The 54,106-nt window shown below is 67.9% G+C and carries 64 protein-coding genes and 1 pseudogene (1 of these 65 cut by a window edge); 20 read left to right on the top strand and 45 right to left on the bottom strand.

What is annotated here, in order from left to right; translation table 11 throughout:
- Together EV668_RS19220 and EV668_RS19215 are read left to right on the top strand one after the other, a co-directional pair.
- On the top strand, positions 1-1,129 hold the 3' portion of the coding sequence (locus EV668_RS19220; protein ID WP_133773140.1) for a M16 family metallopeptidase. It extends 146 nt beyond the left edge of the window; the window shows 1,129 of its 1,275 coding nt (coding positions 147-1,275); the start codon falls outside the window, past its left edge; the stop codon is at positions 1,127-1,129.
- A 39-nt stretch (positions 1,130-1,168) separates the two neighbouring features.
- Positions 1,169-1,870 (top strand): NAD-dependent epimerase/dehydratase family protein, encoded by a 702-nt coding sequence (locus EV668_RS19215; protein ID WP_133773138.1) that lies wholly within the window; start codon positions 1,169-1,171, stop codon positions 1,868-1,870.
- A 10-nt stretch (positions 1,871-1,880) separates the two neighbouring features.
- On the opposite strand, the gene EV668_RS19210 is transcribed toward EV668_RS19215, so the two are convergent.
- Genes EV668_RS19210 through ettA form a run of 4 tightly spaced genes read right to left on the bottom strand, consistent with a single transcriptional unit; the run spans position 1,881 to position 7,565 of the window.
- Positions 1,881-5,189 (bottom strand): toll/interleukin-1 receptor domain-containing protein, encoded by a 3,309-nt coding sequence (locus EV668_RS19210; protein ID WP_166652548.1) that lies wholly within the window; start codon positions 5,187-5,189, stop codon positions 1,881-1,883.
- A 10-nt stretch (positions 5,190-5,199) separates the two neighbouring features.
- Positions 5,200-5,574 (bottom strand): type II toxin-antitoxin system VapC family toxin, encoded by a 375-nt coding sequence (locus EV668_RS19205; RefSeq protein ID WP_133773134.1) that lies wholly within the window; start codon positions 5,572-5,574, stop codon positions 5,200-5,202.
- Positions 5,571-5,855, bottom strand: coding sequence for a type II toxin-antitoxin system Phd/YefM family antitoxin (locus EV668_RS19200; protein WP_133773132.1), 285 nt, complete (start codon positions 5,853-5,855; stop codon positions 5,571-5,573). Before EV668_RS19200 ends, EV668_RS19205 begins: the two co-directional genes overlap by 4 nt.
- 57 nt (positions 5,856-5,912) lie before the next feature.
- Positions 5,913-7,565 carry an energy-dependent translational throttle protein EttA gene (gene ettA / locus EV668_RS19195; protein ID WP_133773130.1) on the bottom strand — a complete coding sequence of 551 codons (1,653 nt, stop codon included), beginning with the start codon at positions 7,563-7,565 and terminating at the stop codon, positions 5,913-5,915.
- Positions 7,566-7,732: 167 nt separating this feature from the next.
- On the opposite strand from ettA, the gene EV668_RS19190 reads away from it, so the two are divergent.
- Positions 7,733-8,197, top strand: coding sequence for a hypothetical protein (locus tag EV668_RS19190; protein WP_133773128.1), 465 nt, complete (start codon positions 7,733-7,735; stop codon positions 8,195-8,197).
- A 6-nt stretch (positions 8,198-8,203) separates the two neighbouring features.
- Here EV668_RS19190 and EV668_RS19185 read toward each other — a convergent pair whose 3' ends face one another.
- The 32 genes from EV668_RS19185 to EV668_RS19030 all read right to left on the bottom strand — a co-directional run bounded on the left by EV668_RS19185 (position 8,204) and on the right by EV668_RS19030 (position 28,528).
- Positions 8,204-8,695 (bottom strand): carboxypeptidase regulatory-like domain-containing protein, encoded by a 492-nt coding sequence (locus EV668_RS19185; RefSeq protein WP_133773126.1) that lies wholly within the window; start codon positions 8,693-8,695, stop codon positions 8,204-8,206.
- A gap of 73 nt (positions 8,696-8,768) precedes the next feature.
- Positions 8,769-9,359: an adenylate kinase gene (locus EV668_RS19180; RefSeq protein ID WP_133773124.1), complete on the bottom strand. Its 591-nt coding sequence runs from the start codon at positions 9,357-9,359 to the stop codon at positions 8,769-8,771.
- Positions 9,360-9,471: 112 nt separating this feature from the next.
- Entirely contained in the window at positions 9,472-10,809 is a 1,338-nt protein-coding gene (secY, locus tag EV668_RS19175; protein ID WP_133773122.1) for a preprotein translocase subunit SecY, read from the bottom strand.
- Positions 10,810-11,026: 217 nt separating this feature from the next.
- A complete protein-coding gene (gene rplO / locus EV668_RS19170) occupies positions 11,027-11,506 on the bottom strand; it encodes a 50S ribosomal protein L15 (RefSeq protein ID WP_133773120.1) in 480 nt (159 codons plus the stop codon).
- A gap of 11 nt (positions 11,507-11,517) precedes the next feature.
- Positions 11,518-11,712 (bottom strand): 50S ribosomal protein L30, encoded by a 195-nt coding sequence (gene rpmD / locus EV668_RS19165; RefSeq protein ID WP_208111586.1) that lies wholly within the window; start codon positions 11,710-11,712, stop codon positions 11,518-11,520.
- A 10-nt stretch (positions 11,713-11,722) separates the two neighbouring features.
- Positions 11,723-12,325 carry a 30S ribosomal protein S5 gene (gene rpsE, locus EV668_RS19160; RefSeq protein WP_133773118.1) on the bottom strand — a complete coding sequence of 201 codons (603 nt, stop codon included), beginning with the start codon at positions 12,323-12,325 and terminating at the stop codon, positions 11,723-11,725.
- A 71-nt stretch (positions 12,326-12,396) separates the two neighbouring features.
- Positions 12,397-12,759, bottom strand: a complete 363-nt coding sequence (rplR, locus tag EV668_RS19155; protein ID WP_133773116.1) for a 50S ribosomal protein L18 — start codon at positions 12,757-12,759, stop codon at positions 12,397-12,399.
- 12 nt (positions 12,760-12,771) lie between these two features.
- Positions 12,772-13,305: a 50S ribosomal protein L6 gene (rplF, locus tag EV668_RS19150; RefSeq protein ID WP_133773114.1), complete on the bottom strand. Its 534-nt coding sequence runs from the start codon at positions 13,303-13,305 to the stop codon at positions 12,772-12,774.
- Positions 13,306-13,342: 37 nt separating this feature from the next.
- A complete protein-coding gene (gene rpsH, locus EV668_RS19145; protein ID WP_133773112.1) occupies positions 13,343-13,741 on the bottom strand; it encodes a 30S ribosomal protein S8 in 399 nt (132 codons plus the stop codon).
- Positions 13,742-13,754: 13 nt separating this feature from the next.
- Positions 13,755-14,060, bottom strand: coding sequence for a 30S ribosomal protein S14 (gene rpsN, locus EV668_RS19140; RefSeq protein WP_133773110.1), 306 nt, complete (start codon positions 14,058-14,060; stop codon positions 13,755-13,757).
- Positions 14,061-14,103: 43 nt separating this feature from the next.
- A complete protein-coding gene (gene rplE / locus EV668_RS19135) occupies positions 14,104-14,703 on the bottom strand; it encodes a 50S ribosomal protein L5 (protein ID WP_425359639.1) in 600 nt (199 codons plus the stop codon).
- Positions 14,696-15,013: a 50S ribosomal protein L24 gene (gene rplX, locus EV668_RS19130; RefSeq protein WP_133773108.1), complete on the bottom strand. Its 318-nt coding sequence runs from the start codon at positions 15,011-15,013 to the stop codon at positions 14,696-14,698. Before rplX ends, rplE begins: the two co-directional genes overlap by 8 nt.
- On the bottom strand, positions 15,013-15,381 hold the full coding sequence (gene rplN, locus EV668_RS19125) for a 50S ribosomal protein L14 (RefSeq protein ID WP_133773106.1): 369 nt from the start codon (positions 15,379-15,381) through the stop codon (positions 15,013-15,015). The genes rplX and rplN overlap by 1 nt, the downstream gene beginning before the upstream one ends.
- Positions 15,382-15,540: 159 nt before the next feature.
- Positions 15,541-15,813, bottom strand: coding sequence for a 30S ribosomal protein S17 (gene rpsQ / locus EV668_RS19120; protein WP_133773104.1), 273 nt, complete (start codon positions 15,811-15,813; stop codon positions 15,541-15,543).
- Between the two features lie 11 nt (positions 15,814-15,824).
- Positions 15,825-16,064 (bottom strand): 50S ribosomal protein L29, encoded by a 240-nt coding sequence (rpmC, locus tag EV668_RS19115; RefSeq protein WP_133773102.1) that lies wholly within the window; start codon positions 16,062-16,064, stop codon positions 15,825-15,827.
- Positions 16,065-16,069: 5 nt separating this feature from the next.
- A complete protein-coding gene (rplP, locus tag EV668_RS19110) occupies positions 16,070-16,483 on the bottom strand; it encodes a 50S ribosomal protein L16 (protein WP_133773100.1) in 414 nt (137 codons plus the stop codon).
- 31 nt (positions 16,484-16,514) lie between these two features.
- Entirely contained in the window at positions 16,515-17,231 is a 717-nt protein-coding gene (rpsC, locus tag EV668_RS19105) for a 30S ribosomal protein S3 (RefSeq protein WP_133773098.1), read from the bottom strand.
- A gap of 7 nt (positions 17,232-17,238) precedes the next feature.
- Positions 17,239-17,622: a 50S ribosomal protein L22 gene (gene rplV, locus EV668_RS19100; RefSeq protein WP_133773096.1), complete on the bottom strand. Its 384-nt coding sequence runs from the start codon at positions 17,620-17,622 to the stop codon at positions 17,239-17,241.
- A gap of 1 nt (position 17,623) precedes the next feature.
- Positions 17,624-17,902, bottom strand: a complete 279-nt coding sequence (rpsS, locus tag EV668_RS19095; RefSeq protein WP_133773094.1) for a 30S ribosomal protein S19 — start codon at positions 17,900-17,902, stop codon at positions 17,624-17,626.
- A gap of 7 nt (positions 17,903-17,909) precedes the next feature.
- Positions 17,910-18,752, bottom strand: a complete 843-nt coding sequence (rplB, locus tag EV668_RS19090) for a 50S ribosomal protein L2 (RefSeq protein WP_133773092.1) — start codon at positions 18,750-18,752, stop codon at positions 17,910-17,912.
- A 21-nt stretch (positions 18,753-18,773) separates the two neighbouring features.
- The gene (locus EV668_RS19085) at positions 18,774-19,070 is read right to left on the bottom strand and encodes a 50S ribosomal protein L23 (protein WP_133773090.1); all 297 of its coding nucleotides are present in this window, start codon (positions 19,068-19,070) and stop codon (positions 18,774-18,776) included.
- Complete coding sequence (rplD, locus tag EV668_RS19080; RefSeq protein WP_133773089.1) at positions 19,067-19,687, bottom strand: 50S ribosomal protein L4; 621 nt, start codon at positions 19,685-19,687, stop codon at positions 19,067-19,069. Before rplD ends, EV668_RS19085 begins: the two co-directional genes overlap by 4 nt.
- Entirely contained in the window at positions 19,687-20,427 is a 741-nt protein-coding gene (rplC, locus tag EV668_RS19075) for a 50S ribosomal protein L3 (RefSeq protein ID WP_133773087.1), read from the bottom strand. Before rplC ends, rplD begins: the two co-directional genes overlap by 1 nt.
- 59 nt (positions 20,428-20,486) lie before the next feature.
- On the bottom strand, positions 20,487-20,792 hold the full coding sequence (gene rpsJ / locus EV668_RS19070; protein WP_133773085.1) for a 30S ribosomal protein S10: 306 nt from the start codon (positions 20,790-20,792) through the stop codon (positions 20,487-20,489).
- Positions 20,793-20,925: 133 nt separating this feature from the next.
- The gene (tuf, locus tag EV668_RS19065; RefSeq protein ID WP_133773083.1) at positions 20,926-22,116 is read right to left on the bottom strand and encodes an elongation factor Tu; all 1,191 of its coding nucleotides are present in this window, start codon (positions 22,114-22,116) and stop codon (positions 20,926-20,928) included.
- 72 nt (positions 22,117-22,188) lie between these two features.
- Positions 22,189-24,264, bottom strand: coding sequence for an elongation factor G (gene fusA, locus EV668_RS19060; RefSeq protein WP_133773081.1), 2,076 nt, complete (start codon positions 24,262-24,264; stop codon positions 22,189-22,191).
- Positions 24,265-24,289: 25 nt separating this feature from the next.
- Entirely contained in the window at positions 24,290-24,760 is a 471-nt protein-coding gene (rpsG, locus tag EV668_RS19055; protein WP_133773079.1) for a 30S ribosomal protein S7, read from the bottom strand.
- A gap of 122 nt (positions 24,761-24,882) precedes the next feature.
- Positions 24,883-25,254 (bottom strand): 30S ribosomal protein S12, encoded by a 372-nt coding sequence (rpsL, locus tag EV668_RS19050; RefSeq protein WP_133773077.1) that lies wholly within the window; start codon positions 25,252-25,254, stop codon positions 24,883-24,885.
- A gap of 351 nt (positions 25,255-25,605) precedes the next feature.
- Positions 25,606-26,574: an AEC family transporter gene (locus tag EV668_RS19045; RefSeq protein WP_133773075.1), complete on the bottom strand. Its 969-nt coding sequence runs from the start codon at positions 26,572-26,574 to the stop codon at positions 25,606-25,608.
- Positions 26,575-26,652: 78 nt separating this feature from the next.
- The gene (locus EV668_RS19040; RefSeq protein ID WP_425359643.1) at positions 26,653-27,849 is read right to left on the bottom strand and encodes a winged helix-turn-helix domain-containing protein; all 1,197 of its coding nucleotides are present in this window, start codon (positions 27,847-27,849) and stop codon (positions 26,653-26,655) included.
- A 10-nt stretch (positions 27,850-27,859) separates the two neighbouring features.
- On the bottom strand, positions 27,860-28,228 hold the full coding sequence (locus EV668_RS19035) for a cell division protein ZapA (RefSeq protein WP_133773070.1): 369 nt from the start codon (positions 28,226-28,228) through the stop codon (positions 27,860-27,862).
- 3 nt (positions 28,229-28,231) lie between these two features.
- A complete protein-coding gene (locus EV668_RS19030) occupies positions 28,232-28,528 on the bottom strand; it encodes a DUF4164 family protein (protein ID WP_133773068.1) in 297 nt (98 codons plus the stop codon).
- Between the two features lie 323 nt (positions 28,529-28,851).
- Here EV668_RS19030 and gap point away from each other — a divergent pair, with 323 nt between their 5' ends.
- The 4 genes from gap (at position 28,852) to EV668_RS19010 (ending at position 32,372) form a co-directional block, all read left to right on the top strand.
- The gene (gene gap / locus EV668_RS19025) at positions 28,852-29,859 is read left to right on the top strand and encodes a type I glyceraldehyde-3-phosphate dehydrogenase (protein ID WP_133773066.1); all 1,008 of its coding nucleotides are present in this window, start codon (positions 28,852-28,854) and stop codon (positions 29,857-29,859) included.
- Positions 29,860-30,007: 148 nt separating this feature from the next.
- The gene (locus EV668_RS19020) at positions 30,008-30,457 is read left to right on the top strand and encodes a hypothetical protein (RefSeq protein ID WP_245513316.1); all 450 of its coding nucleotides are present in this window, start codon (positions 30,008-30,010) and stop codon (positions 30,455-30,457) included.
- Positions 30,454-31,047 (top strand): putative glycolipid-binding domain-containing protein, encoded by a 594-nt coding sequence (locus EV668_RS19015; protein ID WP_133773064.1) that lies wholly within the window; start codon positions 30,454-30,456, stop codon positions 31,045-31,047. Before EV668_RS19020 ends, EV668_RS19015 begins: the two co-directional genes overlap by 4 nt.
- Before the next feature lie 89 nt (positions 31,048-31,136).
- Positions 31,137-32,372: a glycerophosphodiester phosphodiesterase family protein gene (locus tag EV668_RS19010; RefSeq protein WP_133773062.1), complete on the top strand. Its 1,236-nt coding sequence runs from the start codon at positions 31,137-31,139 to the stop codon at positions 32,370-32,372.
- A gap of 40 nt (positions 32,373-32,412) precedes the next feature.
- Here the strand turns inward: EV668_RS19010 and EV668_RS19005 are convergent, their stop codons facing one another.
- Positions 32,413-32,724: a helix-turn-helix domain-containing protein gene (locus tag EV668_RS19005; RefSeq protein WP_133773059.1), complete on the bottom strand. Its 312-nt coding sequence runs from the start codon at positions 32,722-32,724 to the stop codon at positions 32,413-32,415.
- Complete coding sequence (locus EV668_RS19000; RefSeq protein WP_166652547.1) at positions 32,721-33,107, bottom strand: type II toxin-antitoxin system RelE/ParE family toxin; 387 nt, start codon at positions 33,105-33,107, stop codon at positions 32,721-32,723. Before EV668_RS19000 ends, EV668_RS19005 begins: the two co-directional genes overlap by 4 nt.
- A 176-nt stretch (positions 33,108-33,283) precedes the next feature.
- On the opposite strand from EV668_RS19000, the gene EV668_RS18995 reads away from it, so the two are divergent.
- The gene (locus EV668_RS18995) at positions 33,284-34,057 is read left to right on the top strand and encodes a tellurite resistance TerB family protein (protein WP_208111585.1); all 774 of its coding nucleotides are present in this window, start codon (positions 33,284-33,286) and stop codon (positions 34,055-34,057) included.
- A 30-nt stretch (positions 34,058-34,087) separates the two neighbouring features.
- Here the strand turns inward: EV668_RS18995 and EV668_RS18990 are convergent, their stop codons facing one another.
- The 3 genes from EV668_RS18990 to EV668_RS18980 form a co-directional block, all read right to left on the bottom strand.
- Positions 34,088-34,924, bottom strand: a complete 837-nt coding sequence (locus tag EV668_RS18990) for an inositol monophosphatase family protein (RefSeq protein ID WP_133773055.1) — start codon at positions 34,922-34,924, stop codon at positions 34,088-34,090.
- Complete coding sequence (locus EV668_RS18985) at positions 34,921-35,874, bottom strand: diacylglycerol/lipid kinase family protein (protein WP_133773053.1); 954 nt, start codon at positions 35,872-35,874, stop codon at positions 34,921-34,923. The genes EV668_RS18990 and EV668_RS18985 overlap by 4 nt, the downstream gene beginning before the upstream one ends.
- Positions 35,875-35,969: 95 nt before the next feature.
- Positions 35,970-36,971 (bottom strand): NADPH:quinone oxidoreductase family protein, encoded by a 1,002-nt coding sequence (locus EV668_RS18980; protein ID WP_133773051.1) that lies wholly within the window; start codon positions 36,969-36,971, stop codon positions 35,970-35,972.
- 210 nt (positions 36,972-37,181) lie between these two features.
- On the opposite strand from EV668_RS18980, the gene EV668_RS18975 reads away from it, so the two are divergent.
- The 7 genes from EV668_RS18975 to ppk2 all read left to right on the top strand — a co-directional run bounded on the left by EV668_RS18975 (position 37,182) and on the right by ppk2 (position 44,283).
- Positions 37,182-38,444 (top strand): alpha-hydroxy acid oxidase, encoded by a 1,263-nt coding sequence (locus tag EV668_RS18975; RefSeq protein WP_133773048.1) that lies wholly within the window; start codon positions 37,182-37,184, stop codon positions 38,442-38,444.
- A 130-nt stretch (positions 38,445-38,574) separates the two neighbouring features.
- Positions 38,575-39,828 (top strand): ABC transporter substrate-binding protein, encoded by a 1,254-nt coding sequence (locus tag EV668_RS18970; protein WP_133773046.1) that lies wholly within the window; start codon positions 38,575-38,577, stop codon positions 39,826-39,828.
- Between the two features lie 121 nt (positions 39,829-39,949).
- Positions 39,950-40,813 (top strand): branched-chain amino acid ABC transporter permease, encoded by an 864-nt coding sequence (locus EV668_RS18965; RefSeq protein ID WP_133773044.1) that lies wholly within the window; start codon positions 39,950-39,952, stop codon positions 40,811-40,813.
- A gap of 7 nt (positions 40,814-40,820) precedes the next feature.
- Positions 40,821-41,780 (top strand): branched-chain amino acid ABC transporter permease, encoded by a 960-nt coding sequence (locus tag EV668_RS18960; RefSeq protein ID WP_133773042.1) that lies wholly within the window; start codon positions 40,821-40,823, stop codon positions 41,778-41,780.
- Positions 41,773-42,504, top strand: coding sequence for an ABC transporter ATP-binding protein (locus EV668_RS18955; RefSeq protein WP_133773040.1), 732 nt, complete (start codon positions 41,773-41,775; stop codon positions 42,502-42,504). The genes EV668_RS18960 and EV668_RS18955 overlap by 8 nt, the downstream gene beginning before the upstream one ends.
- Positions 42,501-43,214: an ABC transporter ATP-binding protein gene (locus tag EV668_RS18950; RefSeq protein WP_133773038.1), complete on the top strand. Its 714-nt coding sequence runs from the start codon at positions 42,501-42,503 to the stop codon at positions 43,212-43,214. Before EV668_RS18955 ends, EV668_RS18950 begins: the two co-directional genes overlap by 4 nt.
- Positions 43,215-43,365: 151 nt before the next feature.
- A complete protein-coding gene (gene ppk2 / locus EV668_RS18945; RefSeq protein ID WP_133773036.1) occupies positions 43,366-44,283 on the top strand; it encodes a polyphosphate kinase 2 in 918 nt (305 codons plus the stop codon).
- Positions 44,284-44,361: 78 nt separating this feature from the next.
- On the opposite strand, the gene EV668_RS18940 is transcribed toward ppk2, so the two are convergent.
- Complete coding sequence (locus EV668_RS18940) at positions 44,362-44,886, bottom strand: endonuclease V (RefSeq protein ID WP_133773034.1); 525 nt, start codon at positions 44,884-44,886, stop codon at positions 44,362-44,364.
- Positions 44,887-44,924: 38 nt separating this feature from the next.
- Positions 44,925-45,731, bottom strand: coding sequence for a hypothetical protein (locus EV668_RS18935; protein WP_133773032.1), 807 nt, complete (start codon positions 45,729-45,731; stop codon positions 44,925-44,927).
- Positions 45,732-45,964: 233 nt separating this feature from the next.
- Between EV668_RS18935 and rimO the strand changes: the two genes are divergently transcribed.
- The 3 genes from rimO (at position 45,965) to EV668_RS18920 (ending at position 50,513) form a co-directional block, all read left to right on the top strand.
- Complete coding sequence (gene rimO, locus EV668_RS18930; RefSeq protein WP_133773030.1) at positions 45,965-47,296, top strand: 30S ribosomal protein S12 methylthiotransferase RimO; 1,332 nt, start codon at positions 45,965-45,967, stop codon at positions 47,294-47,296.
- Positions 47,297-47,447: 151 nt separating this feature from the next.
- Positions 47,448-47,942, top strand: a complete 495-nt coding sequence (locus EV668_RS18925) for a (2Fe-2S)-binding protein (RefSeq protein WP_133773028.1) — start codon at positions 47,448-47,450, stop codon at positions 47,940-47,942.
- A gap of 177 nt (positions 47,943-48,119) precedes the next feature.
- Positions 48,120-50,513 (top strand): xanthine dehydrogenase family protein molybdopterin-binding subunit, encoded by a 2,394-nt coding sequence (locus EV668_RS18920; protein ID WP_133773026.1) that lies wholly within the window; start codon positions 48,120-48,122, stop codon positions 50,511-50,513.
- Between the two features lie 32 nt (positions 50,514-50,545).
- Here the strand turns inward: EV668_RS18920 and EV668_RS18915 are convergent, their stop codons facing one another.
- A complete protein-coding gene (locus EV668_RS18915) occupies positions 50,546-51,532 on the bottom strand; it encodes a DUF808 domain-containing protein (RefSeq protein WP_133773023.1) in 987 nt (328 codons plus the stop codon).
- A gap of 213 nt (positions 51,533-51,745) precedes the next feature.
- Here EV668_RS18915 and rpmB point away from each other — a divergent pair, with 213 nt between their 5' ends.
- Entirely contained in the window at positions 51,746-52,030 is a 285-nt protein-coding gene (gene rpmB / locus EV668_RS18910) for a 50S ribosomal protein L28 (RefSeq protein ID WP_133773021.1), read from the top strand.
- Positions 52,031-52,096: 66 nt separating this feature from the next.
- Positions 52,097-53,710 (top strand): AMP-binding protein, encoded by a 1,614-nt coding sequence (locus EV668_RS18905; RefSeq protein ID WP_245513331.1) that lies wholly within the window; start codon positions 52,097-52,099, stop codon positions 53,708-53,710.
- A 21-nt stretch (positions 53,711-53,731) separates the two neighbouring features.
- On the opposite strand, the pseudogene EV668_RS18900 reads toward EV668_RS18905, so the two are convergent.
- Positions 53,732-54,013 (bottom strand): annotated as a pseudogene (locus EV668_RS18900) (MaoC family dehydratase); the annotation flags it as partial.
- Positions 54,014-54,106: the final 93 nt, after the last annotated feature.

Below are 54,106 nucleotides of genomic sequence, written 5' to 3'. Positions count from 1 at the left end.
TCCGCCCGGCCGCGAGGGCGCGATGCAGATGCTCTCGCGCCTGCTCGACGAGGGCGCGGGTCCCTATGGGTCCGACGCGTTCCAGGAGCGCCTCGCCGAGCACGCGATCGAACTCACCTTCACCTCGAGCCCCGATGCGCTCGGCGGATCGCTGAAGACGCTCGTCGCCCATGCGGACGACGCCTTCGACCTTCTCCGCCTCGCCCTCGCCGAGCCGCGCTTCGACCAGGATGCCGTCGAGCGCGTGCGGGCTCAGATGCTGGCGGGCTTGCGCTATCAAGCCAACGACCCCGGCACGGTCGCCTCGCGCCGTTTCATCGCGGAAGGGTTCCCGGGCCATCCCTATGGTCATCCGTCCTCCGGCACGCAGGAGAGCGTCGCCGCGATCACGCGGGACGACCTCGTCGCCCTGCACCGGCGGATCGTGGCGCGTTCGCACCTCAAGATCGCAGCCGTCGGGGACCTGTCCGAGGCCGCCCTCGCCCGCCACCTCGACGCGACCTTCGGCGCCCTTCCGGCAAAGCCAGTGCTGGAGGCGGTCGCGCCGACGCGCCTCGTCGGGCGCGGCACCCGCCATGTCGTGGATCTCGACGTGCCTCAATCGGTGATCCGCTTCGGCTTCGAGGGCGTGTCCTGGCGCGATCCGGATTTCATCCCGGCCTATGTCCTGAACCACATCCTCGGCGGCGGGGCCTTCACCTCCCGCCTGTTCCAGGAGGTGCGCGAGCGGCGCGGCCTCGCCTACAGCGTCGGCACCTCGCTCGTGAGCTACCGGCGCACGGCGATGACCTGGGGCTACACCGCCACCAAGAACGAGCGCGTCGGCGAATGCCTCGAGGTGATCGGCTCGGAGATCGCCAAGCTGCGCGAGGACGGCCCGACCGACGACGAGCTCGAGAAGGCCAAGGCCTATCTCACCGGTTCCTACGCGCTCGGCTTCGACACCTCGACCAAGATCGCGCATCAGCTCGTGCAGATCGCCTTCGAGGATCTCGGCATCGACTATATCCGCCGCCGGAACGACCTCGTCGCGGCCGTCGGCCAGCACGATATCCGACGGGCCGCGGAACGCGTCCTCGGTGACGGCGCGATGCTGATCGTCATGGCCGGCAGGCCCGACATCGCCTGAGAGCGCTCCTCTCGGCTAAACCCATGGCGGAGTGACGCGATGGCTTCGACCGTCTTCCTCGCCGGCGCCTCGGGCGCCGTCGGCAGCCGGCTGATCCCCTTCCTGACGGCCGCTGGTTATCGGGTTCACGGGACGACGCGCGAGCGGACGAAAGCCGACAGGCTGAGGGCGCTCGGCGCGGAGCCCGTGATCGTGGACGTCTACGACGCACCGGCCTTGCGCGAGGCCGTGGCGACCGCGCGGCCCGACATCGTCGTCCATCAACTGACCGACCTGCCCGCCGGCATGAAGACCGACGACATGGCGGCGGCGCTCGCGCGCAATTCCCGCCTGCGGGAAATCGGGACGGCGAACCTCGTCGAGGCCGCACGCCTTGCCGGAGCGCGTCGGCTGGTCGCGCAGAGCATCGCCTTCGTCTACGCGCCCGGCCCCCTCCCCCATGACGAGGCCGATCCGATCGATCCGGGCCAGCGCGGCGTCCTCAGCCTCGAAAGCCAGGTCCTCGACGGCCCCATCGACGGGGTCGTCCTGCGCTTTGGCCGGCTCTTCGGTCCCGGTACCGGCTTCGACGCGCCGAACCCCTCCTCGCCGGTCCATGTCGACGCGGCGGCGCATGCGGCGCTCCTCGCCATCGCGAAAGGCTCAGGCGCCTACAACATCGCCGAGGAGACCGGCGAGGTCTCGGCGGCGCGGGCGCGGCGGGACCTCGGCTGGAAGGCGGATGTCCGCCTGAGAGACTGAGACGCGCAGCTCAATCGAGGCGCGGCAGCCCGATCGGCCGGCCGGCCTGCTTCTCGCCGTACCAGCGCTGCCAGATCGGCATGTGATAGGGCGGCCGGGGCTGCCACCGGCTGCGATCCGTCTCCTGTTCGAGTCCGGGCCCCGTGACGCACCAGGCCGGAGGCTCCGGGTCGAGATAGACCCGCCGCCGCTGCGCCGGCGTGAGGCAGCGCGTCATGCGCTCCTTGGCCCCGTCGACCTGCGCCTGGACGGTGGCGGCCAGCGACCAGAGGCGAACGGTGCCCTCGCTCGAGGCGGTGGCGATCTGCCCGTCGGGCCAGAACCGGGCGTCCCGCAGCCGCCCGCCCTGGCCGCGCAGAGCCACGACGTCGATCCCGCTCGCGACATCCCAGATCCGGGCCGTCCCATCCTCCGACGCCGTGAGAAGACGCCGCCCGTCCGCGCCGACGCGAAGCGAGGTGATCGTGCCCGCATGGCCGGAGAAGGTCATGGTCCGCATGCCGCTCGCGACGTCCCAGGCGGCGACGTTCCGGTGGCGTTCGACGGTAAAGAGCGTGCGACCGTCCGGACTGAAGCGCATGAGGCCGGCGCTCGCGACGATCTCATGCTCGATCAGCACCGAGACGAGCTGCCCTCGATCGAGGTCCCAGATGCGGGGTTGCAGCATGCCGGCCGTCGCGAGGAAACGGCCATCCGCGCTGACCTCGATCACCTCCCAAGGCATGAGCCCGGCCGCGCGCTGTCCCGCCGGCATGGGCCGGCCGTCGATTCCGAGCGGGACGTTGCGCAGGGTCTGGAGCACCGAGCCGCTCTCGACGTCGATCACCGCGGCAACGCCGGTGCTCGACCAGGCGAGGACACGGCGTCCATCGGCGGTGAAGGCCGCCCCGCCGGGAGACGTGAAATCGACCGGGATGCGCCGCACCACCCGTCCGTCATCGGACTGCCTGATCGAGACCGCTCCCCGCGAGGACACGACGAGGCGCGCGCCATCCGGTGAGAAGACGGCACCCACCGCGCCCTTCTCCACGCCGTCGCGGGCGAACGCGGCCTCGAACTCCTCGATGATGCGCGACGAGCGCAGGTCCACGAGCGAGGCATGGCCATCGCGCCGCACGGCGAGCGCACGCGCCCCGGCCGGATCAAGGGCGAGCGCCGCGAGGGCCGCACCGCGTGCCAGAGGAATGACCGCCATCGTCTCTGCGCGGAGGTCCCGGAGCCGCAGGACGCCGTCCTCGGATGCACCCAGCATCCGCGTCCCCTGATCGAGCGGCGCCATCGCGACGACAGGCGAGCGGTCGAACGACATCTCACGCGCGGGACGGGACGGCGACAGGGTCCACAGGACGAGACGGGAATCGAAGGACGTACTGAGCGCGCGCCGCCCATCCGGGCTGAGAGCGGCCGAGATCACCCGGCTCTGATGCCCCGAAAGACGGCCGATCTCCTTCGCGGTGGCCGTGTCGAACAAGCGTATCGTGCCATCCGCGCCGCCGCCGACCAGCCTGCCGCCGTCCCGGTCGAATTCGAGCGAGGTCAGGCGCAGCGACGGATCCGACGAGGCCAGCCTCTCGCCGGTTCCGGCATCCCAGACATCGAAGCCGCCGCCGATCCCGGCCCTGTTCTGGCGCCCCCTCAGGACGAGCCGCCTGCCGTCGGGGCTGAGCAGAGGAAGCGCCGGGGAGCGGATCTCCCGCACGACGCGGGCCGAGCCGACTTCCCAAATGCGGACCGTACCGTCTCCCGGCCCCGCGGTGACGGCCCGTCTTCCGTCGCTGCTGAGGGCGACATGCTCGATGCGCGCGCCCGGCGCTTCGAGCACCGCAACCTCACGCCCGCTCTCGATGTCGTGGATCCCGACCGTTCCGTTTCGCAGGACGACCGGGATCAGCCTCCCATCCTCGCTCGGCGTGCCGAGACTGGCCCCCTCCGGCAAGGTGAAGCGCGCGAGAGGCTGTCCGGACCGGAGATCCCAGGAGGCGAGGTCGCGCTCGGATGCCGACGTGATGCGGTGGCCATCCCGGCTGAAGAGGCAGATCCGCTGCTCGCCCTCGGGCACGCCCTCCGCGCCGACGACGGATTGCGTCCAGCCCGAGGACAGGTCGACGAGATCGATCCCGCCTCCGGAGCATCGCAGAAGCTTGCCGCCCTCGGGAGCGAAGGCGAGCAGCATGCCCTCCGCGAGCGGGCTGCGCGACACGCTGCCGGCCGCGACATCGACGAGGATCTGCTCGCCGCCGCCCGACGACACGGCCCAGCGACCGTCGGAGCTGAAGGCGAGGCTCGTGCCGACATGCCTCGCGGCAAGCCCGACCTCGCCGAGGATGGACGACGCCCGATCGAGGCTCTTCAAGGCCTCCGGGACGACCGGCCGCGACCGGCCGCCGGCCTCGTCCGGCAGTGCTTCGAGGCTGAGCAGGACGGCCGTGCCGGGGTCGCCGTCGTCGAGGTTCCGGCTGGCCGCGTCCGCGAGAAAGCGCGACTGTGCGGTTAGGGTTCGGTTGCCGGCCTCGACGGCTTGGCGCTCCCGCGTCTCGGCGAGGCCCCTTTGCTCCGTCTCGGCCTTCCTCGCCGCGATCGCCTCGGTCTCGTTCGCGCGCGCAACCTGCCGCTGCCAGAGCGCGAAGCCACTGAGGAGCAGGGCCGCCACGAGGCCGCAGGCGAGCAAGGCCGTCATCTGGTTGCGCCCGCGGGTGGCGGATCGCCGACTGGCGAGGATCAGCGCCTGGGTCTCCTCGGTCGGAACCGGGGCATTGGCCGGCCGCCCGGCGATCCAGCGTTCCGCTTCCTCGAGGATCGGGGAGCGCAGCAGCATCCCGTGAGGGCCGGGACGGCCCGCCGCCGTCCAGCGGCGCGCCATCTCGCCGAACTCCGAATGCCGTCTGACCCAGTCGAGATCGGTCGACAGCGCATCGACCAGCGCCAGCACGCCCTGCTCGAATGCGGCCTCCCGATCGAGATGGATGAAGTTGAGCCGCCTCAACGCCTCGGGCACGAGCGCGGGATCGACGGCCTTGGCGACGATGGGCGCGAAGCGCTTGTTGAGGGAGCCCGCGAAATCCACCTCCTTGCGGCAGACCTCCGAGGCGACCGCGTCCGGAGAGAGCACGAAGATGACCGTGTCCGCCTTCGCGATCAGGTCCTGGATGCGCTGCCACCAATCCTCGAAGGCTTCGATCTCCTGCCGGTCGATCAGCGGCTCGATCCCGTAGGCCCGAAGCTCGGCATCGAGCCTGTCGACGAAGGTCAGATCCTTGCGGCTGTAGGAGACGAAGACCTTCGGGGCGTCGGCGGGACGATCGCTGGGTTCTGGCTGCACGGGCTGTCGTTCACGCCGCGAGGGTCGCGATCCCATAGCGCGCGAAGATGGCATCGCGCGTCACGATGACGAGATGCCGCTGCATCGCCTGGGCGACGATGAGGCGATCGAAGGGATCGCGATGATGCAGAGGGAGATCGGCCGCCAGGAGGACGTCGGCCAGGGTCGGGGCGAGGAAGGCGACACCGCTCTCCTCGATATCCTGCCACCGAGCGCGTCCGAGGTCGAGCTTGCCGAGCTTGACCTTGATCTGGAGTTCCCAAGGCATCGCCAGGCTCGCTGAGACACTGGTCGCCGTGTCGATCGCTCGGATCGCGTCCGGCCGCAGAGCGCCCTGCCCCATCGCCCACCACATCAGGGCGTGGCTATCGAGCAGGAGATTCAACGCGCCGGCTGCCCAGGCTCGAACAGCGGATCGGGATGATCGGGATCGCCATGCTCGAAGAGATCGGCCATTTCCGGATCGGGCTTCCACCAATCCGGATCGTGTTCGACGATCTCGCCCTTCCACATGCCACCCCGCCGCCTCACGGCCGGCTTCTCGACCGGGACGAGCTTCACGGCCGGCACGCCGTTGCGGGCGATCACGACCTCCTCGCCGGCGAGAGCCGCCTCGACGAGGCGCGAGAGCTGGGTCTTCGCTTCGTGGATATTGGCTGTGCGCATGGGACGCTCCTGCCTGGCTAATCTAGCTAGGCAGGAGCCCGATCACAAGGCGACGGCTCAGCGCGCGAACTTGCGGTGCTTCTGCTTGCCCTGGTTCAGCTCCTCGACCCCGAGGCGGCGCTTCTTGTCCTCCTCGTAATCCTGGAAGTTGCCCTCGAACCATTCGACATGGGCATCGCCCTCGAAGGCGAGCATGTGGGTCGCGATGCGGTCGAGGAACCAGCGATCGTGGCTGATGATGACCGCGCAGCCCGCGTAATCCTCCAGCGCCTCTTCGAGCGCGCGCAAGGTCTCGACGTCGAGGTCGTTGGTCGGCTCGTCGAGGAGGAGGACGTTGGCGCCGGACTTCAGGATCTTGGCGAGGTGGACGCGGTTGCGCTCACCGCCCGAGAGCTGCCCGACCTTCTTCTGCTGATCGGGGCCCTTGAAGTTGAAGGCGCCGCAATAGGCGCGCGCATTCATCTCGCGCTTGCCGAGATAAATGATCTCGTTGCCGCCCGAAATCTCCTCGTAGACCGTCTTGCCGGCCTCGAGCGCGTCGCGCGACTGGTCGACATAGCCGAGCTGGACCGTCTCGCCGACCGTGACCGAACCGGCATCGGGCTGCTCCTGGCCGGTGATCATGCGGAACAGCGTCGTCTTGCCCGCGCCGTTCGGCCCGATCACACCCACGATGCCGCCGGGCGGGAGCTTGAACGAGAGGTTGTCGATCAGCTCCTTCTCCCCGAAGGATTTCCGGATCCCCTCGAAATTGATCACGTTCGTGCCCAGCCGCTCGGCGATCGGGATGATGATCTGAGCCGTGGTCGGGCCACGCTCGGCGGCCTTGGCGACGAGGTCCTCGTAGCGCTGGATACGCGCCTTCGACTTCGCCTGCCGTGCCTTCGGAGACGATCCGTACCATTCCCGCTCGCGCTCGATCGTGCGCTGACGCGATTCCTCCTCACGTCCCTCCTGGGCGAGGCGCTTCTGCTTCTGCACCAGCCAGGACGAGTAGTTGCCCTGGTAGGGAATGCCCCGGCCGCGGTCGAGTTCGAGAATCCAGCCCGTGACGTTGTCGAGGAAGTAGCGGTCGTGGGTGACGATCAGGATGGCGCCCGGATAGGTGCGCAGATGCGCCTCGAGCCATTGCGTCGTCTCGGCGTCGAGGTGGTTGGTCGGCTCGTCGAGGAGCAGGAGCTCCGGCTGCTCGAGCAGCAGCTTGCAGAGCGCCACCCGGCGGCGCTCACCGCCCGAAAGGCTGTCGACCGCCCAGTCGCCGGGAGGCACGCCGAGCGCTCCCATGGCCTGGTCGACGCGGGAATCGAGTTCCCACAGCCCCTTGGCGTCGATCTCGTCCTGGAGCCGCGTCATCTCGTCCGCGGTTTCCTCGGTGTAGTTTGCCGCGATCTCGTTATAGCGATCGAGCACGGCCTGCTGGGCGGCGACGCCGTCCATGACGTTCTCGCGGACCGTCTTGGACGGATCGAGCTGCGGCTCCTGCGGAAGGTATCCGACCCGCGCGCCCTCGGCCACGAACCCCTCGCCGGAATACTCCGTGTCGATCCCGGCCATGATCCGGAGCAATGTCGACTTGCCCGATCCGTTGATGCCGAGAACGCCGATCTTGGCATCCGGATAGAACGACAGGTTCACGCTATCCAAGACCTTCTTCCCATTGGGATAGGTCTTGGTCAGGCCCTGCATGTGATAGATGAATTCTCGGGCCATTGCGGGTCCGTGTCCTAGCTCGCGGGTGCGGGAATGGCCCCAGGCGATAGCAGTCGCCGCACCCGGGGGCAAGGCGAGCCCTATCGAATCGGGCGCGGCCGGGCTTTAACGCTTCCTCAACCTCTCACGTTAAGACATCGGCAACCAATGCGATCTCAGGGGCGAGCGTGACCGACGCGGCACGGATCCATGGCAGCGGCTATGACGACGACGCGGCCCCCGTGCGTAGCCGCGCCGGAGGCCCGCTCCTCACGCCCGAGGATTTCGACAAGATCCTGCGCTTGACGCCGACGTGGCGGGAGGGCCGCGCCGAACCCGGCCGCGAGCGCCCGAGCATCCTGACCTCCCGCGACGTGGCAGCGGCGCTCGAGCTCGTCCACGAGGCGGCGGCCAGCATCAGGGCCGCCGACGAGCGGGCCAGGGACGGCGACGCGCGCGTTCAGATTGTGATCCGCCGCGCGGCCGAGGAGGTGAAGGCGGCCGAGGATCGCGCGCGCGCCGCCGAAGCCCGCGCCCAGCTCGCCGAGATCAGGACCCAGGAGGCGGAGGCCCGGGCCGAGGAGGCCGAAAACTGGCTCCGCCAGATTTTCGCGACCATCTCCGAGGAGCTGCCGAGGCCCCGCGAGGGGTAGGGCCGGCTACTTTCCGGACACGATGACCGTGACCGTCTCGTCCTTCTTCACTTCGACGATGTCGTAGATGGCGCCGCCGCGCGTCAGATACGATGTCGGCTCCGTCCAGAACACGCGCGTCGCGACGATGTAGCGGCCCGCCGCGAGGTCCTCGAAGACGAAGCGACCGCGCATGTCGACCTTCGTCTCGCGCCGATAGGTGTAGTAGTCGGGCGGGGGCGCATCCACGTCGTTCCCGAAATAGGAGCGCAGGTCGCCATCGAACATCGCGTTGAACCGCGCGATCGTGTAGCGGGTCGCCGGAATGAGGAAGACCCTCTCGCCGGCCGCCGTGACCAGCTTTCCGTAATCGCGGCGCAGGAAGGCCTGGCCGTCGATCCGGCCGGTGCCCTTGGCGAGGACGAAGGACGCCTCTTTCGCGTCGAAGACCTCGCCGATCGTCCGCGATTGGCAGCCCGCGAGGCAGACGCAACACGCCGCCACGATCCAACGCAACATGCCCGCCGTCCCCAGACCATTGCGTCATTCTGCAACAGTCCGGATCGGCGTCAAGAATTTCTCTCGAAAGGCGTCAGGCTGCGTGAGCGGCGAGGATCGTCTCGATCGCAGCCGTCACCTCGTCCATCGGCGCCATGCCGTCGGTCTCGTGCAGCATGTCACGGTCGCGGTAGTAGTCCGAGAGCGGCGCGGTCTGGCTGCGATAGGCGTCGAGGCGGATCCGGAACGCTTCCGGGTTGTCGTCCTTGCGCACCGGCTCGCCGCGCGCCTCGGTGTCCTTGGCGCGCTTCTCGATCCGACCGACCAGGGCGTCCTCGTCGACCTTGAGCTCGATCACCGCGTCGAGTTCGATGCCCTTCTTGGCCAGCATCGCGTCGAGCGCCTCGGCCTGCGCGACCGTGCGCGGAAAGCCGTCGAGGATGAAGCCGCCCTTCGCGTCCTCTTCCTCGATCCGATCCGCCACGATGCCGACGACGATGTCATCCGAGACGAGGTCGCCGCGCGCCATCACGCTCTTCGCTTCGAGCCCGATCGGCGTGCCGGCCGTCACCGCCGCCCGCAGCATGTCCCCCGTCGACAGTTGGGGAATGCCGTAACGCTCGACGATGCGCGTCGATTGCGTCCCCTTCCCCGCTCCGGGAGGCCCCAACAGGATCAGTCTCATCTTCGCTCCCCGAGCGGCCGGACCCCCGCCCGACCTGCCGCCGCTCCAGCGCCGGCATCATTACGTTCTTAAGATGACAGCCTGCCGTGGCAAAGCCGGATCGCCGACTTCCCTAGCGCCGCCGGCCGCCGCGCAGCTTGGCCTTCTTCACGAGGCCCTCGTATTGATGCGCGAGCAGATGCCCGTGGATCTGCGCGACCGTGTCCATCGTCACCGACACGACGATCAGAAGCGAGGTTCCGCCGAAGTAGAATGGCAGCGCGAAATACGCGACCAGAACCTCGGGCAGGAGACAGATCACCACGAGATAGGCCGCGCCGATGACCGTGATCCGGGACAGGACGTAGTCGATCTGTGCCGCCGTCCGCTCGCCGGGCCGAATGCCCGGGATGAAGCCGCCGTGCTTCTTGAGGTTGTCCGCCGTCTCCTGCGGATTGAACACGATCGCGGTGTAGAAGAAGGCGAAGAACACGATCAGCGCCGCGTACAGGATCATGTAGGCGGGCCTGCCGTGCCCCAGGAAGGCCGACAGCGTCTGCACCCAGCCGCCGCCGGTCTGATCCGCCGAGAAGCTCGCGAAGGTCGCCGGCAGGAGCAGCAGCGACGATGCGAAGATCGGCGGGATCACGCCCGACGTGTTCAGCTTCAGCGGAAGGAACGAGGTCTGCCCCTCGTACATCCGGTTGCCGACCTGCCGCTTCGGATAGTTGATCAGGAGCCGGCGCTGCGCCCGCTCCATGAACACGATGAAGGCGATGACGAAGATCGCCATGACCGCGACGCTGAAGATCACGGCGGTCGACATGGCGCCCTGCCGGCCGAGTTCCAGCGTGCCGGCGACGGCCGACGGCAGGTGGGCGACGATGCCCGCGAAGATGATCAGCGAGGCGCCGTTGCCGATGCCCCGGCTCGTGATCTGCTCGCCGAGCCACATCAGGAACATCGTCCCGCCGGTCAGCGTGATCACCGTCGAGATCAGGAAGAACGGCCCCGGCTCCTGGACGATGTTGCCGGACGCCTGAAGCCCCACGGCGATGCCCCAGGACTGGAAGATCGCGAGGACGACCGTGATGTAGCGGGTGTATTGGTTGATGACCTTGCGGCCCGACTCGCCCTCCTTCTTCAGCGCCTCGAGCGTCGGGATGACCGACGTCAGCAGCTGAACGATGATCGAGGCCGAGATGTACGGCATGATGTTGAGCGCGAAGATCGCCATGCGCTCGACCGCGCCGCCCGAGAACATGTTGAACATGCCCAGGACACCGCCCGAAGCCTGCTTGAAGCTCTGGGCGAGCGCCTCGGTGTTGATGCCGGGCAGCGGGATGTAGGTGCCGAGACGATAGACCAGCAGCGCACCGAGCGTGAACCAGATGCGCTTCTTGAGCTCTTCGGCCTTGGCGATGGCCCCGAAGTTCAGGTTGGAGGCGAGCTGCTCGGCTGCGGATGCCATCGTCTGTTCCCGAAACGCGGCCTGCCGACGGCCGCCCTATGACCCGGCTGACATGGTCCAGCCCGGTCGTCCACTCAAGCCCTGAACGCCGGACGTGTCGTCACGGGGCGGGCCTGTGTCCAAACAGTATCATGGCCGGGCTCGTCCCGGCCATCTCCTCGCGGCCCTGAGGCGCACGGCGGAGACGGCTGGGCCGAACCCGGCCACGACGACGTTGTTACGCCTCGGCGGGTGCTTCGCCGCCCAGGACCTTCAGCGAACCACCGGCCTTCTCGATCGCCTCGGCAGCCGATTTCGACGTGCCGGCGACCTCGAAGGCGAGCTTCGCCTTGAGTTCACCCTGCCCGAGGATGCGGACGCCGTCGCGCGGCTTCGACACCACGCCGGCAGCGACCAGGGTCTCGACCGTGACCGGCTGCGAGGCGTCGAGCTTGCCGGCGTCGATCGCGATCTGGATCCGTCCGAGGTTGACCTCGTTGTAATCCTTCGCGTTCGGCGGCGTGAAGCCACGCTTCGGCAGGCGCCGATGGATCGGCATCTGGCCGCCCTCGAAGCCCTTGATGGCGACGCCCGTGCGGGACTTCTGTCCCTTCACGCCACGTCCGCCGGTCTTGCCCTTGCCCGAGCCGATGCCGCGTCCGACGCGCATCCGCTCCTTGACCGCGCCCTCGTTGTCGCGGATCTCATTGAGTCTCATCGGAGCCTCCTTCAGCCGCGGGGCGCGTCGACGACGCGGACGAGATGCTTGACGGCCTCGATCATTCCCCGCGTGGAGGAATTATCGGGAAGCGTCGAGCGGCGATGCAGCTTGTTCAGTCCGAGGCCGACCAGCGTCTTGCGCTGGCTGCCCTCGCGGCGGATCGGCGAGCCGATCTGCTCGACCGTGATGGTCTTCTCAGCCATGGTCGCCTCCTCACGCGTCCGCGCCAGCGCCGTCCGACAGGTCGGCGTCGCGGCGGCGGGTCTGAAGGGCGGAAACCTTGAGGCCCCGGCGTGCGGCGACCGCCCGCGGGCTGTCCTCACGGCGGAGCGCGTCGAAGGTCGCGCGGACCAGGTTGTACGGGTTCGAGGAGCCGAGCGACTTCGCGACCACGTCCTGCATGCCGAGCGTCTCGAAGACGGCGCGCATCGGGCCGCCAGCGATGATGCCGGTGCCCTGCGGGGCGGCGCGAAGCACCACCTTGCCGGCGCCCCAGCGACCGTTGACGTCGTGATGCAGCGTGCGGCCTTCGCGGAGCGCGACGCGGATCATGCCGCGCTTGGCTGCTTCGGTCGCCTTGCGGATCGCCTCAGGCACCTCGCGCGCCTTGCCGTGGCCGTAGCCGACGCGGCCCTTCTGGTCGCCGACGACGACGAGCGCCGCGAAACCGAAGCGCCGACCGCCCTTCACGACCTTCGCCACGCGGTTGATGTGGACGAGCTTGTCGACGAATTCCGAATCACGCTCCTCGCGATCGGGACGCCGATCGCGGTTGGAGCGGCGGCCATCCCCGCCCGATTGAGGTTCTCTTGCCATGTCCTATCCCGTCTGAACTCGAACGCGGGCGGCGGCCCGCTCGCTTCGACGCTGGTGAATGATGACCGCCGTCAGAACTCGAGGCCGCTCTCGCGAGCGGCATCGGCGAGCGCCTTCACGCGCCCATGATAGATATAGCCCGAGCGGTCGAAGATGACCTGCTTGACGCCAGCGGCCGAAGCGCGCTCGGCGACGAGCTTGCCGACCGCCTTGGCCGCTTCGACATCCGCGCCCGTCTTGAGCGAGCCCTTCAGATCCTTCTCGAGCGTCGAGGCCGAAGCGAGGGTACGACCCTCGGCATCGTCGATCACCTGAGCGTAGATCTGCTTCGAGGAGCGGAACACCGACAGCCGCGGACGGCCATTCGCTGCCTTGCGGATCGCGCGGCGGACCCGAGCCTTGCGCCGATCTTCGGCGCCCTTCTTCTCAGCCATGGTCGTGCGTCCTTACTTCTTCTTGCCTTCCTTGCGGAAGATGAACTCGCCGGCGTACTTGACGCCCTTGCCCTTGTAGGGCTCGGGGCCACGATACTCGCGGATCTCGGCAGCCACCTGACCGACCTTCTGACGGTCGATCCCGGTGACGACGATCTCCGTCGGCTTCGGCGTCGCGATCGTGATCCCGTCCGGGATCGCGTAGTCGATGTCGTGGCTGTAGCCGAGCGAGAGCTTCAGCGACTTGCCCGCCATCGCGGCGCGATAACCGACGCCGTTGATCTCGAGCCGCTTCTCGAAGCCCTTCGAGACGCCCTCGACGAGATTGGCGACCTGCGCCCGCGAGAGCCCCCAGAAGGCTCGCGCCTGCTTGGACTGATCGCGAGGCTGCACGGACACCGCGCCGTCCTTGATCTCGACGGAGACGAGCTCCGGCACGAGGAAGGACAACTCGCCCTTCGAGCCCTTCATCTTCACCAACTGGCCGTCGATCGTAGCCGTCACACCAGACGGCACCGTCACCGGCTTCTTACCCACGCGAGACATTCTCGCCTCCATTCCGTTCTGTCAGGCGGTGCCGGTCTTAGAAGACCTGGCACAGCACCTCGCCGCCGACGTTCTTCTCGCGCGCCTCATGATCGGCCATCACGCCCTGCGGCGTGGAGACGATCGTGACACCGAGTCCGTCCGCGACACGCGGCAGGGCATCGACCGAGGCGTAGACCCGACGACCGGGCTTGGAGACACGGCCGATCTTGCGGATCACCGGCTCGCCCTCGTGGTACTTCAGCTCGATCACGAATTCCGAACGGCCATTGCCGTAATCGGTCGCACCGTAGTCACGGATGTAGCCTTCGGCCTTCAGCACGTCGAGCACGCGGGCGCGCAGCTTCGAGCCGGGGGTCGAGACCGTGTTGCGCTTGCGCATCTGCGCATTGCGGATGCGCGTCAGCATATCGCCGAGAGGATCGTTCATCGACATCGTCCGTCCTCCCTTACCAGCTCGACTTCACGAGGCCGGGGACCATCCCCTGGGAGCCGAGCTCCCGGAGCGCGATCCGCGACATGCCGAGCTTGCGGTAATACGCCCGCGGCCGCCCCGTGACTTCGCAGCGGTTGCGGATGCGCGTCTTCGCCGAGTTGCGCGGCAGCTCGGCGAGCTTGATCCGCGCCTCGAACCGCTCCTCCATCGACAGCGAATCGTCGTTCGCCGTCGCGGCGAGAGCCGCGCGCCGCGCTGCGAAGCGCAGGACCATCGCCTGGCGCCTCTTGTTCTTCTCGATTGAACTCTTCTTTGCCATCTGTCTCTCCGGTGTCCGCGTTTGACGGTCGTTCAGACGTCCGTCACTGCCGGAACGGGAAGTTGAAGTGCTTGAGGAGCGCGCGCGCCTCGTCGTCGGTCTTGGCCGTCGTCGCGATGATGACGTCCATACCCCAGATCTGCTCCGCCTTGTCGTAGTTGATCTCGGGGAACACGAGATGCTCCTTGATGCCCATGGCGTAGTTGCCACGACCATCGAAGCTCTTGGGGTTGAGGCCGCGGAAGTCCCGCACCCGCGGCAGCGCCACGGTCACGAAGCGATCGAGGAACTCGTACATGCGCGCCTTGCGCAGCGTGACCTTCGCGCCGATCGGCATGTTCTCGCGGACCTTGAAGGTCGCGATGGCCTTGCGGGCGCGGGTGATGACGGGCTTCTGGCCCGCGATCAGCGCGAGATCGCCGGCGGCCACGGAGGCCTTCTTGGAATCGGCCGTCGACTCGCCGACGCCCATGTTCAGCACGATCTTCTCGATCTGCGGAACCTGCATCGGGTTCTTGTAGCCGAATTCCTCGACCAGCTTCTGGCGAACCACTTCGTCGTAGTGCTTGCGAAGCCGCGGAACGTAACCGTCCATGCTCACCGGGGCGCCCTCGGCGTTCGGAGTCTTGTCTGCCTTAGCCATCGATCGGATCTCCGGAACGCTTCGCGAACCTGATCTTGCGGCCGTCGTCGAGGACGCGGAAACCGACACGGGTCGGCTTGCCATCCTTGGGATCGGCCATCGCGAGGTTCGACAGATGAATGGGGGCTTCCTTCGAGAGGATGCCGCCTTCCTGGTTCATCGTCTGCTTCTGATGCTTCTTGACGACGTTGACGCCACGCACGAGCGCACGCTCGTCCTTGGGCATCACCTGGATCACTTCGCCGGTGCGGCCGGAGTCGCGGCCGGTCAGGACGACGACGCGGTCGCCCTTCTTGATCTTGGCAGCCATCACAGCACCTCGGGGGCCAGCGAGATGATCTTCATGTGGTTCTTCGCACGGAGCTCACGCGGAACGGGTCCGAAGATACGGGTGCCGACCGGCTCCTTCTGATTGTTGATCAGGACGGCCGCGTTCTTGTCGAACCGGATCACGGATCCGTCGGGACGCCGGATGTCCTTGGCGGTGCGCACGATGACCGCCTTCATCACGTCGCCCTTCTTGACGCGACCGCGCGGGATCGCCTCCTTCACGGAGACGACGATGATGTCGCCGACACCGGCCGTCTTGCGCTTCGAGCCGCCGAGCACCTTGATGCACATCACGCGACGCGCACCGGAATTGTCGGCGACATCCAGATTCGTCTGCATCTGGATCATGTCCAAACCCTTTCTGTGTCTCAGCCGGTTTCGAGCCGATAGCTCGACTACGCCTGACGGGGATCTGGGTCCCCAATGCATAAATTAGCGGGAGGCGCGCCCTTTAGCGCGCCTCCCGGCTCATGTCGACCGAAAGCTGTCCGGTCGAAGCGAAATAATTTAGCTGGCCGGCGCTTCCGCCGCGGCGTCGCTCTCGGGAGCGGCCGTGGTGACCAGGCGCCACGTCTTCGTCTTCGAAAACGGCCGGCACTCCTCGATCTCGACGGTCTGGCCGGTCTTGGCGACGTTGGCCTCGTCGTGAGCGTGGTAGTTCTTCGTCCGGCGGACCGTCTTCTTGAGCACCGGGTGGGTGAAGCGGCGCTCCACCTTGACCACGATGGTCTTGTCGGTCTTGTCGCTGACGACGACGCCCTGAAGGACGCGCTTCGGCATGGTCTCTCTCCTTACGCGCCGGCGGCGGAGGCCTCGGCCCCCGACTTCGCGGCGACGCGCTGCCGCGACTGCAGCGTCTTGATGCGGGCGATATCGCGCCGGACGACCCGGATGCGCGAGGTGTTCTCGAGCTGACCCGTGGCACGCTGGAAGCGCAGGTTGAACTGCTCCTTCTTCAGCGACAGGAGTTCATCCTGCAACTGATCGGAGGAGAGTTGGGACAGGTCCCCGAAACGGGCTTTGGACTTCATCGCTCCTACTCCGCGATGCGCTGCACGAAGCGCGTGCGCACCGACAGCTTGGCGGCGCCGAGACGGAGCGCCTCACGGGCGATCTCCTCCGACACGCCGTCGATCTCGAACATGATCCGGCCAGGCTTGACGCGGCAGGCCCAGAATTCCGGCGCGCCCTTGCCCTTGCCCATGCGGACCTCGGTCGGCTTCGACGAGACCGGCACATCCGGGAAGATGCGGATCCAGACGCGGCCCATACGCTTCATCTCGCGAGTGATCGCGCGACGGGCGGCTTCGATCTCGCGCGCATTCACGCGCTCGGGATCGAGAGCCTTGAGGCCGTACTGGCCGAAATTGAGGTCCGTGCCGCCCTTGGCGACGCCGTGAATGCGTCCCTTGAACTGCTTGCGGAACTTCGTCTTCTTCGGGGAGAGCATCTGCTTCTACCTTAGCTCTGCGTCAGGCCGCTCAGGCGGCCTGCTCGGCGGAGGGCCGGCGTCCGGTCGACCGGGCTCCGGCCTCCTCGTTCATCCGCTTGTCCTGCGCCATGGGATCGTGCTCGAGGATCTCGCCCTTGCAGATCCAGACCTTGATGCCGCACGTGCCGTAGGTCGTGAACGCGGTCGCCGTGCCGTAATCGACATCGGCGCGCAGCGTATGCAGCGGCACACGGCCCTCGCGATACCATTCCATCCGCGCGATCTCAGCGCCGCCGAGACGACCGGCGCAATTGATCCGGATGCCCTGGGCACCGAGACGCATGGCCGACTGCACGGCGCGCTTCATGGCGCGACGGAAGGCGACGCGGCGCTCGAGCTGCTGAGCGATCGACTCGGCGACCAGCGTCGCGTCGACTTCGGGCTTGCGGACCTCGACGATGTTGATGGCGACTTCAGCCTTCGTCATCTGCCCGACGAGCTTGCGCAGCTTGTCGATATCCGCGCCCTTCTTGCCGATGACGACACCCGGGCGAGCCGAATGGATCGTCACCCGGCACTTCCGGTGCGGGCGCTCGATGACGATCTTCGACACGGCCGCCTGCTTGAGCTGCTTCGTGAGCATCTCGCGGATGGCGATGTCCTCGTGCATGAGCTTCGCGTACTCGCCCTTGTTGGCGAACCAGCGCGAATCCCAGGTCCGGTTGATGCCGAGCCGCAGCCCGACCGGATTGACTTTCTGACCCATCGGAACCTCAGGCCGCTTCGGCTTGGACTTCGCGAACCACGATCGTCAGGTTCGAGAAGGGCTTCAGGATACGCGCACCGCGGCCACGGGCACGGGCATGGAACCGCTTGAGGACGAGCGCCTTGCCGACGAAAGCCTCCTTCACGACGAGATCGTCCACGTCGAGATCGTGGTTGTTCTCGGCATTGGCGATCGCGCTTTCGAGGCACTTCTTGACGTCCTTCGAGATCCGCTTGCGCGAGAACTCGAGGTCGGCAAGCGCCGTCGCGACCTTCTTACCGCGGATGAGCTGAGCCACGAGGTTCAGCTTCTGCGGCGAGATGCGCACCATCCGGAGAACGGCCTTGGCCTCATTCTCAGGCAGCGCGCGGGGAGTAGCAGACTTGCCCATCTCAGCGCCTCTTGGCCTTCTTGTCGGCCGCATGGCCATTGAAGGTACGGGTCGGCGAGAACTCGCCGAACTTATGGCCCACCATCTCCTCGGAGACGTAGACCGGGATATGCTTGTGACCGTTATACACGCCGAACGTGAGACCCACGAACTGCGGCAGGATCGTGGAGCGTCGGCTCCAGATCTTGATCACTTCCTGACGGGTCGAGCCGCGGGCGGCCTCGGCCTTCTTCAGCAGGTAGCCGTCGACGAACGGCCCCTTCCAGATCGAACGTGCCATGGCGGCGTCAGCCCTTCTTCTTCCGCGCGTGGCGCGACGACACGATGAAGGTGTCGGTGCGCTTGTTCGAACGCGTCTTCTTGCCCTTGGTCGGCTGGCCCCACGGCGTCACCGGGTGACGGCCGCCGGACGTGCGGCCTTCACCGCCGCCGTGCGGATGGTCGATCGGGTTCATGGTCACGCCGCGGTTATGCGGGCGCTGACCGAGCCAGCGGGACCGACCCGCCTTGCCGATCGAGGTGTTCATGTGGTCCGGGTTCGAGACCGCGCCGACCGTGGCGTAGCACTGGCCGTGGATCAGCCTCTGCTCGCCCGAGTTCAGGCGGACCGAGACGTAGCCCTGGTCGCGACCGACGATCTGGGCGTAGTTCCCGGCCGAACGGGCCAGAGCGCCGCCCTTCCCGATCTTGGTCTCGAGATTGTGGACGATCGTCCCCACCGGCATGTTGCCGATCGGCATCGCGTTGCCCGGCTTGATGTCGACATTGTCGCCCGACACGACGGTGTCGCCGGCGGCGAGCCGCTGCGGAGCCAGGATATAGGCCTGCTTGCCCTCGGCATAGGTGACGAGCGCGATGAAGGCCGTGCGGTTCGGATCATATTCGATCCGCTCCACCGTTCCAGGCTGCCCCGCGAAGTCGCGGCGCTTGAAGTCGACCAGGCGATAGGTCTGTTTGTGACCGCCGCCCCGGAACCGGACCGTGACACGGCCGTGATTGTTACGCCCGCCCGAGGAGTGCTTGCCCTCGGTCAGCGCCTTGACGGGCTTGCCCTTGTAGAGCTCGCTCCGGTCGACGATCACGAGCTGGCGCAGGCCCGGCGTGATCGGCTTGAAGGTCTTGAGTGCCATGATCCTGTTCCCCGACCGGCCTCAGAGTCCGGTCGTCACGTCGATCGCATCACCCTCGGCGAGGGTCACGATCGCTTTCTTGACGTCGGCCCGCCGGCCCTTGCGGCCGCGGAAGAACTTCTCTTTGCCCTTGGTCACGACGGTGTTCACCGAAGCAACCTTCACGTCGAAGAGGCGTTCGACCGCCTCCTTGATCTGGGGCTTGGTCGCACCCGGGGCGACCCGGAACACGACCTTGTTGAGCTCCGACAGATTCGTGGCCTTCTCGGTGATCACCGGGCTCACGATCACGTCGTAATGGCGCGGATCGGGATTCATGCGAAGCGCGCCTCCAGCGCATCGACGGCGGCCTTCGTCAGGACGAGCGTGTCCCGGCGCAGGATGTCGTAGACGTTGATGCCCTGCACCGGCAGGACGTCGATATTGGGCAGGTTGCGGGCGGCGAGACCGAAATTGGTATCGACCTCCGCACCCGAGATGATCAGCGCCGAAGCGAGACCGAGCTTGCCGAACTGCTCCTTGAGGGCAGCCGTCTTGGGTTCGGCGAGGGTTGCGTCGTCCACGACGATGATCGTCTGGGACTTGGCCTTCGTCGACAGGGCGTGGCGGAGCGCGAGCGCCCTCACCTTCTTCGGCAGGTCGTGCTCATGGGAGCGGACCACCGGGCCGAAGGCACGCCCGCCGCCGCGGAACTGGGCGACGCGCGCCGAGCCGTGACGGGCATTGCCGGTGCCCTTCTGCTTGTACATCTTCTTGCCGGTGCGATGGATCTCGGCCCGGTTCTTGACCTTGTGGGTCCCGGCCCGGCGCTTGGCAAGCTGCCAGCGCACCATGCGAGCAAGAATGTCGGCGCGGGGCTCGAGACCGTAGATCTCGTCCTTGAGCTCGACCGAGCCCGAGGCGTCCCCGCCGAAGGATTGCAGGTCGAGCTTCATCACGCGTTCTCCTCGACGGCCACGGCCTCGGGAGCAGCGTCCTGCTGCGCCTTGGCGGTCTCGCCCCTCTCGCGGAACTTGCCCGGCCGCGGCAGATCGGCAGGCGCCTTGCGCTTGACGGCATCCTTGATGAAGATCCAGCCGCCGGCATGGCCGGGGACCGCGCCTTCGACGAGGATAAGGCCGCGCTCGACATCCGTGCGGACGACGCGCAGGTTCTGGGTCGTCACGCGCTCGACACCGAGGTGACCGGGCATCTTCTTGTTCTTGAAGGTCTTGCCAGGATCCTGGCGGCCACCCGTACCACCGATCGAACGGTGCGAGATCGAGACGCCGTGCGACGCCCGCAGACCACCGAAGTTCCAGCGCTTCATGCCGCCGGCGAAGCCCTTACCGGTCGTGGTGCCGGTGACGTCGACGAACTGGCCCTCGACGAAGTGATCCGCCGTGATCTCGGCGCCGACCGGGATCAGCGCGTCGTCGGACACGCGGAACTCGGCAAGCTTCTGCTTCGGCTCGACCTGAGCCACCGCGAAGCGGCCACGCTCGGCCTTCGAGACGTTCTTCACCTTCGCGGTGCCGACGCCGACCTGAAGCGCGGTGTAGCCGTTCTTCTCCACGGTGCGGTGGGCGACAACCTGGCAGTTGTCGACCTTCAGCACCGTCACCGGGACGTGTTCCCCGGCTTCGGTGAAGATGCGGGTCATCCCGACCTTCTTTGCAATCACGCCTGAGCGCATGGTCTCAATTCCTCGGCCCTTGCAGGCCCGTTGTCTGTCTCAGTTCCAAGCCGGGCGGCTCAGAGCTTGATCTCCACATCGACGCCGGCCGCGAGGTCGAGCTTCATCAGCGCGTCCACGGTCTGCGGGGTCGGGTCGACGATGTCGAGGACCCGCTTGTGGGTGCGCATCTCGAACTGCTCGCGCGACTTCTTGTCGATGTGGGGCGAACGGTTGACCGTGAAACGCTCGATGCGGGTCGGCAGCGGGATGGGCCCGCGGACCTGCGCACCCGTCCGCTTTGCGGTCGACACGATCTCGCGGGTCGACGAGTCGAGGACTCGGTGATCGAAGGCTTTCAGCCGGATGCGGATATTCTGGTTCATCGGTTCATCTTCTCGGTGTCATCCCGGAGGGCGCGGAACGCTCATCCAGGACCGCTCGACTATTGCGCGTCCGACGCTCATTCGTCTGACGGTCCCGGGCCGGCGCGAGGCGCCGCCCGGGATGACAGCTCGATTACTCCTGGATGCTGGCGACGACGCCGGCGCCGACGGTCCGACCACCCTCGCGGATAGCGAAACGCAGCTTCTCTTCCATGGCGATCGGCACGATCAGCGTCACGTCCATGGAGATGTTGTCGCCGGGCATGACCATCTCGGTGCCCTCGGGGAGCGTGCACACGCCGGTCACGTCCGTCGTCCGGAAGTAGAACTGCGGACGGTAGTTCGTGAAGAACGGGGTGTGACGGCCGCCCTCTTCCTTCGTCAGGATGTAGGCCTCGGCCTTGAACTTCGTGTGCGGCTTGACCGAACCGGGCTTGCAGACGACCTGGCCGCGCTCGACGTCCTCACGCTTCGTGCCGCGGAGCAGCACGCCGACATTGTCGCCGGCCTGGCCCTGGTCGAGCAGCTTGCGGAACATCTCGACGCCCGTGACGGTCGTCGTCTGGGTGGCGCGGATGCCGACGATCTCGACCGTCTCGCCGACCTTGACGATGCCACGCTCGACGCGGCCGGTCACGACGGTGCCGCGGCCGGAGATCGAGAACACGTCCTCGATCGGCATCAGGAAGGGCTGGTCGATCGGGCGCTCGGGCTGCGGGATGTAGTCGTCGACGCTCTGCATGAGCGCGAGGACCGCCTCACGGCCGATCTCGGGCTGCTTGTCCTCGAGGGCCATCAGCGCCGAACCCTTGGTGATCGGAACGTCGTCGCCGGGGAACTCGTAGCTGGAGAGCAGCTCGCGAACCTCGAGCTCGACGAGCTCGAGCAGCTCGGCGTCGTCGACCATGTCGACCTTGTTCAGGAACACGACGAGCGCAGGCACGCCGACCTGACGGGCGAGCAGGATGTGCTCACGGGTCTGGGGCATCGGGCCGTCCGCGGCGGACACGACCAGGATCGCGCCGTCCATCTGGGCGGCACCCGTGATCATGTTCTTCACGTAGTCGGCGTGGCCGGGGCAGTCGACGTGGGCGTAGTGACGGTTCGCGGTCTCGTACTCGACGTGCGAGGTCGAGATCGTGATGCCGCGGGCCTTCTCCTCGGGAGCCTTGTCGATCTGATCATAGGCCGTGAAGGTCGCGCCGCCGGCTTCCGCCAGGACCTTGGTGATCGCAGCCGTCAGCGAGGTCTTGCCGTGGTCGACGTGACCGATCGTGCCGATGTTGCAATGCGGCTTGTTGCGGGAGAATTTCTCTTTGGCCATGACAGGTTATCCTATCTTCTAAGAGTCGGATTTCGATTTCGCCGAGGCCGGGCCCCGGCGAGGGGATTGGGTTCAGGCGTACTTCGCGACGACCTTCTCGGCCTCGCCGCGCGGCACTTCCTCGTAATGGTCGAACTGCATCGTGTAGTTCGCGCGACCCTGGCTGAACGAGCGAAGCTGGTTCACGTAGCCGAACATGTTGGCCAGCGGAACCATCGCGTTGATGACGTTCGCATTGCCCCGCATGTCCTGGCCCTGGATCTGGCCGCGCCGCGAGTTCAGGTCGCCGATGACCGAGCCGGTATACTCTTCCGGCGAGACGACCTCGACCTTCATCACCGGCTCGAGCAGAACCGAGTGGCCCTTCTGGAGCGCCTCACGCATCGCAGCGCGGGAGGCGATCTCGAAGGCGAGAGCCGAGGAGTCGACCTCGTGGAAGGCGCCGTCGACCAGCTCGACCTTGACGTCCACCACCGGGAAGCCGGCGAGGATGCCCGCACCCATGACGGAGTTCAGGCCCTTCTCGACGCCCGGGATGTATTCCTTCGGCACCGAGCCACCGACGATCTTCGACTCGAACACGAAGCCCGTGCCAGGCTCGCCCGGCTCGACCACCAGCTTCACGCGGGCGAACTGCCCCGTGCCGCCGGTCTGCTTCTTGTGCGTGTAGTCGATCTCGGCCCGGCGCGTCAGCTTCTCGCGATAGGCAACCTGCGGCGCACCGATATTGGCCTCGACCTTATAGGTCCGCTTCAGGATGTCGACCTTGATGTCGAGATGGAGCTCGCCCATGCCCTTGAGGATGGTCTGGCCGCTCTCCTGGTCGGTCGACACGCGGAAGGACGGATCCTCGGCCGCGAGCTTCGCCAGCGCGAGACCAAGCTTCTCCTGGTCCGCCTTCGACTTCGGCTCGACCGCGATCTCGATGACGGGCTCGGGGAACTCCATCTTCTCGAGGATCACCGGCTTGGCGGCATCGCACAGCGTATCGCCGGTGCGGACATCCTTGAGGCCTGCGAGCGCGACGATGTCGCCGGCATAGGCTTCCTTGATGTCCTCGCGGTTGTTCGCATGCATGAGCAGCATGCGGCCGACGCGCTCTTTCTTGTCGCGGGTCGAGTTCACGATGCCCGTGCCGGATTCGATCTTGCCCGAATAGACGCGGCAGAACGTGATCGTGCCGACGAACGGGTCGTCCATGATCTTGAAGGCGAGCATGGCGAAGGGATCGCTGTCGAGCGGCCTCCGGGTGATCGGCTCATCCGTCTCGGGATCGGTGCCGGCGATGGCTTCACGATCGGCAGGCGACGGAAGATAGTCGACAACCGCGTCGAGCAGGGGCTGCACGCCCTTGTTCTTGAAGGCCGAGCCGCAGAACACCGGATGGAAGGCGCGACGCTGAACGGCGGTCCGGACGAGCCTGCGCATCGTCGGCTCGTCGGGCTCGTTGCCCTCGAGATACGCCTCCATCGCGGCGTCGTCCATTTCGACGCAGGCCTCGACCAGCTTGACGCGATATTCCGCCGCCTGGTCCTTCAGATCGGCCGGAATCTCGGCCTCTTTGAAGCTCGCTCCGAGAGCCTCGCCGTCCCAGACGATCGCCTTCATCTTCACGAGGTCGATGACGCCCTGGAAATCGCTCTCGGCGCCGATCGGCAGCTGCATGCAGACGGGCTTGCCGGCGACGCGGTCGACGATGTCCTTGACGCACTTGAAGAAGTCGGCGCCGGTCTTGTCCATCTTGTTGACGAACACGACACGCGGCACGTCGTACTTGTCGGCCTGACGCCAGACGGTCTCGGTCTGGGGCTCGACGCCCTGGTTGCCGTCGAGCACGCACACGGCGCCGTCGAGCACGCGCAGCGACCGCTCGACCTCGATCGTGAAATCGACGTGACCGGGGGTGTCGATGATGTTCAGACGCTTGTCGCGCCAGAAGCACGTCGTCGCGGCGGACGTGATCGTGATGCCGCGCTCCTGCTCCTGCGTCATCCAATCCATGGTGGCGGCGCCATCATGGACCTCGCCGAGCTTGTGGCTCTTGCCCGTGTAGAACAGGATCCGCTCGGTCGTCGTCGTCTTGCCGGCATCGATGTGGGCCATGATGCCGAAGTTGCGATAGTCTTCGATCGCGTGGGTGCGGGGCATGATACGTGCTCCTGACCTTCTCGGATTACCAGCGGTAGTGAGAGAAGGCCCGGTTGGCCTCGGCCATCCGGTGGGTGTCTTCGCGTTTCTTCACCGCGTTGCCGCGGTTGTTGGCAGCGTCCAGCAGCTCGGACGACAGGCGCTCGACCATCGTCCGGTCGTTGCGCGAGCGAGCAGCCTGGATCAGCCAGCGGATGGCCAGCGCCTGACGGCGCTCGGGACGAACCTCGACCGGAACCTGGTAGGTCGCACCGCCGACGCGGCGGGAGCGGACCTCGATGGCGGGCGCGACATTGTCGAGCGCGGCGCGGAACACCTCGATCGGGTTCACGCGGGCCTTGCCCTCGATGATGTCGAACGCACCGTAGACGATGCCTTCGGCCGTCGACTTCTTCCCCTCGTACATGATCGAGTTCATGAACTTGGTCACGACCACGTCACCGAACTTCGGGTCCGGGATGATCTCGCGCTTTTCGGCCTTATGGCGGCGGGACATGTCCTGCTCCGGTCAAATCTTGTTCGCGCCGGCCGGGCTCATCCCGACCGCGTCGCCCCAGAGGGGCCTGAATGTCATTGCCTCGGGATGACCCCGAGGAACGACCCTGGGCTAAGCCCGGCTCACTTCGGCCGCTTGGCGCCGTACTTCGACCGGCGCTGCTTCCGGTTCTTGACGCCCTGGGTGTCGAGCACACCGCGCAGGATGTGGTAGCGCACGCCCGGAAGGTCCTTCACGCGGCCGCCGCGGATCATGACGACCGAGTGCTCCTGCAGATTGTGGCCCTCGCCCGGGATGTACCCGATGACCTCGAAGCCGTTCGTCAGACGAACCTTGGCAACCTTACGAAGCGCCGAGTTCGGCTTCTTCGGGGTCGTGGTGTAGACGCGCGTGCAAACGCCGCGCTTCTGCGGGCAGGCCTGCAGGGCCGGAACCTTGTTGCGGCTCGCCGGCACCGTGCGCGGCTTGCGGATCAACTGACTGATCGTCGGCATGAAGCCCTCGTCACCAACCGCCGAAGCGGCTCTTGAAACTGCGGTGCGGAGGCCGGGGCCCGCGCACCAAACGAAAAACCGCGCCACAGGCCCGATGAGCCTCTGTCGCGAAAAGCCGCAGAGGACCACCCGGAGGCGGTCATGCCATCCAAAGCCCGATCGCGGGCGATACCGATTAAGGACGACAGCGTTTAGGTCCGATGCATCGAACCGTGTCGGTTCGACCCGCGAGACATACAGCCTGCCGTGGATGGGGCGCTTCTAAAGCCCCGACTCGCCCCCCGTCAAGTGCAGATCGCAGGATCAGGGGACAGTTTTCGTCGGACCTGCCCCGAAACGCGCGCCGCCGGCTCAGCGGAACAGCAGGACGGGCACGGTTCCCGTGCGGAACAGCCACAGAAGCCCCGTCAGCGTCACCATCGAGAGGATGGTCCCGACGAGGACGCAGGCCGACGCGCGCTCGATTCCGACGCGGTACTGGGTCGACAGGACGAAGATGTTCAGCGCGGGCGGCAGAGCGGCCATCACGACGGCGGCCTGGACCCAGACGGGATCGGGGTCTCCGAACAGCGAGAGCAGCACCCAGACCGCGAGCGGATGGAGGAGCAGCTTGATCGCGACGAGGACGCCGATCTCGGCCCCGATCCGCCCGACGGGCTGCAGGGCCACCATCACGCCGAGGACGAACAGCGCGCAGGGGGCGGATGCGCCTGCGAGCCAGGCCGACATCGTGTCGAGCACGGCGGGCAGGCGGATCTGGAACAGGCTCGCGAGCACGCCAGCGGCCGTCCCGACCATGAACGGGTGAAAGGCGACACGTCCGAGAACCGCAAGGATGGCGGCCCCGGGGGCGCGCCGCTCGACCCCGGCGAGCGACATCAGCGCCGGCACGGCCGTGAACAGGAACAGCGTGTCGAAGATCAGGATCAGCGCGACGGGCGCATTGGCGGCCGGTCCGAGGAAGGAGAGGACCAGGGGCGGGCCCATATAGCCGATATTGGAATATGCGCCCGCGACGCCGCCCAACACTGCTCCGGGAAGCCTCTTCGTCGCGATGGCGACCGTGAGAAAGGCGAGCGCGAAGGCGAGCGCCGTCGCGACCGTCGTCAGAAGGACGAACCGCGCATTGGCGATCTCGGCGATCGGCTTGTCGGCAACCAGTCTGAAGAACAGGCAGGGCAGCGCCAGATAGACGAGGAAGAAGCGCATCCAGGCGAGGCCCTCGACGGGCAGTCTCGCGATCTTCGCGGCTCCGACGCCAAGGCCGATCAGGCCGAAGAAGGGGGCGATCAGAGACAGCAGGCCGATGAGGTCCGACACGGGAACGGGTCCAAGGGAGAACGCGCCCTTGTGCCCGTTGCGGCCCGGACGCGGCAAGCCCGGCCGGCGCCGCAGGTCTCAGGCGGCCGCTCTGCCGTGCACCACCGTCGCGAGGCCGAGCCACGCCGCCACCTGCGCCAATTCGGCGTCGAGCGCGGCCCGCACCTCCTCCGGCGCGCCGCCGGGCTCGAGATGGACCGACAGAACGAGGAGCCGTCCTGCCGCCCGATCGGCCTTCAGATCGACCCGCGCCGCGATGCGGTCGCCGAGGAGGAAGGGCAGACAGTAGTAGCCGTGCTCGCGCTTGTGCGCGGGCGTGTAGATCTCGATCCGGTAGCGGAAGCCGAAGAGGCGCTCCGTCCGGTCGCGCTCCCAGACCAGCGGGTCGAAGGGCGAGACGAGCGCGCAGGCTTCGACCCGGCGGGGCCTGGCGGCGTCGCGGTGGAGATAGGCGGGCGCCCTCCAGCCCTCGACCGCGACGGGGATCAGGTCTCCCTCCTCGACGAGCGCGGCGACGGCCGCTTTGGACGCCTCGGGCCGGAGGCGGAAATAGTCGCGCAGATCGGGCTCCGTCGCGATGCCGAGAGCGCGCGCGGCCACCCGAACGAGGCCGCGATGAGCATCCGCCGGCTGCGGCGTCGGCAGAGAGAGGATGTCGGCCGGGATCACGCGCTCAGGGATGTCGTAGACGCGGGCGAAGCCGCGGCGCGTCCTCGTCGTCAGGAGGCCGGCCCAGAAGAGCCATTCGACCGCCCGCTTGGCCTCGCTCCAGCCCCACCAGCCGCCCGCCCCCTTGCGGGATTCCTCGCCGGCCGCCTCGAGTTCCCCGGCGGTGACCGGGCCGCGCCGCTCGACCTCCCGCAAGACCTCGTCGATGAAGGGCCGCTTCTCGGCGGCGAAGCGGCGGAGCCCGTCATAGATGCCGCGCCCGGCCTCGGCTTCCTTCATGCGCCAGCGCAGCAGCGGATGCAGGTCGAGACGGATCAGCGAGGCCTCATGACCCCAGTATTCGAACAGGTTGCGGCGGCGTCCGGCATAGGCGGCCCGCTCGAGCAGCGCCGGATCATAGGGCCCGAGCCGGGAGAAGAACGGCACGGTATGGGCCCGCGCGAGGACGTTGACGCTGTCGATCTGGACGAGGCCAAGCCGGTCGAACACACGGCCGACATGGCGTGCGCCGGGCCGGTCGGGGCGCGGCTCGCGAAACCCCGCCGCCGCGAGCGCGATGCGCCGGGCGAGAGGGGCGCCGATGCGGTCCTCGGGGGCGCGGGGAATACGCCGCCTCCTACGGCTCGGAACCGGGCCGGAAGCGGGCCGCGAGCGCCTCGATCTTGCCGGCCGACCGATTGAGCGCCTCGGTCAGCTGGCGCTCCATCCGCTCCGACCGGTCGGCGGAGGACGTGGCGAGCGAGCGCATCGCCGAGAGCTCCGCCTCCAGCGTCTCGACGCGCCGCCGCGCCTCCGACAATTCGTCGGCGGTCATGATGGCGGCCATGACGTGAAGGCGCATGTCGCCGATCTCGCCGAAGGCCGAGCGCATCTCGCTGATCTTCGCGTCGAAGGCGGCCGCGAGGGCTTCGAGATGTTTCTCCTCGCCGTCGCCGCACGCCATCCTGTAGGCGCGGCCCGCGATCGTCACCTGCACGGAGGCCATGGCTCAGCCCCGCGCCGGCGTCGAGGATGGCCGCTCGGCGGCCAGGATGTCCTGGATCGAGCCGATGGCCGCGCCGAGCCGGGCGCCGACGTGATCGGCCGCGCTCTCGAGCTGCGCGACGCGCGCCGAAGCGCTCTCGAGGTCCGTCGCGAGGCGGGCGCGGTCGTCGCCCATGACCTGAAGCTCCATCTCGATGTCGCTCCGGCGCAGGTCGGCATCGAAATGACGCGCGACCGAGGCGTCGAGCTGGCCGATCGCCGCGTCGAGGCGCGCAAGGGCTGCGGCTAGGTCGGGATTCATGCCCCAGTGATCGGACCGGGCGCTGGCGTAGTCAACGCATTTTCGTCCCGCCCGCCGTTTCGCACGTGCGCGCACGGCGACCCGGCTCCGCCGCCCGTTTGATTTGCAGGGCGAGCCTTGTTAATGGACCCGGCCACGCCTGCAGAGGCACCCGGACGGTGCCCTCGGACCCGAGATCTTGAAGGATTTCTTCGCATTCACGCTGCTCAGGCCCCCTCGCGGTCCTGCTCGGCGCGTGCGGGCGGCGACGGCAGGCACTCCCCATATCATCAGCGGTTAACGGCGACGCGCCCGTCCATGCGACGGCGGTCCAGGAGGACATCATGACGGTGAAGGTTGCGATCAACGGCTTCGGACGCATCGGCCGGAACGTGCTCCGCGCGATCCACGAAAGCGGCCGCAAGGACATCGAGGTCGTGGCCATCAACGATCTCGGCCCGGTCGAGACCAACGCCCACCTGCTGCGCTTCGATTCCGTCCATGGCCGCTACCCCGGCAAGGTCGAGGTCTCGGGCGATACGATCATCGTCGACGGCAAGACCATCAAGGTGACGGCGATCCGCAACCCCGCCGAACTGCCGCACAAGGACCTGGGCGTCGACATCGCCCTCGAATGCACCGGCATCTTCACCTCGAAGGAGAAGGCCTCGGCCCATCTCCAGGCGGGCGCGAAGCGCGTCATCGTCTCGGCCCCGGCCGATGGCGCCGACCTGACCGTCGTCTACGGCGTCAACCACGACAAGCTGACGAAGGACCACCTCGTCATCTCGAACGCGTCCTGCACGACGAACTGCCTCGCCCCGGTCGCCTATGTCCTCAACGAGGTCGTCGGCATCGAGAAGGGCTTCATGACGACGATCCACTCCTATACCGGCGACCAGCCGACGCTCGACACCATGCACAAGGACCTCTACCGCGGCCGCGCGGCGGCCCTGTCGCAGATCCCGACCTCGACCGGTGCGGCCAAGGCCGTCGGCCTCGTCCTGCCCGAACTGAACGGCAAGCTCGACGGATCCTCGATCCGCGTGCCGACCCCGAACGTCTCGGTCGTCGACCTGAAGTTCGTCTCCAAGAAGGCGACGACGAAGGAGGAGATCAACGAGGCCATCAAGGCGGCCGCCAACGGAAAGCTCAAGGGCATCCTCGGCGTCACCGACCAGCCGAACGTCTCGATCGACTTCAACCACGATCCGCATTCGTCGATCTTCGCGCTCGACCAGACCAAGGTGCTCGACGGGAACTTCGTCCGCATCCTGTCCTGGTACGACAACGAATGGGGCTTCTCGAACCGCATGAGCGACACGGCCGTCGCCCTCGCGAAGCTGATCTGACGCGTCGGGCCGCGGCCTCGCCGCCGCGGCCCTCGCAACCGGCCGTCAAGACCCGTCCGCATTTCGCGATCATTCTCCCGCCGACCGCGATTCGGCGCAGGCGGGTAGCGCACGGCCCGATCGCGGATGTCATCGTGAAAGGCGCGACATGACCGACACCACGCCATCCCGTCTCGAACCCATCCGCGACGCCGGCAACGACGAGACGGATGCGGGATCCGCCTCTCCATCCTCGTCGCCCGTTCAAGTCGCCGCCCCGGCAGCGGCCGCGCCGGCTGCCCGCGCGCCGGCCTCCCTCGCCGACCAGCTGGCGCGGCTCGAGGACAAGACCGCCCGCATCGAGGAGAAGCTGGCGCGCTCCGAGGGCTCCACGGCCCGGGTGCTCGACCGGTTCGAATCCGCCTCCCTGCGGATGAGCGAGGTCGCCCAGCAATCGGAACTCGCCGCGGTCCGCTCCGAGGTGAAGTTCATCGCGCGCCGCATCCGGACGCTGCCTGCCTTCCCGGCCCTCCTGATCTCCTCCGCCCTCACCGCGGTGCTGACCGCGATCCTGACGGTCCTCATCATCCGCTACATGCCCGGCCTGATCGGGCGATGAGCTTCGCCGCGCCCCGCGCCGTCACGGCGCGCTGGCGCCCCGATGAGGGCGACGGGCTCGAGCATCTGACGCTCTCTCCGGAGGGCGACGAGATCGTCGCCCGCGGGGTCGTCGTCGGCGAGCGCGACGGTCATGCCTACGGCGTCGACTACACGATCGTCTGCGACCGCGGCTTCGCCGTGCGCGAACTGCATCTCGGCACCAGCGCCGGCATGGCGCTGTCGCTCGCCTCCGATGGCGCGGGCCATTGGACCAATCACGATGGCCGCGCCCTGCCCGAATTCGACGGCTGCATGGATGTCGACCTCGCAGGCTCACCCTTCACCAACACGCTGCCGATCCGGCGGATCGACTGGGCGCGCAGCGGCGGCCGCTCCCTGGCGCTCGACATGCTCTACGTCCCGTTCGACAGCTTCGTCCCCGTGAGGGATGCGCAGATCTATACCTGCCTGTCGGCACCGTCCGAGGCGGCCCGGCGGTTCCGCTTCGAGGCGGCCGACGGAAGCTTCACGGCCGACCTGACGGTCGACGAGGACGGGCTCGTCGGCGACTATCCGGGCCTGTTCGCGCGGATGCCGCTCCCCCGGTAGGCTGGCCATGCCTGGCGGGACCGTCGGCCTCGCTCCAGTCTACGACAGCGTCACAGAGCCGCCTTACAACGCTCCGGGAAGGAGTGACCATGATCCGCCTCGCCCCGCTCGCTGCTCTTGTCGCCGCGCTGGCAGGCCCCGCCGCACTCGCCCAGGAACCGGCGGCGCGCGCCCAGATCGGCCCACGCCCCTTCCATCTCGTCGATACGATGAAGCCCGGCCCCGTCCGGGAGGCCCTGCGGGCTTGCGGCCCCGAGCGGCCCTATACGGTGCGCGACTTCTCGATCTCTCATCGCGGCGCGCCGCTTCAGTTTCCGGAACACACCGTCGAGGGCGTGAAGGCGGCGGCGCGGATGGGGGCCGGCATCATCGAATGCGACGTCGCCTTCACCAAGGACCGCGAACTCGTCTGCCGGCACGCGCAATGCGACCTGCACAGGACGACGGACATCCTCTCGCGTCCCGCCCTCGCCGCGAAATGCAGCCAGGGCTTCACGCCCGCCGATCCGGCGACCGGCCGCAAGGCCTCGGCAAAATGCTGCGCGAGCGACCTGACGCTGGCCGAGTTCAAGTCGCTGAACGGCAAGATGGACGCGGCCGATCCGAACGCGACGACGCTCGACGCCTATATGAACGCGACGCCGCGCTGGCGCACGGACCTCTACGCCACGACCGGCACGCTGATGACCCACAAGGAATACATCGCGCTGGTGAAATCGCTCGGCCGCAAGTTCACGCCGGAGCTCAAGGCGCCCGAAGTGCCGATGCCCTTCGAGGGCAGCTATTCCCAGGACCAATACGCTCAGCAGCTGATCGACGACTATAAGGCGGCCGGCATCCCGCCCGCCGACGTCTTTCCACAGAGCTTCCTGCTTCGGGACGTCCTCTACTGGATCCGCGCCGAGCCCGATTTCGGCAGGCAGGCGGTCTTCCTCGACGAGCGCGAAGGCGGCGGCTTCGACACGGCGAAGCCCGAGACGTGGTCTCCCTCGATGAGCGACCTCGCGGGCCGGGGCGTGCGCATCCTCGCGCCGCCTCTCTGGATGCTCGTCGCGCCGGGCCCCGACGGTACCATCGTGCCCTCCGCCTATGCGCGCGAAGCACGGAAGGCGGGCCTCGACCTGATCGCCTGGTCGCTGGAGCGCTCCGGCCCGCTCGAGAGCGGCGGCGGCTGGTACTACCAGTCGGTCAAGCCGCTGATCGACCGCGACGGAGACATGCTGACCCTGCTCGACGTCCTGCATCGACAGATCGGCGTCCGCGGCGTCTTCTCCGACTGGCCGGCGACGACGACCTTCTACGCCAATTGCGTCGGCGCCCCGTGAAGCGGGCTACGGCGGCAACAAGGCGCCCGATTTGAGAGCATCAGGCTCGCCGCTTCGCCGCCGGTGCGCCCAGAACCTCACCCACAATGCCGGGGCGCTTGTCGACCAGGGCGAGCAGCACGCGGGCCGGGCCGGTCGGGTCGCGCCGGCCCTGTTCCCACTGGCGCAGTGTCGCCGTCTGGACGCCGATCGAGCGCGCGAAAGCCGGTTGCGAGAGGTTCGTCTTCTCCCGGATCGCTGCCACGTCCAGCTTCGCGGGCACGTGCACGACGAGGCCGGGCACCTCCTCTCCGGCCGCGTGGCGGGCGGCCTGCGCAAGGCCTTCCATGATGTCGTCGAAAGCAGAAGTCATCCCCGCGTCCCTTTCGTCTTGCCCTTCGACTTCAGCGCCCGTGAGACCTTGTCGGAGGCGCCCTTGATCCGCTTCTTCTGGTCGTCCGAAAAGACGTCCGCCTCGCCTTTCCGGAGGATCGCGAGGATGTAAGCCGGGGCGTCCGGCCCGAAATACGCCACCGCAATCCGATAGCCGCCGCTCTTGCCCCGGCCCTGACCCGGAATGCGGCGCTTGCGGACGTTGCTGGCGATGACCTCGCCGTCGCTGGCTTCCGGATCCGCCGCGACCGCGTTGACGATCGCAGCCCGCATCTCGTCGGAGAAGCCGAGTTCCTTGGCCTTCCGGAGGAAGGGCTCGGTCTCGACGACGGTATGAAGCGGCCCGCCCATGAGCATAGTCATACGCCATTGACGCATATGCGTCAATGGCGCACCCTCGCAGCCAGGCGGCAAGAGAGGCGCTCCTCCCACCGCATAACCAGCGACTCGACCTCCATTCGAATGTTGGAAACCGCTGTTATGGACCCCACCTTCAGCTCGGCCCGGGTGGCAAGGGCAGACGATAGGGAACGCAAGACGTGAACATCACAGATCTTCTCGGCACGCTGATCGCGAACCAGGTCGGGAAGGCCGGCACGCGCGGCGGGGCTCAGGGCGGCACGTCGGGAGGCGTTCTTGGCGATCTGACCCGCGTTCTCGGGAGCCGGGCCGGAACGGCCATCGCCGGGACCCTCGCCGGGATGGTCTTCGGCTCGAAGAAGGGGCGGAAGGCCGGGGGGAGCCTCGCCAAGCTGGGCGGCCTCGCCGTCGTCGGCTCCCTCGCCTGGCAGGCCTACCAGGATTGGCAGGCGAAGCAGGGCCAGGCCGCGCAGCCAGCCGGCGGGTCGCAGCCGCGCCCCGCCACGGCAAACGGTCCGTTCGGAGCCCCTGCCACCGAGGAACCGCCGGCCGGATCGCCGCTCGCACCGACAAGCAGCGACGCAGAGGAGGAACTCAGCCGCGTCCTCATCCGCGCGATGATCGCGGCGGCGAAGGCGGATGGCGGGATCGACGCGACGGAACAGGCCGCCCTGGCGACCGAATTGCAGAAAATGCAGCTTACCCAGGAGGACGGCGCCTTCGTGCTGGCCGAGCTGTCTGCGCCGCTCGACGTCGCACGTGTCGCGGAAGGCGCGCGCGGCCCCGAGATCGCCGCTGCGATCTACGCCGCCTCCCTCCTCGCGATCACCGTCGACACGGCTGCGGAGCGCGATTACCTCGCAGCGCTCGCCGCCCGCCTGAAGCTCGACCCGGCCTTGGTCGCGAGCCTGCACGCGAAGGTCGACGCCGAGGCGCCGATCGCCGGCGCGTAGGTCGCCGGCCCGCGCCCGGGGGCGCGGCTCCTATCCGAGCCGCGCCATCATCTGGCTCGCCGCCTCCGGCTCGCCGATGACGAGAGCCTGACGCCAGTGCCGGAAATCGGGGCTCGTCTCGGTCGGCTCGAAGGTGCTGAACTCCGTCCAGCCGTCCGGCCCGCGGGTATGGACCTCGAGCCCGGCCGCCTCGACGAGAACGATGCCGCCAGCGACGTCCCAGACGTTCGGCCGCTCGAACCGGGCGACGCTGAGCAAGCCGGCGGCCACGAAAGAGCATTCGATCGCCGCCGAGCCGGTCTTGCGGACGTCCCAGGGTCCATGGACGTCGTCGGCCCATGACGGCTCCCCCGCGAGCCGTCGGCGCACCGCCGGATTGCCGCGCGGATCGATGATCTCGCCCTCGAAACAGAGCGGACCGCCGTGCGCGGCGTGGTAGATTCCCGGCCGCAGCGCATGGCTTGCCGCGCACCAGATCGCACCGACGATCGGCCGCCGACGATGCAGGACGCCGACGCAGGCCGCGAAGAGCGGGAACCCGTTGACGAAGTTGGCCGTCCCGTCGATCGGGTCGACCGCCCACACGAATTCGTCGGATTCGGCTCCCTTGGGGTCCATCTCCTCGCCGAGGATGCCATGGCTCGGGAACAGGTCGGCCAGGCGGTCCCGGATCAGCGCCTCGCAGCGCTGATCCACCTCCGAGACGGGGTCGCGGTAGACCGCGCGGTCGTCGTCGCCGCTCTTGTAGCGGACGCTCAGCGTCCGCCCGAGGGAGTTCTGGATCTCGGCACCGGCCAGGCGCGCGAGGTCGATGGCCGTGCGCTCCATCTCGGCGAGCTCGTCGTCGGGGATGGGATCGTAGCTCATCGGTGGTCTCCCGGACGAAGGACGTCGATGCGGTGATCATCGAGGGCGATCTCGACCGGGCGCCCATCCCAATCGATCGACTTGTCTCCGAGCCGAAGCGGCTGCGGCGCACCCTCGAACGCGATCCGCCGGCCTTGCAGGTGCCGGAGGGGCGCAACGCCCTGCCCCCCTGCGCTGAGCCATTCGACCATCCGCTCCCGGTCGTCGGCGAGCAGCAGGGCGAGGCTGAGATTGGGCCCGGCATGGGAGGTATCGGGAACGAGCCGCAGGTTCGGCCCGATCATGGACAGGTTCATCGCCTCGACGATGAGGAACCGGCCTTCGACCGGCGCGCCGTCGACCGTGAGAGCCGCGTCGAGCGGCTCCTGGACCATGATGGCGCTGATGAGGCTGTCGCGACCGCGGATCAGCTTCTCGTCGCCGTCCAGCTTCTCGTCCTGCAACTCCTTCACCGAATGGGCGATGGCGCCGAGACCGATCGATTCGAGGAAGAAATGCTCGCCGAAGGTGCCCGTCGCATGGCCGACCCGAAGCGGGCTGTGCCGAGCGTTCCGCAGCAGCGGAATGATCTCCTCGAGCGGTGCCAGGATGCCGAGCGAGCGGGCGATGTTGTTGCCGCTTCCGGTCGGCAGGATGCCGAGCGAGACCTTGCGGGTGACGATCCGCGCCGTGACGGCCGCGATCGTGCCGTCGCCTCCGGCGACGATGACGAGGTCCTTGGTGGCGTCCACCGCCGCCTCCCAGTCCGCGCCGCCCATTTCGACAAGGGTCGGCTCGATCCCGGCTCCGCGCAGCGCATCGGCCATGCGCTCGCCCGACCAGTCGCCCTCACCCGCCCCGGGATGGTGGACGAGGGTCGCGGCCCTCGCCTCTACCGCGCTCTCCCGTCGCGCCTCCGACTTCGTCTCGATCGTCCCCTCCCCCGGCTGGCCCGCCCCAGGTGGCGGCACCTAGCAAGCGCTGGACGGGACGATCGGTTCCCCGATCCGCTCGCCCCCGATCGGGGCGGGCGGAGGGCGCGCGGGCGGCCGTTACCTCTCGGCCGTCACGACGAGACGGTCACGACGATCTTGCCCTTCGCCTTGCGCGCGGCCAGCGCCGCGATGGCGTCGCCCGCCTTCTCCAGCGGATAGCGCTCGGAGATCTCCGGCCTGATCTTGCCGGCCTCGTACAGGCGGAAGAGATCGGCCAGCGAGTCCGCATGGCCCTCGGGTTCGCGCTCGACGAAGCCGCCCCAGAAGACGCCCACGATCTCGCAGCCCTTGAGGAGAGCGAGGTTCAGCGGCACGCGCGGAATCCCGGCCGGAAAGCCGATGACGAGATAGCGTCCCCGCCAGCCGATCGAGCGAAGAGCCGGTTCCGCATAATCGCCGCCGACCGGGTCGTAGATGACGTCCGCTCCGCTCTTGCCGCAGGCGACCTTGAAGGCGTCGGCGAGGGCCTTCTGGCCGTCTCTGTCGAAGGGTCCGGGCGGATAGACGAACCCGTCCGCGGCGCCGCGGCTCTTGGCGAGAGCCAGCTTGTCCTCGGAGGAGACGGCGGCGATCACGCGCGCTCCCTTCGCGGCCCCGATCTCCACCGCTGCGAGCCCGACGCCGCCGGCCGCACCGAGGACGAGCAGCGTGTCGCCCGCCTTCAGCCGCCCCCGGTCGACGAGCGCATGCTGCGAGGTGCCATAGGTCATCAGAAAGGCCGCCGCCTCGTCGAGCGGCATCGCGTCCGGGATCTTCACGCAGCGGCCGGCCTGGGCGATCGCCTTCTCGGCCATGCCGCCGGAGCCGGTCATGGCGAGGACACGATCGCCGAGCGCCAGTTCGGTCACGCCATCGCCCAGCGCCTCGACCGTTCCGGCGAACTCGGCGCCGGGCGAGAACGGCCGCGGCGGCTTCACCTGATACTTGTCCTCGATGATCAGCACGTCCGGATAATTGACCCCGACCGCCGCGACCCGGATCCGCACCTCGCCCGGTCCCGGCACCGGCTCCGGCACCTCCGTCATCACGAGCGTGGCCGGCCCACCCGGGGCATTGCTGATGATCGCCTTCACTCAGGTCTCCTCCGTGCAGCCGCATGCCGGCCGTCCAGGGCTACCGGCCAGCGTGGCCAAAGCATGTCAAGTCGGCGCGGATACGCTTGCCTCGGCATCTCCGATGAGGTTTCTCGCGCTCGCGGCCGGGCGGTGCCGCGCCACGGCTCGACCACGCCGCGGAACGGACATGGCGGCCGCGAGCAACGCGGCCGGGCCAGGGAGGATGGAATGACGTCGAGCGCGGGAGATCTCGAGGGACGGGCGACCTCGACGGCCGGGCTGGTGGCGCCGCCGACGGAGAGCGCGACCGCGAAGCCGACGCCGAGCCCCCTCCCCCGCCGGTTGCGTCAGGTGCTGGCGCTGAAGGACTTCGAGGACGCCGCGCGCCGCTTCCTGCCCCGTTCGGTCTACGGCTTCATCGCGGGAGCGGCCGAAACCGATTCGGCCCTGCGCGACAATTTCGACGCCTTCGCCGAATGGGGATTCCTGCCGCGCTATCTCGCGAACGTCTCCGGCCGCAACCAGGCCGTCACCCTGTTCGGCCGCGAATACGCGGCGCCGTTCGGCATCGCGCCGATGGGCGCCTCGGCCCTCGCCGCCTATCGCGGCGACCTCGTCCTCGCCGGCGCGGCCGCCATGGCGAACCTGCCGATGATCATGAGCGCCTCCTCGCTGATCCGCATGGAGGACATCCGCAAGGCGCATTGCCACTGGTACCAGGCCTATCAGCCCGGCGAGCCGGAGCGCATCCGCCAGCTCGTCGACCGCGTCGAGGCGGCGAAGTTCGAGACCTTCGTCCTCACGGTGGACATCCCGGTCCCGGCCAACCGCGAGAACAACGTGCGTTCGGGCTATTCCATGCCGCTCAAGATCACGCCGCGGCTCGCCTGGGATTCTCTGTCCCATCCCGGCTGGCTGTTCGGCACGTGGCTCCGCACGATCCGGAAACACGGCATGCCGCATTTCGAGAACATGGATGCCCATCGCGGCCCGCCGATCCTGTCGAAGAACCTCGTTCGCGAGGTCGGCGCGCGCGATCAGCTGTCCTGGGAGCATCTCGCGCTCATCCGGCGGCGCTGGAAGGGCAATCTCGTCGTGAAGGGCATCCTGTCGCCCGAGGATGCTCGCCTCGCGCGCGAGCACGGGGCGGACGGCATCATCCTCTCGAACCATGGCGGGCGGCAGCTCGACTACGCGGTCTCGGCGCTGCGGGTCCTGCCCGAGATCGCCGACCTCGCCGGCAACATGGTCGTGATGCTCGACGGGGGCGTCCGCCGCGGCACGGATGTGCTGAAGGCGCTCGCCCTCGGGGCGAAATTCGTCTTTGTCGGCAGGCCCTTCCTTTGCGCCGCGGCGATCGGCGGGCAGCGGGGCGTCACGCACGGCATCAACATCCTGTCGGAGGAGATCGACCGCGATCTCGCCCTCCTCGGCCTGCGCGACGTGGCCGATCTCGGGCACGGCAACCTGCGGCGCCTGCGGGGGGCCTGAGCCGCCCCCGAATGGCGCGGGAATCATCGATTTTGGCGCAGATCCGGCTTGGCTTTCGCCCGGCCGTCTGACAATCTGACGCATCGCGCCAAACGAGCCGCAAAGGCCGGGCGACGGGGAGGATTCCATGATGAAACGAAGCCCTTGGGCGGCGCTTGCCGTCGCGTCCCTGCTCGCCGCCGGCTTGAGCGGTGGCGCCTTCGCCCAGCAGACCGTCAAGATCGGCGCGATCTATCCGCTCTCCGGCAATGCCGCGAGCGCGGGAACATCGGCCAAGGCCGCGATCGAACTCGCGGTCGACATCATCAACAACGACCATCCCGAACTCGGCGACATCACCCTCGCCAAGGGCACGGGCCTGCCGAACCTGAAGGGTGCCAAGGTCGAAGTCGTCTTCGCGGACAACCAGGGGACACCGGCCGCCGGCCAGAACCAGGCGCTTCGCCTCATCACGGAGGAGAAGGTCGTCGCGCTGCACGGTGCCTACCAGTCGGGCATCACCACGACGGCGAGCGCCATCGCCGAGCGCTACGGCATCCCCTTCATGACCGGCGAATCGGTCGCCGCGAACCTCACCGAGCGCGGCTTCAAGTGGTTCTTCCGCACCACCCCGATCGCCTCCGACATCGCTGATGTCTACGTCTCCTTCCTCAAGGAGATGAAGGCGAAGGGGATGAAGATCGACAACCTCGTCATCGTGAACGAGAACACGGAATACGGCACCTCCATCGCCAAGGTCGTCGGCGACACCGCCAAGGCCGGCGGCTTCAACGTCTCGATGGTGATCCCCTACAGCGCGAACACCACCGACGTGCAGTCCCAGGTGCTCCAGCTGAAGGACGCCAAGCCCGACGCGGCGATCTTCATCAGCTACACCTCGGACGCCATCCTCTTCACCAAGACGATGCAGGCGCTGGGCTACAAGCCGCCGATCCTGATCGGCGACAATTCGGGCTTCTCGGACGCGTCCTATCTCCGCACGGTCGGGCCCATCGCGCAGGGCGTGATCAACCGTTCGGCCTGGGACATCGGCAAGCCAGGCTCGCCGACCTTCCTGATCAACGAGATGTATAAGAAGAAGACCGGCAACGATCTCGACGACACGTCGGGCCGGGTCATGCAGGGCTTCCTCGCCCTCGCCGAGGCCGTCAACCGCGCCGGCTCGACCGAGCCCGCCAAGCTGCAGGCCGCCCTCAAGGCGACGGATCTCAAGCCGAACCAGCTGATGATGGGCTACAAGGGCATCAAGTTCGACGCCAAGGGCCAGAACATCCTGGCCTCGGCGATGCTGATCCAGGCCCAGGGCGATCAATACGTCGCCGTGTGGCCGAAGGAGAGCGCCACGGCCGAGCTGAAGCTGCCCTACAAGGCGTGGGAGAAGTGAGGAGCACGCTCCGCATCGTCCTTGCGAGCGAAGCGAAGCGACCCGGAAGCCGACGCCATGGCGGTCGGGTTGCTTCGTCGGCGCTGCCTGCTCGCAACGACATGATCGGGCGTTTCGCATCATGAGCGCAACCCTCGTCCAGGTGATCGTCGGCGGACTTCTGCTCGGCGCGATCTACGCCCTGTTCTCATCCGGCCTCACGTTGATCTGGGGCATGATGAACGTCGTGAACTTCGCCCATGGCGACTTCGTCATGGTGGCGATGTACATCGCCTACGTCGTCTATGTGCTGCTCGGAGGCGGCCCGCTCGCCTCGGTTCCGATCGCGGCGGTCTCGCTCGCGACCATCGGCATCCTCGCCTATTTCCTTCTCGTCCGACACGTCATGCGGGGGCCGATGATCGCGCAGATCCTCGGCACCTTCGGGCTCGCCCTCCTGCTGCGCTATTCGATGTTCGGCGCGGCGGGCGCGAACTTCCTGTCGCTGCCCGACAATCTCGTCGGCGGCACCTACGAGATCTTCGGCATCCGGCTGCAGGCCTCGCGGGTCGTCGCGGGGATCGTCGCGCTGCTCGTGACGGCAGGGCTGCACCTGCTGCTCACCCGCACCTCGCTGGGCTCCAAGATGCTGGCCGTCTCGGAGGACGCGACCGCGGCCCAGCTGATGGGCATCCGGCCCGATTACATGCAGGCGATCGCCTGGGGCATCGCCGCGGGCGCGACGGGCATCGCGGGCGCGCTCATCGCGACCTTCTTCTACATCTCGCCGACCGTCGGCGAGACCCTCGCCATCATCGCCTTCGTCACCGTCGCCCTCGGCGGCTTCGGCTCGGTTCCCGGCGCGCTCGTGGCGGGGCTGCTGATCGGGCTGATCGAATCGCTCTCGGCCTATTGGATCGGCGGCGTGTGGAAGGACGTGGTCGTCTACATCCTCTTCATCTTCGTCCTGTGGTTCCGGCCGCAGGGCCTGATGGGCAAGTCGTGATCCGGCCATGAAGAAGCTTCTGTGGCCGGGCATCACGGCCGTTCTCCTCCTCGCCTATCCGCTCGTCTTCACGACGCCCTTCCAGCAGCGCCTCGGCGCCCTGGTCCTCCTCTATGCGATCGCGGCCTCGGCCTGGAACATCGTCGGCGGCTATGCCGGCCAGATCTCGGTCGGCCATGTCGTGTTCTTCGGCTGCGGCGCCTATGCCTCGCTCGCCCTGTTCACGCATACCGGACTGCCGCCCGTGCTCGGGATGCCGCTCGGCATCGCGGCCGCGGTAGGGATCGCGGCGATCATCGGCACGCCGACGCTGCGCCTGTCCGGGCACTATTTCAGCATGGCGACGATCGCGGTCGCCGAACTCGCACGGCTCGTGACGACGAATACGGAGTTCCTCGGCGCCGCCGTGGGATTGTCGGGGCCGACGGTGCCGCGCACTTGGCTCGACCTCTCCTTCATCTCCTCGGTGCCGTATTACTATCTCTTCCTCGCCGTTCTCGTGATCACGCTCGGCATCACCTGGTGGATGGAGCGCAGCCGGATCGGCTTCTACCTGCGCGCGATCCGCGACAGCGAGAAGGCGGCGCGCTCCCTCGGCGCGCGCGCACCGCGGGTGAAGCTGATCGCCTATCTCCTCTCGGCGGGGCTCACGAGCGTCGCCGGCTCGCTCTACGCGCTGATGTTCCAGTTCGTGGACCCGGAATCGGGGCTCGGCATCCTGATCTCGGTGAAGATGCTGATCATGGCCGCACTCGGCGGCGCGGGGCTCCTGTTCGGCCCGCTCGTCGGAGCCGCCATCCTGGTGCCGCTCGAGGAGATTTCCAACAGCCTCCTCGGCGGCCGCGGCGCGGGCCTGACCTTCGTGCTCTACGGCGCCATCATCGTCCTGATCGCGCGGTTCCGGCCGGACGGCATCCTCGGCCTCTTCCAGTCCGCGCGAAAGGCCCCGGAGAAGCACGATGCTTGAGGCGACGGGCATCTCCAAGGTCTTCGGCCGGCTTCGGGCCGTGGACGACGTCTCGGCAGAGGTGCGGCAGGGCGAGATCCTCGGCCTGATCGGCCCGAACGGGGCCGGCAAGTCGACCTTCTTCAACTGCCTCACGGGCGACCTCGCCCCGACCACCGGGAGCGTCCGCTTCCTCGGCGAGGACATCACCACCCGCTCCCCGGAGGCGAGGGCCGAGCTCGGCCTCGCGCGCACCTTCCAGCTGCCGCAGACCTTCACGGGCATGACGGTGCTCGAGAACGTCATGATCGGGGCCTTCCTGCGCACCTCCGTCACGGCCGAGGCACGCGAGCGCGCGCGCCGCATCCTCGACATCGTCGACATGGCGCATCTCGCGCAGACGCCCGCCAAGACGCTCGGAACGCCCGGCCGCAAGCGGCTCGAGATCGCCCGCGCCCTCGCCACGGAGCCGAAGCTCCTCCTCCTCGACGAGGCCATGGCCGGCCTGAACCCGACCGAGGTCCGCGCGGCGATCGATCTCGTCCGCGTCATCCACGGGATGGGGATCACGCTCGTGATCGTCGAGCACATCATGGAGGTGATCAACTCGCTCGCCGACCGGGTGATCGTCTTCCATCAGGGCCGCGAAATCGCGCGCGGCACGCCCCGCGAAGTGACGGGCGATCCGACCGTGATCGAGGCCTATCTCGGCAAGCGAGCCTCGCGGGCGGGAGGCCGCACATGACCCTCCTCTCCATCCGGAACCTCGAGGTCCATTACGGCGATCTCATCGGCGTCGCCGATGTCTCGCTCGACGTCGCGGAGGGCGAGGTCGTCGCCCTGCTCGGCTCGAACGGAGCGGGCAAGACCACCACCCTCAACGCGGTGGCGGGGCTGATCCCGGCCTCGGGCGGCTCGATCACCTTCGCCGGCGAGCGCATCGACGGGAAGCCCGCCTATGCGGTCGTCTCACGCCGCATCGGCCTGTCGCCCGAGGGCTGGCGCCTCTTCGTCGGCCAGAGCGTCGAGAACAACCTGATGCTCGGCGCGACCCCGCTCGCCGACAGGAGCCGGGCCGCGCCGCTGCTCGAGCGCGTCTACGCGATCTTCCCGCGTCTCGCCGAACGGCGGCTCCAGCTCGCGGGCACGATGTCCGGAGGCGAGCGGCAGATGCTCGCCGTCGGCCGCGCGCTGATGAGCGACCCGCGCCTGCTCATGCTCGACGAGCCGAGCCTCGGCCTCGCCCCCGCGACGGTCGAGATCATGTACGAGACGCTGGAGCGCCTGCACGGCGAGGGCCTGACGATCCTCCTCGCCGAGCAATCGGTCGAGCTTGCGCTCGAATTCGCCGACCGGGCCTATGTGCTGCAGGTCGGCCGGACGGTGATGTCGGGCACCGCGAGCGACCTCGCCGACGATCCCGAGGTCCAGAAGGTCTATCTCGGGATGGGCTGAGCGCGACGCGGCACGGCCGCGCCGGCCGGCCTCGCGCTCGCACGAGAGCACCGAACCGCCCGCAGGACCACGGATTCGGCGCGCCGGGCCTTCATTGTCACCAAATCGCATCATGGCCCGGTTAGCCGGTCAGGTCTCAGGAGAGTGGGACATGACCGACGTAACCGATACCGAGATGCGCAGCTGGCTGGAGGTCGAGCTCGAAGACGACATGGACGAGGAGTTGGAGCAGGCGGTCGACGACGCCCGCGTCCCGCCCGAGCTGCGCGCCCTGCTCGCGAAGCGCCAGAAGACCACCATCGACCGCCACGTCTATTTCAACGAGCTGCTGCGTCTGCAGGGCGAGCTCGTGAAGCTGCAGGATTGGGTGCGCCACAAGGGCCTCAAGATGGTGGTCCTGTGCGAAGGCCGCGACAGCGCCGGCAAGGGCGGTGCCATCAAGCGCATCACGCAGCGCGTCAATCCGCGCACCTGCCGGGTGGTCGCCCTGCCCGCTCCGTCCGACCGCGAAAAGACGCAGTGGTACTTCCAGCGTTACGTGCAGCATCTTCCGGCCGCCGGCGAGATCGTGCTGTTCGACCGGAGCTGGTACAACCGCGCCGGCGTCGAGCGGGTGATGGGCTTCGCCGACGACAATCAGGTCGAGGACTTCTTCCGCGACGTGCCGGATTTCGAGCGCATGCTCGTTCGCTCCGGCATCATCCTCGTGAAGTACTGGTTCTCGATCACCGACGAGGAGCAGCAGCTGCGCTTCCTCATGCGCATCCACGACCCGATCAAGCAGTGGAAGCTTTCGCCGATGGACCTGCAGTCCCGCGTGCGCTGGGAGCAGTACACCAAGGCCAAGGAGGCGATGTTCGAGCGCACCAGCATCCCGGAAGCGCCCTGGAACATCGTGGAAGGCAACGACAAGAAGCGCGCGCGTCTCAACGTCATCTCGCACCTCCTGTCGATCGTCCCCTACGAGGAGGTGCCGCACGAGGAGATCGCGCTGCCGAACCGGGTGTTCGATCCGAATTACGAACGCCGCACGCTGCCGAGCGAACTCTACGTGCCGCAGCGCTATTGAGGCGCGAGGCGGCGCGGGGCGCACCGACGATCCGAGATGACGTGAGGGACCGCAACGCCTCACGTCATTCGGAATGTCTCAATCAGCAGCACCATGGGGCTGTCGCTCGATCCAGCCGGTACGGCAGGCGCGATCGACAGCCCGCAGCAGGGTCGGCACGCGATGCGGACCATGCATGGCCGCAACGCGGGCGCGGGCCAGCGTCTCGTCCATGCCGGCCGCCGTCACGAATAGCGGTTTGGAGGATCGGCCGCGAAGCACTGCCGCATCTGCGGGCGTACCGGCAAAAGGCGTCTTCGCGACGCCGATCACCGGCAATCCGACAAGGCCATGAAGCCGGGCACCCAGCCCCGGCTTTCGCTCCGCGCCGAGCCACGCATAGCCGTCCACGATGATCAGTTCCGGAGCCTCGGCATCCTCCAGCACGGCAAGGATGCAGGGCAGTTCCCGTTCGAAGAACCGACCTGGCCGATACTCCCCCACCTCGTCGAGCGTTCTGATGATCACGCGATCCGCTCGTGCCGCCCCCCAGTCGTCGAAGAGGAGGCCGGCTGCCACCGCACCGCCCGCCGTTCCGTAGTCGACATCCACCGCCAGGATCACGTCTTGCTCCCGCCTCCTCAGGCTCCACGAACCAGACCTCAGCGCGGCGCCGGCACCGACGGCAGACTGGGGTCCATCAACCTGCGCGCCCGCCGATAGGCATCGAGGCGGGCCTTGGCCTCCGGAACGAGGCGATCGATATCGAGCCGTTCCAGACGTGAAAGATGACCGGGGCTGAAGAAGGGTTCGGGCAACGTCAGCGTCTCGTCGCCTCCGCCTTCGTCCATGTCGAGATGCAGCGTCGACAGACGCGGGAACGACGATGTGACGAGATGATCGAGCGTCGCCTGACTGATCGGTTCACCGGTGATGCCGAAGTCGTCGAACTCCGTGAATAGCGTCTCCAGAGTGTCGTGGCGGACCGGGGTCGCGAGCGCAAAATGGCCGAAGACGCCGAGATGCCTGAGACATGGAGCAGCCGCGAAGACGTGGCCGATCTCACCGACCGTGCCGAACAGGCGGAAGCCGCCATAGAGGTTTTGCATGTCGCCCAGGTCGAGCGTCGTCAACGATGGCAGATGCGCCGCCTCGAGGGCAGCGACCGCCGCCGTCATGTCGAAGCCGGCGGTCGGAAATTCGGGGGACGTGCCGATGAGCAATTCCTCGACGACCAAAGCTTCCGGGCTGGCGACGAACGCCGCCACGAGGTCGGCCTGATGGGGGGCAGCGAGAAACTCAACCTGACGGCGCGGACCGGGATTGGGAGGGACACGCCGGAAGTTCGGCCAGTCGCGACTGCCATCCGCACCGATCCACAAGGTGGTTTCGTTGATCAGGCACTTATCAAGACCATACTGCTCGAGCGCCTTGGCGAAACGAGTAGAGGTACCGTCACATGCCAACATGGCTGGGAACCGACACGAAGCGACTGGCAGCATAATCTGAAGCGATGCGGACGAAAACGTCGTGTTCGCGGGATCGAACGATCGCTCGCCTCGCCGGCGGCATCGGCCCGGGCCCTTCGCCGCCTCTTCCCTCCCGCCTTCCAAACCGCTATCTGACCGCCCAGCACCCGGGGCGACGCGTCGCCGCCGGGCTTTTTGCGCGCGCCTGCCGCGCCCGATCCGGATCACCGCCGATGAATGCCGCCGCCCTCGAGAAGGCAGCCCCCAAGATTTCCTTCGTCTCGCTCGGCTGCCCGAAGGCGCTGGTGGATTCGGAGCGGATCATCACGCGGCTCCGCGCCGAAGGCTATGAGCTGACGAAGCGCCACGACGGCGCCGACGTCGTCATCGTCAATACCTGCGGCTTTCTGGATTCCGCCAAGGCCGAATCGCTCGGCGCCATCGGCGACGCCATGGCCGAGAACGGCCGGGTCATCGTCACGGGCTGCATGGGCGCCGAGCCCGACTCCATCCGTGAGCAATATCCGGACGTGCTCGCGATCACCGGCCCGCAGCAATATGAGAGCGTGCTCGCGGCCGTGCACCAGGCCTCGCCGCCGAAGCACGACCCGTTCCTCGACCTCGTGCCGCCGCAGGGCATCAAGCTGACGCCGCGCCACTACGCCTATCTGAAGATTTCCGAGGGCTGCAACAATCGCTGCACCTTCTGCATCATCCCGAAGCTGCGCGGCGACCTCGTCTCCCGCCCGGTCTCGGACGTGCTGCGCGAGGCCGAGAAGCTGGTGAAGGCCGGCGTCAAGGAACTGCTCGTCGTCTCGCAGGACACCAGCGCCTACGGCATCGACCTGAAGTACCAGGAGAACCTCTGGCAGGACCGGCAGGTCCGCACCCGCTTCTTCGACCTCTCCCGGGAACTCGGGCAGCTCGGCGCCTGGGTCCGGCTGCACTACGTCTATCCCTATCCTCACGTCGACGAGGTGATCGAGCTCATGGCCGAGGGCCATGTCCTGCCCTATCTCGACATCCCCTTCCAGCATGCCTCGCCGAACGTGCTGCGCGCCATGAAGCGGCCGGCCCATGCCGAGAAGGTCGCGGGCCGCATCGCGCGCTGGCGCGAGATCTGCCCGGACCTCGCCATCCGCTCGACCTTCATCGTCGGCTTTCCGGGCGAGACGGAAGAGGATTTCCAGTTCCTGCTCGACTGGATGCGGGAGGCCAAGCTCGATCGCGTCGGCTGCTTCAAATACGAGCCCGTCCGCGGCGCGCCCGCCAACGATCTCGGCAATCCCGTCCCGCCCGAAATCCAGGAGGCACGCTGGAAGCGCTTCATGGCCGCCCAGCAGGAGATCAGCCGCCGGCAGCTCGCCAAGAAGGTCGGCAAGCGGCTTCCGGTCATCATCGACGAGGCGGGAGGACCGATCGCCAGGGGCCGCTCGCGCTACGAGGCTCCCGAGATCGACGGCACGGTCCACGTCGCGTCCCGACGGCCGGTGCGGGTCGGCGACATCGTCAGCGTGAAGATCGAGCGCACCGACGACTACGACCTCTACGGCGTCGCCGTCTGACGGGGGCGTCATCCGAAAGATCAGCCTGCGGAAGACCCCAGACGATCCGACACGAAAGGCGCTTGACCCCTGCCGAGCGCCCAGCCAAATTCTCTCAAGAATAGTTTGAAAGAGCGTAATATCCGGTCGGATATTACGCGGGAGAGCTTGGATGGCCTCGGTATCCTTGACGGTGAACGGCAAGGCCGTGTCCGGGGACATCGATCCCCGCACGCTGCTCGTTCAGTTCCTGCGCGAGACCCTGCGTCTCACCGGCACGCATGTCGGCTGCGACACGAGCCAATGCGGCGCCTGCGTCGTCCATCTCGACGGCCAGGCGGTGAAGGCCTGCACCACGCTCGCCGTGCAATGCGAAGGCGCGCACGTCACCACCATCGAGGGGCTGGCCAACGGCGCGGAGCTCCATCCGATGCAGGCGGCGTTCCGCGAGCATCACGGGCTCCAGTGCGGCTTCTGCACGCCGGGCATGATCATGAGCGCGGTCGATATGGTGAACCGCCTCGGTCACGACCTCGACGATCATACGATCCGCGAGGAACTCGAGGGCAACCTCTGCCGCTGCACGGGCTACCACAACATCGTGAAGTCGATCGGCGCCGGCGCCCGGGCCATGGGCACCGAGCCGATGAAGGTCGCCGCGGAGTGACCCTGGCCCCAAAACGGCCCTGAGGCTGTCTCGGGCTGGTCCCGAGGATCGAAGAGCGACGACGAACGCGTCATTGCGAGCGGAGCGAAGCAACCCTCAAGGTCCGGCTCTCGACAACGGTCCCCGGTTGCTTCGTCGGCTTCGCCTCCTCGCAAGGGCGTCCTGGGGAGGGATGGCATGAGTGAGACCGGGATCGGCGCGCGCGTGCAGCGCCTCGAAGACAGGCGCTTCATCACGGGGCGCGGCCGCTACACGGACGATATCAACCGGCCCGGCCAGGCTCACGCCTATTTCCTGCGCTCGCCCCATCCGCATGCGCGGATCCGCGCGATCGACATCGCCGATGCCGAAACCGCTCCCGGCGTCGTCGCGATCTTCACCGGGCGCGACATCAAGAAGTTCGCCCCCGATTCCGACGACCTTCTCGACGAGGATATCGGCGGCCTCATCTGCGGCTGGATGATCCATTCGAAGGACGGCTCGCCGATGAAGGCCGGCGCCCACCCCGCCCTCGCCAAGGACGTCGTGCGCTATGTCGGCGACCATGTCGCCGTCGTCGTCGCCGAGACGCTGCGGCAGGCCCAGGACGCGGCCGAGCGCATCGTCGTGGATTACGAGGAACTCCCGAGCGTCACGCACACGGCCAAGGCCAGGGACGCGGGGCAGCCGGAGGTCCACGAGGGCATCGCCCGCAACACCGTCTTCGAGTGGGAACTCGGCGACAAGGCCGGGACCGAGGCCGCCTTCGGGACGGCCGCCCATGTCACGACCATCGACCTCACCAACAACCGGCTCGTGCCGAACCCGATGGAGCCGCGCGCAGCCATTGGGGAATACGAGGAGGGCGACGATGCCTTCACGCTCCACACCACGAGCCAAAACCCGCATGTCGCGCGGCTGATCATCTCGGCCTTCGTCGGGCTCGCGCCCGAGCACAAGCTGCGCGTCGTCGCGCCAGATGTCGGCGGCGGCTTCGGCTCGAAGATCTTCGTCTATGCCGAGGAGGTGATCTGCCTCTGGGCGGCGCGGCGGCTGAAGCGGCCGGTGAAATGGGCGAGCGACCGCACCGAGGCCTTCCTCTGCGACGCGCATGGCCGCGACCACGTCACCCGCGCCCAGCTCGCGACCGACCGGGACGGCCGGATCACGGGGCTTCGCGTGCATACGATCGCCAATCTCGGCGCGTATCTGTCGACCTTCGCCTCGTCGGTGCCGACCTATCTCTACGCGACGCTGCTCTCCGGCCAGTACGCGATCCCGGCGATCTATGCCGAGGTCGACGCCGTCTACACCAACACCGCCCCCGTCGATGCCTATCGCGGGGCCGGACGACCCGAGGCGACCTTCGTCGTCGAGCGCCTCGTCGAGGTCGCCGCACGCGAGATCGGCATGGATCCGGTCGCGTTCCGGCGGAAGAACTTCGTCACGTCCTTCCCGCACCAGACGCCCGTCATCATGGCCTACGATGCCGGCGATTACGACGCGGCCCTGACCAAGGCGCTGTCGCTGCACGATTACGACGGCTACGCCGGGCGCAAGGCGGAGAGCCGCGCCGCGGGCAAGCTGCGCGGCATCGGCTTCTCCGCCTATATCGAAGCCTGCGGCATCGCCCCCTCCCAGGCGGTCGGCTCGCTCGGCGCGGGCGTCGGCCTCTGGGAATCGGCGGAGGTGCGGGTCAACCCGACCGGCAATATCGAGGTGCTGACCGGCTCCCACAGCCACGGCCAGGGTCACGAGACGACCTTCGCCCAGCTCGTCTCGCACCGACTCGGCGTGCCGATCGAGACGGTGAAGATCGTCCACGGCGACACCGACAAGGTGCAGTTCGGCATGGGGACCTACGGCTCGCGCTCGGGCGCGGTCGGCATGTCGGCCATCAACAAGGCGCTGGAGAAGATCGTCGCCAAGGGCAAGAAGGTCGCCGCGCATGTCATGGAGGCGAGCGAGGGCGACATCGAGTTCAAGGACGGCCAGTTCCGGGTCGCGGGCACCGACAAGTCCCTCGCCTTCGGCGACATGGCGCTCCAGGCCTATATCGCCCACAAGTTCTCCGGGCAGGATCTCGAGCCGGGGCTGAAGGAGGGCGCCTTCTGGGACCCGACCAACTTCACCTTCCCGGCGGGCGTCCATATCTGCGAACTCGAAATCGATCCCGAGACCGGCGTGACCACGATCGAGCGCTGGACGGCGGTCGACGATTTCGGAAACGTCATCAACCCGATGATTGTCGAGGGCCAGGTCCATGGCGGCATCGCGCAAGGGGTCGGCCAGGCGCTGCTAGAAGGGGCTCATTACGACGCGGAGGGGCAGCTCGTGACGGCGAGCTTCATGGATTACTGCATGCCCCGCGCACACGATTTCCCGACCTTCGAGGTCGGCATGACCGTGACCGAGTGCCCCTCGAATCCGCTCGGGATGAAGGGCTGCGGAGAGGCCGGAGCCATCGCCGCCCCGCCGGCGGTGATCAACGCCCTGACGGAGGCCCTCGGTCACGAGAACGTCGCGATGCCGGCGACGCCCGCGGCGATCTGGAAGGCGGCTCAGGGCCTCCAGCGGATGGCCGCCGAATAGCGCCTCCTGACGCGAACGCCTCCGATCCGCGCTCAGGCGAAGGCGGACCGGACGGCCTTCCATCCCGGCGCGACGGCATAATGCGCGACCGGGATCAGCACTGCGCCGAGAACGAGCCCCATGACGCCCGACACGGCGGCGGTGACGGCCCATCCCGCGAGGCCCGCGATGGCGGGCAAGGCCTGCGCCGCAGCCTCCGCGGCATGATGGATGGCCGAGGTCGCGGCGGGCAGCCAGCCATAGCCCTCGACGGCGTGGAGAATGATGCCGCCGCCGACCCAGATCATCGCCGCCGTGCCGATGATCGAGAGGGCCGAGAGCAGCTTCGGCGTCCCCCTGACGAGGCCCGTCCCGAGAGCGCGCGCCAGGCGCCCGCCGAGCGACGGGGACCGGCGGGTGGCGAGCGCGAGGCCGATATCGTCCGCCTTCACGATGAGCGCCACCACGCCATAGACCGCCGCGGTGATCCCGATTCCCACGACGGCGAGAATCACCACCTGGCCGAAGAAGGAGGCGTCCGGGACGGCTGCGAGCGTAATCGCCATGATCTCCGCCGAGAGAATCAGATCCGTGCGGATCGCGCCGGCGACCTTCTCGTTCTCCAGCGTGACGGGATCAGACAGGCCCGAGACGGCCGCCTCGGCCTGCGCATGGGCATGGTGCGGAACGAGGGCCGCATGGACCTTCTCGGCGCCTTCGAACGCGAGATAGGCGCCTCCGAGCATGAGAATCGGCGTGATCGCCCAGGGTGCGAACGCGCTCAGGGCCAGCGCGGCGGGAAGGAGGATGACAAGCTTGTTGAAGAGCGATCCGCGCGCGATCCGCCACACGATCGGCAATTCGCGCGCGGGCGAGAAGCCGGTGACGTAGCGCGGGGTGACGGCGGCATCGTCGATGACGACGCCGGCCGCCTTCGCTCCGGCCCTGGCCGCCTGACCGGCGATATCGTCGAGTGAAGCCGCCGCGACCTTGGCGATGCCCGCGATGTCGTCGAGAAGTCCGAGCAGACCGACACTCACGCGAAGCCTCCGCACTGGCCGATGCCTGCGTGCCATACAGGATGCGTGCCGTCCGCCCAACCGCGCGATACGGTGGCGCGAGGTGCTCGGAAGAGGTTGACGCGAGGCCCCTCTCTCCCCTATAGCCCCTGCCTTCACGAACGCGCCCCGGCCGGACGGACGCGGCGGCATGAGCCGCCCGAAGAGTCCGGTCGCGACATCAGGATCTGAATCATGTCCCGCCGCTGCGAACTGTCCGGCAAGGCCGTCCTCGTCGGCAACCTCGTCAGCCACTCCAACCGCAAGACCAAGACGCGCTTCCTGCCGAACCTCGTCAACGTCACGCTGCAGTCGGAGAAGCTCGGTCGCTCGGTGCGTCTGCGCATCACGGCGCATGCCCTGCGCTCGGTCGAGCATCGCGGGGGCCTCGACGCCTATCTCGCCAAGGCTGCCGAAGGCGAGCTGTCGCTCCGCGCTCGCCGGCTGAAGAAAGAGATCGCCGAGTTCCAGGCGGCCTGAGGCTCGGCCCAGGCCATCTTGGTATCCACGTCGAAAGTCTGGGCGGACGGGCCGCTCGGCTTCAGCCTGCCCGCCGCGCAGGACCACGCCGCCTTGGCGGCCGGGTTCCGCTGGGCTCTGCCGCGCCGCTACAACATGGGCGTCGACGTCGCCGATCGGTGGGGCGCCGCCGATCCCGAGCGCGCTGCCGTCATTGAGGTCCGCGCGGACGATTCCGTCGACATCCTGACCTTCGGCGCGCTCCAGGAGCGCTCGAACCGCCTCGCCAACGTCCTCGCGTCACGTGGCGTCCGCGCGGGGGACCGTGTCGCGATCCTGCTGAAACAGGGCGTGAACGTGCCGGTCGCCCATTGCGCGGCCTACAAGCTCGGCGCCATCGCCCTGCCGCTCGCCTCGGTCTTCGGCCGCGACGGCCTCCTCTACCGGCTGATGGATTCCGGCGCGAAGGCGCTGATCACGGGCGAGGAGGGCCTCGCCAAGATCGTCGGGATCCGCGCGATCCTGCCTGAACTCGAGACGATCCTGTCGATCCACGGCTCCGATTCGGGCGCCGAGGGGCTGGTCGACGCCATGGCGCGCGCCCCGGCCGAGTTCACGCCCGTCGATACGCGGCCGGACGATCCGGCCCTGATGATCTACACCTCCGGCACGACCGGGCAGCCGAAGGGCGCCCTGCACGGCCACCGCGTCCTGCTGGGGCACCTGCCGGGCATCGTCTTCCCGCACGGGCTCTTCCCGCATCCGGGCGACCGGTTCTGGACCCCGGCCGATTGGGCCTGGGCCGGCGGGCTCCTCAACTGCCTCCTCCCGAGCCTGCGCTACGGCGTGCCCGTCATCGCCCGCAAGGACGACAAGTTCGACCCGGAAGCCGCATTCCGGCTGATGGCGAAGCACGAGATCCGCAACGCCTTCATCCCGCCGACGGCTCTGCGGATGCTGCGGGCGGTGCCGAACCCGCGCGAGCGGTTCGGCTTCGCCCTCCGCTCGGTCTGTTCGGCGGGCGAGCAGCTCGGGGCGGAGACGGCGGCCTGGGGCGAAGAGGCTCTCGGATTGCCGATCGACGAGGCCTACGGCCAGACCGAGTGCAACCTCGTCATCGGCACGGCCTCCGCCATGGGGGTCCTGAAGCCCGGAGCGACGGGCAAGCCCATCCCGGGCCACAAAGTCGGCATCGTGCGGGCCGACGGGACCGAATGCGAGCCCGGCGAACTCGGCCAGATCGCCGTCCGCCGGCCCGATCCCGTGATGTTCCTCGGCTATTGGCGCAACCCCGAGGCGACGGCGGCGAAGTTCATCGACGATTGGATGATCACCGGCGACCAGGCGACCCGCGACGAGGAGGGCTATATCTCCTTCGTCGGCCGCGACGACGACGTCATCACCTCCGCCGGATACCGGATCGGACCCGGCGAGATCGAGGATTGCCTGATCCGCCACCCCGCGGTGGCCCTCGCCGCCGCGATCGGCAAGCCGGACGCGCTGCGGACCGAGATCGTGAAGGCCTTCATCGTCCCGAAGGCCGGATTCGAGCCCTCCGAGCAACTCGCCGCCGACATCCAGGCCTTCGTTCGCAACCGCCTCTCGGCGCATGAATATCCGCGCGAGATCGCCTTCCGGAACGGGCTGCCGATGACGACGACGGGTAAGGTCATCCGGCGCATCCTGCGCGACGAGCCGTAGGCCTGCCGGCCGCGCGGCGCCTCATCCGGCGCGGCTCGGCACCTTCACCCAGGCCTCGCCCTCCAGCACCGTCTCGCCGTCGACGCTGCAGATGCAGCGCAGCCGGGCACGGTGCTTTTCCGGGATCAACTCGGCCACCGTCACCTCCACGCGGACCGTATCGCCGATGCGCACGGGCGCACGGAAGTTCAGCGTCTGCGAGATGTAGATCGCGCCGGGTCCCGGCAGGCGCGTGCCGAGCACCGCCGAGATCAGGCTCGCCGTGTAGAGCCCGTGCGCGATGCGGCCGCCGAAGGGCGTCTGTCAAACGGCTCGGAACATTGACCCCCGATCGGCGTCCAATATTGACCCCGCCTGGGTGGGTCGTCCCCGGAGTCCATAGGAGGGACCCGCGCA

This window comes from Enterovirga rhinocerotis (genome assembly GCF_004363955.1).
Taxonomy (GTDB): Bacteria; Pseudomonadota; Alphaproteobacteria; order Rhizobiales; family Beijerinckiaceae; genus Enterovirga; species Enterovirga rhinocerotis.
This window is presented reverse-complemented; position numbering and strand designations above follow the sequence as displayed.

Bases quoted from the DNA above. Each gene is read 5' to 3' on its own strand.
- EV668_RS18960 (WP_133773042.1), top strand. From the start codon at position 40,821: ATGAAGAAGCTTCTGTGGCCGGGCATCACGGCCGTTCTCCTCCTCGCC.
- EV668_RS18955 (WP_133773040.1), top strand. From the start codon at position 41,773: ATGCTTGAGGCGACGGGCATCTCCAAGGTCTTCGGCCGGCTTCGGGCC.
- EV668_RS18990 (WP_133773055.1), bottom strand. From the start codon at position 34,924: ATGAGCTACGATCCCATCCCCGACGACGAGCTCGCCGAGATGGAGCGC.
- rpmB (WP_133773021.1), top strand. From the start codon at position 51,746: ATGTCCCGCCGCTGCGAACTGTCCGGCAAGGCCGTCCTCGTCGGCAAC.
- rpsS (WP_133773094.1), bottom strand. From the start codon at position 17,902: ATGGCACGTTCGATCTGGAAGGGGCCGTTCGTCGACGGCTACCTGCTG.
- rpsC (WP_133773098.1), bottom strand. From the start codon at position 17,231: ATGGGTCAGAAAGTCAATCCGGTCGGGCTGCGGCTCGGCATCAACCGG.
- EV668_RS18975 (WP_133773048.1), top strand. From the start codon at position 37,182: ATGACGTCGAGCGCGGGAGATCTCGAGGGACGGGCGACCTCGACGGCC.
- EV668_RS19180 (WP_133773124.1), bottom strand. From the start codon at position 9,359: ATGAGACTGATCCTGTTGGGGCCTCCCGGAGCGGGGAAGGGGACGCAA.
- rpmD (WP_208111586.1), bottom strand. From the start codon at position 11,712: ATGGCTGAGAAGACCATCACGGTCGAGCAGATCGGCTCGCCGATCCGC.
- rplF (WP_133773114.1), bottom strand. From the start codon at position 13,305: ATGTCTCGCGTGGGTAAGAAGCCGGTGACGGTGCCGTCTGGTGTGACG.
- EV668_RS18925 (WP_133773028.1), top strand. From the start codon at position 47,448: ATGGCCTCGGTATCCTTGACGGTGAACGGCAAGGCCGTGTCCGGGGAC.
- EV668_RS19030 (WP_133773068.1), bottom strand. From the start codon at position 28,528: ATGAATCCCGACCTAGCCGCAGCCCTTGCGCGCCTCGACGCGGCGATC.
- rplD (WP_133773089.1), bottom strand. From the start codon at position 19,687: ATGAAGCTCGACCTGCAATCCTTCGGCGGGGACGCCTCGGGCTCGGTC.
- EV668_RS19185 (WP_133773126.1), bottom strand. From the start codon at position 8,695: ATGTTGCGTTGGATCGTGGCGGCGTGTTGCGTCTGCCTCGCGGGCTGC.
- rpsN (WP_133773110.1), bottom strand. From the start codon at position 14,060: ATGGCAAAGAAGAGTTCAATCGAGAAGAACAAGAGGCGCCAGGCGATG.
- EV668_RS18970 (WP_133773046.1), top strand. From the start codon at position 38,575: ATGAAACGAAGCCCTTGGGCGGCGCTTGCCGTCGCGTCCCTGCTCGCC.
- rpsJ (WP_133773085.1), bottom strand. From the start codon at position 20,792: ATGAACCAGAATATCCGCATCCGGCTGAAAGCCTTCGATCACCGAGTC.
- ppk2 (WP_133773036.1), top strand. From the start codon at position 43,366: ATGACCGACGTAACCGATACCGAGATGCGCAGCTGGCTGGAGGTCGAG.
- EV668_RS19085 (WP_133773090.1), bottom strand. From the start codon at position 19,070: ATGAATCCCGATCCGCGCCATTACGACGTGATCGTGAGCCCGGTGATC.
- rpmC (WP_133773102.1), bottom strand. From the start codon at position 16,064: ATGAAGTCCAAAGCCCGTTTCGGGGACCTGTCCCAACTCTCCTCCGAT.
- rplX (WP_133773108.1), bottom strand. From the start codon at position 15,013: ATGGCTGCCAAGATCAAGAAGGGCGACCGCGTCGTCGTCCTGACCGGC.
- rplN (WP_133773106.1), bottom strand. From the start codon at position 15,381: ATGATCCAGATGCAGACGAATCTGGATGTCGCCGACAATTCCGGTGCG.
- EV668_RS19000 (WP_166652547.1), bottom strand. From the start codon at position 33,107: ATGACTATGCTCATGGGCGGGCCGCTTCATACCGTCGTCGAGACCGAG.
- rplV (WP_133773096.1), bottom strand. From the start codon at position 17,622: ATGGGCAAGTCTGCTACTCCCCGCGCGCTGCCTGAGAATGAGGCCAAG.
- ettA (WP_133773130.1), bottom strand. From the start codon at position 7,565: ATGGCCCGAGAATTCATCTATCACATGCAGGGCCTGACCAAGACCTAT.
- EV668_RS19035 (WP_133773070.1), bottom strand. From the start codon at position 28,228: ATGGCCTCCGTGCAGGTGACGATCGCGGGCCGCGCCTACAGGATGGCG.
- rpsL (WP_133773077.1), bottom strand. From the start codon at position 25,254: ATGCCGACGATCAGTCAGTTGATCCGCAAGCCGCGCACGGTGCCGGCG.
- EV668_RS19200 (WP_133773132.1), bottom strand. From the start codon at position 5,855: ATGCGCACAGCCAATATCCACGAAGCGAAGACCCAGCTCTCGCGCCTC.
- rplC (WP_133773087.1), bottom strand. From the start codon at position 20,427: ATGCGCTCAGGCGTGATTGCAAAGAAGGTCGGGATGACCCGCATCTTC.
- secY (WP_133773122.1), bottom strand. From the start codon at position 10,809: ATGGCATCCGCAGCCGAGCAGCTCGCCTCCAACCTGAACTTCGGGGCC.
- rplE (WP_425359639.1), bottom strand. From the start codon at position 14,703: ATGGCTAAGGCAGACAAGACTCCGAACGCCGAGGGCGCCCCGGTGAGC.
- EV668_RS19020 (WP_245513316.1), top strand. From the start codon at position 30,008: ATGACCGACACCACGCCATCCCGTCTCGAACCCATCCGCGACGCCGGC.
- rpsH (WP_133773112.1), bottom strand. From the start codon at position 13,741: ATGTCGATGAACGATCCTCTCGGCGATATGCTGACGCGCATCCGCAAT.
- EV668_RS18935 (WP_133773032.1), bottom strand. From the start codon at position 45,731: ATGTTGGCATGTGACGGTACCTCTACTCGTTTCGCCAAGGCGCTCGAG.
- EV668_RS18950 (WP_133773038.1), top strand. From the start codon at position 42,501: ATGACCCTCCTCTCCATCCGGAACCTCGAGGTCCATTACGGCGATCTC.
- rpsG (WP_133773079.1), bottom strand. From the start codon at position 24,760: ATGTCCCGCCGCCATAAGGCCGAAAAGCGCGAGATCATCCCGGACCCG.
- fusA (WP_133773081.1), bottom strand. From the start codon at position 24,264: ATGCCCCGCACCCACGCGATCGAAGACTATCGCAACTTCGGCATCATG.
- rplP (WP_133773100.1), bottom strand. From the start codon at position 16,483: ATGCTCTCCCCGAAGAAGACGAAGTTCCGCAAGCAGTTCAAGGGACGC.
- rpsE (WP_133773118.1), bottom strand. From the start codon at position 12,325: ATGGCAAGAGAACCTCAATCGGGCGGGGATGGCCGCCGCTCCAACCGC.
- EV668_RS18920 (WP_133773026.1), top strand. From the start codon at position 48,120: ATGAGTGAGACCGGGATCGGCGCGCGCGTGCAGCGCCTCGAAGACAGG.
- rpsQ (WP_133773104.1), bottom strand. From the start codon at position 15,813: ATGCCGAAGCGCGTCCTTCAGGGCGTCGTCGTCAGCGACAAGACCGAC.
- EV668_RS19215 (WP_133773138.1), top strand. From the start codon at position 1,169: ATGGCTTCGACCGTCTTCCTCGCCGGCGCCTCGGGCGCCGTCGGCAGC.
- rplR (WP_133773116.1), bottom strand. From the start codon at position 12,759: ATGGCTGAGAAGAAGGGCGCCGAAGATCGGCGCAAGGCTCGGGTCCGC.
- gap (WP_133773066.1), top strand. From the start codon at position 28,852: ATGACGGTGAAGGTTGCGATCAACGGCTTCGGACGCATCGGCCGGAAC.
- EV668_RS19005 (WP_133773059.1), bottom strand. From the start codon at position 32,724: ATGACTTCTGCTTTCGACGACATCATGGAAGGCCTTGCGCAGGCCGCC.
- EV668_RS19010 (WP_133773062.1), top strand. From the start codon at position 31,137: ATGATCCGCCTCGCCCCGCTCGCTGCTCTTGTCGCCGCGCTGGCAGGC.
- EV668_RS18965 (WP_133773044.1), top strand. From the start codon at position 39,950: ATGAGCGCAACCCTCGTCCAGGTGATCGTCGGCGGACTTCTGCTCGGC.
- rplO (WP_133773120.1), bottom strand. From the start codon at position 11,506: ATGAGACTCAATGAGATCCGCGACAACGAGGGCGCGGTCAAGGAGCGG.
- rplB (WP_133773092.1), bottom strand. From the start codon at position 18,752: ATGGCACTCAAGACCTTCAAGCCGATCACGCCGGGCCTGCGCCAGCTC.
- rimO (WP_133773030.1), top strand. From the start codon at position 45,965: ATGAATGCCGCCGCCCTCGAGAAGGCAGCCCCCAAGATTTCCTTCGTC.
- tuf (WP_133773083.1), bottom strand. From the start codon at position 22,116: ATGGCCAAAGAGAAATTCTCCCGCAACAAGCCGCATTGCAACATCGGC.
- EV668_RS19015 (WP_133773064.1), top strand. From the start codon at position 30,454: ATGAGCTTCGCCGCGCCCCGCGCCGTCACGGCGCGCTGGCGCCCCGAT.